Origin of the sequence: Saccharibacillus kuerlensis DSM 22868, assembly GCF_000378145.1 — a bacterium.
GTDB classification, from domain to species: domain Bacteria; phylum Bacillota; class Bacilli; order Paenibacillales; family Paenibacillaceae; genus Saccharibacillus; species Saccharibacillus kuerlensis.
The window spans coordinates 288,356-346,026 of sequence record NZ_KB899278.1; the positions used below are offsets into that span (position 1 = coordinate 288,356).

The following is a 57,671-nucleotide window of genomic DNA, read 5'->3' on the forward strand; positions in this document are numbered from 1 at the left end:
AGCAGGCGCTGCCGGTTGTGCAGGAACTGGTGAAGATCGGCTATGACAAAGACTACGTAGAGCTGAAGGAATCCATTTACTCCTGCTGTGTCATGATGAGCCGATTCCTGCCAGAACTCGACGAATGGCGCCGCGAGATCGCAGCCGAGGATGAAGAACGGGCGAAGAAGCTGCAGGGATAAGAGAAAAGACTGATCCCTTCCGGACAGATCTTTTTGATTTCGATGTACCAACATAACAACAAAAGAGAGCGGACCCGAGGTCCGCTCTCTTTTTTATTCTCCGGGATAGTCGAGTCTCCTTCGATGAAGCACTCGAAGCAGAATCCCCGCCGATAAAACGCCATAACCAAGAGCCGCTCCGATCGGCAGCCACTTGGCTCCTGTCCCTATATCTCCGTAGAATATCATGGCATGCAGCGCAAGCTGAAGCGGCGGCAAAATGTGGGTCAGCCACTCCCATCCACCTGGCAGTGCTTCTCCGATCCCGCGTGCTCCAAATGCCAAAGCGATCCAGGTAAAGAGTCCAAGCATCGCATAGAACCGGGACTCGAACAGTTTGACCGTGAACCATCCGGCAAGCGACACACCGAGACCGGCAAGAGATACGTGATACAGCAGTCCCATCAATAGTTCTTCAAGCATCGGGAAACGTTCGAATCGACCAAGCAGCGTCGGGTACAGCACAGCGAGGAGTCCCAATACCGAAGCAAAGATCCACGCATACAGCAGCTTGGCTCCGCTTAAGCGGACCAGACTGCGGGCATGCATCATCGTCGCCATCTCCTGATTGCCCGCCTCGACATCGATCATCAGACTGCCAATCGCTGCCGCGACGACGAACAGCATTGAAGCGGTAAAAGCATAGCTTTCCATGATCGGATTGGGTCCCGAGCTGTAGATCAACGCCAAAATAGCAGCAAAAATCACCGTAGGTGCTCCGAAACGGTAGGAACGTATGAAGCAGCGGTGCAGGTACTCTAACATCGCCTTCATCGAGCGCCCTCCTTCCGCTTCAGCGACAGCAAGGTACCGTCCGCCGCCCAAAACTCATGCATGAAGTCTCGGCAGACGTCTGCAGAGATCCTGCAGCGCAGTGCATTGCCGGCCACGCTCCATTCGGTGTTCGGAAACGCGTTGGCAAGCCGCTGCCTGGTCTCTTCCGGCAGAAGGCCATCCAGCTCGTAAAAAACCGACACCGACGAAGCTTCTCCATTTGCAGCCGCTTCCTCCAGAGTAAGACGGCCTTCCCGAATTCGGTAGGTCTTACTCACTGCTTCCCAAGATGCCAACGGATCATGCAGAGCGGTCACGACCGCGGTCCCTTTCACCCGAAGCCCGTGCAGCAGCGTCAGCAGTTTCTCGGAAGAATCGGTATCAAGTCCGGAAAACGGCTCGTCGAGCAGCAGCAGATCAGGCTCGCACAAGCAGGCCTGCATCAGATTGACCTTCTGCAGCATCCCTTTCGAATAATGAATCAGCATCGACGAGCTGCCTGCCGGCAGATCAAGCAGAGTATGCAGCTCTTTAATCCGCAGATGCAAATCATCATTCGGCATACCGGCGATCTTCCCCATGTGGGTCAGATATTCTTCCGACGTCAGACGCAGCTTTGGCAGACGATCCGGGGCAAACCCGATCCTCAAATTGCGCTCTCCCCAAACGACACGCCCCTTACTCGTCGGGATGATCCCTGCCGTCAGTTTGAGCAGCGTACTTTTGCCCGAACCGTTACCGCCGCGAAGAATCATGCTTTCTCCCCGGTGGAGCGTCAGCGAAATGTCAGCCAGTACTTGGCGAGATCCGTAACTCCGATCGACATTTTCAAGTGTCAGCAGCGGAGAAGCGGAGCCTATACTGTCACCCTCAGCCTGCCAATCGGACATCTCTTTTTTTTTCGTGTATGTACTTGCTTCTATCACCGTCTGTTTCGGTGGACCGGACACCGCGAATGCGGCCCATGGTCTAATATTCAGCATCCTTCTCATCTCCTCCTTTCCCATCTTAAGGGAATAGAGGTTGTTTTTCAAAATTGAGAAGTTTTTAAAATAATCGGAGTTCAGTATACAGCGAACAATCAGGCCGGATCGGATCGGTTATTTTCTTTTCGATTACTTTCCTTTCAATTATTTTCCTTTTCGATATCCGAGTGGCGTCATTCCCGCAAACTGCTTGAACTGCCGCATAAAGTGCGTCTCATTTTCATATCCGCACAATCCGCCGACCTCTCCGACAGACAGCCCTGTACTGCTCAGCAAGTATTTCGCATATTCGATCCGTCCACGGATCATATCGGTCACGACGGAACATCCAAAGAGCTCCTTATACAAATGCTGAAAATATGATTTGCTTAGGCTTGCCCGCGCAGCCAGTTCTTCCACTCGCAACCTGACATCCGGCGATCCATACAACTCCCCTCGCAGTCGATACAGAACTTCCGCGTAACGTTCCGCTCTTGTCGATACCGCCTCCCGCGCAAGAGCATTGCTCAGTTTCGTAAACAAACTTTGCAGTTCCAGATCAACAATACGGTCGTGATGCGGACCTTGTTCCCGTTCCGCGTTCTGCAGCTCAAGCACATGGCGGGGAACAATAAAAGGATCGGCCGCCGCGACTATACGATTCATCGGAAAATCGAGCTGCTTGAGCAGTTCGCCGAGCCCTTCTCCTTCGCAGTGAAACCAATCGTTTACAAACGGTCTCTCCAAGTCCCGATAAGCATGCGGCATATCCGGAGAAAACAGAATATACGAGTTGGACTCCGCCTGCTCGGAACGGCCGTTTATCATCACTTCCGCTCTTGAACGAAAAAACACAAAAGCATAATTTCCCGCACCGTTCTGGCGTTCGATCGTGATTCCTTCTCGATGTGTAAAACGGCATCCGCAGTTAATCAGCCGAATCATCTCAATCCCCCCAGCTGCCGATCGAGCACGATTCGTCAGTTTTTAGCCATTATAATTCATTGCTTCGCGTTCCGGCAAACGGCTATACTTTGAACGTGAATTTCCATCTTTCAGTAGAGTTGAAGTCAGTGGAATTGAAGATGGAAGTGGATTCCTTGGAAGGGGCTGAATTTAAATTGGAAGCTTATCTTTTTGTACATTTCAAAGAAAAAAAGACGCCGGACGGCGAGCAGGTCTACTTCGCGCTCAGCAGGGACGGCTTTAACTGGGAAACGGTAAACGGTGGTCAGCCGGTGCTGGAGAGCATACTCGGAGAAAAAGGGGTTCGCGACCATACCATTGTCCGGACAGACGAAGGCAAGTTTTATATTCTCGCTACTGACCTCAGCCTGGCGAATTCTTTCGAAGGCAAATATAAAGGCGACTGGGCCAATATCGGAACCGGCGGCAGCAAATGCTTGTCGCTCTGGGAGTCGGAAGATCTGATAAACTGGTCGGCTCAGCGGCTGGTTGAACTGGGCGATGAAAACTTTGGCTGCCTATGGGCCCCAGATATCATCCGCGATCCTAAGGAAGGCGATTATGTTGTCCATTGGTCATCCTCCCACGCTTTCAACAATTACGGCCCAAAAGCCATCTATTATTCGCGCACCCGGGATTTTCAGACATTTACGGAGCCGAAGCTGCTGTGCCAAAAATCCGACAGCGGGATTATCGACTCCGCAATCTACGAGGAAGACGGCTTCTTCTATCGATTCCTCAAAAGCGAAGCCAATCCCGAAACGCTCATTTTGGAAAAAGGGGCCTCGATCACCGGTGAAGATTATACAAGGGTTCCCGTATTTGATGAGGAAATGGCCAAGCTGCAGCAGGGAGTATACGAAGCGCCTACCGCTTTTCGGTTGAAAAATGGCAAATGGTGCTTAATGCTTGATTTTTATGGTGTAGAAGGCGAAGGTCAGGGATACGTACCGTTTATCGCCGATACGTTGGCGGACGGGCGCTTTATTCGATCCGACGAAAGCTTCAGCTTTCCGTACGGCTTCAAACACGGAACGATACTCGGGATAACGGACGAGGAGTATCAACGAATCAAGACGCATTATGAAAGTGTCAAGTCTGCGGGTAAATCGGATGAAACGGACTGAATGAACTGAACGGCGAATAAGTTTGGTCCGATTCACAGCGATATTTTTCAGAAAAAATACGTGAAATTCATGGAGCCGGGTCCCGCATTTCGAGCCCGGTTTTTTCTTATAATAGGGATATTGACAGCAATTTAGCTGGGGCGTATAATCTCATTTTGTAAGAAATCACTTTTTCGAGACGTAGCTCAGCTTGGTAGAGCGCTTGCTTCGGGAGTAAGAGGCCGCAGGTTCGAATCCTGTCGTCTCGATTGGATATTGGATTTGAAAATGGTTACACCTAAAAGCCGCACCCTTTTTGGGAATGCGGCTTTTTTGTATACTGTATTGTCTTTACTGTATTATCTTACTGCTATCGTCTTTACTGCTGCAGACGCCAAAGGGAAGACTCCCGCTGAAGCAAGCAGCCTTCCCTTCGGAATTGAAAACTTAAACTTTAAACCGTCCAACTGCCTGCTGCAGTTCTTCCGCCATTGAACTCAGCGATGTGGAGGACGAAGTGATCTCCTGCATAGCTGCAAGTGTTTCCTCGGCAGCAGCTGCAATGGTCTGAGTCGCAGAGGAAGCTTCATCAGCAACGCTGGAAATGCCGTCAATCGCACTCAGCATCGTTTCGGTGCCCTGCGAGATCGCCTGCGAACGGTCGAACACATCCTGAATCTGCTGACTGACCTGCAGAACCGAGCCGCGGATTTCTTCGAAAATAGTCTGCGTTTGCGTGATAACCCCTATGCCGTCGCCGACTTCGCGTGTAGCCGAATCGACAGACTTGACGACTCCACCGATATCCTGCTGAATAGCGGCAATCAGACCTTCGATCTGCTTGGTCGACTGTGAAGACTGTTCGGCAAGCTTCCGCACTTCATCCGCCACGACTGCAAATCCGCGCCCCTGATCGCCTGCACGCGCCGCTTCAATAGCGGCATTAAGAGCCAATAGATTGGTCTGACTGGAAATTTCCTGAATAACTCCAACGATATTTCCGATTTCTTTGGATCGGTGGCCCAGTCCCTGTACAACCTGAGACAAGGAAGTTACCGTATCGGAGATCGAATTCATCTGATCGATCGCCGTAATGACCGAACGCTCTCCTTCTTCCGATTTGGCAGAAGTGTCGGCCACCGTTGCATAAACGGCTTGAGCACTGGTTACAATGTCTTGAACCCCTGAAGCCATGTTTTGGCCTGCATCATTCGACACTTTCGCCTGCTGGATCTGAGCATCCGCACCTTCGGCCATATCCTGGGCATACCCTGCAATTTGTTCGGTAGCACGCGCCGTCTGTTCCGAACTTGCCGCAAGCTCTTCCGATGAAGCGGCCACTTGGTTCGTTGTGTCTGTGACCCTTGTAATCACTTCGCCAAGCGAATCTACCATGGCGTTAAAGCTTGTTCCCAGCTGGCCCAGCTCGTCTTTTCCTGTATACTCGACTCTCTGTGTCAAATCTCCGGCTCCGATTACAGCTGTCGTTTTATTCAATGCACGCATTGGCACTAAAATCGAACGAATAATAACGAAAGCAATGACGGCTCCTCCCAGAAGAGCAATCCCGATAACAATCAATGTGGTTACAAGAATACTCGAAGCGGCTTCTCCGAATTCTGCTGTATACAGCGTGCCGGCGATTTTCCAGCCGGTTCTTTCGTTCGTTGTGAACACCAGCTGCTTATCTGCGCCTTCATAATCATATTGGAATTGTCCTGCAGGCTCTGTGTATACCCGGTTATAGTAGTAAACATCCGGAGCCTTGCTGCCAATTTCACTTGTCGGATGATAAATGTAGTTCTTGTCTTGATCCAAAATGTAGACGTAGCCTTTTTCTCCGATCTTGACTCCTTCGGCCATCTCTTCTACTTGGTTTAATGTCACGTCGACTGCGGCAACTCCGCGTCCATCGCTCGTAGCCCGTGCGAAAGTCACGACCAGATTGCCGGAAGTGCTCGATACGTATGCTGGACTTACAATCACTTTCCCTTCCGATTGCATCGCCTCCATATACCAGGGACGGGTCCGTGCATCAAAATCACTTGTGTTCAACATGTCGGAAGGCGCGTTGAGATATAATCCGCTTTCCGTTCCGATATAAGCAAGTTCAACTTCAGGGTGAACGGCTTTGTACAATTCCAGTTCATTCGAGACTTGAGCGCTTACCCCCAGATTTTGACCTTCTTGTGCAGTGACCGAAGCTAACGTGACCGACTCGGCCAACAATTCAACTTCCTGCTGTTTGGCCTGGACAAATTGATCGATCGCTGTATTCAACAGGTGAACGCTGCTGTCTGCCTTTTGTACAATTTGATCCTCCACCGTGTCTGCGGCTTCATCGTAAGCGATGAAGCCAATCAGCAGGCTGGGTATGATCAGCAGTACTGCAAAAGACGCGATTAGTCGAAACCTGATCGATGTTCCGCGAAGCGAAATCCGCCTGCCTCCTGCACTTTTCTTATTCTTTTTCACCGTTCAGTCCCCCTGCTTGATAGATAGATTAGCAGCTGCCGTCAGCTGTAAGCTTTTGCTCGCTGTAAACCAGTGCATACCTATATCGGTCAAAAAAAGCGCAAATTTAATAGTCAAAACTCTCATCTTTAAGTTCATTTTCACGAAAACGATTAAAAAGACAGGCTTTTCGCCTGCCTTTTATACTTATCAATCCTTTGCACTTTCCAGAATTCCGCTTCCCGACGTTCCACCAAATTTCCGCAGATCGTGTACGTCTTTGAATTCCAGCAGAAGCCTTGTCCCATTCGGATTCGTATATAAGAAAACACGGTCCGCCGAAGCATACATAACACCAAATCCGCGGCCAAGGGAGCGTTTGCTGCTGTATCCAGAAGCGACAAACGTTTTGGGAAGATCATGCAGAGCAATACCCGATCCTTCGTCACGAACCAGAACCTGCAGCGCCTTTTCGTGTGCGAATACCGTTACCTCACCGCCTGTCGCATGTTTGAGCAGATTGGTCGCTGCCTCGGATACCGCAAGTTTAATCCGCATCATGCGCTTGGGATCATCCTTTGCCGTAAAGCCGGCTGCCAAGTCACGACTGCGCCCAACATCCGAGCGGCCGATAATTGACAAGCTGTCAAGGCGCTCGCCGAGACGATCCAGCAGTTCATTTTCCTTCAGGCAAAGAGAAACTTTCCCTTCCGAAAGCGCTGACATAATTTCGCGATAAGAATTCATCGTTTCTCCATGCAGCTTTTCCCGATAAGCGATAGCCGGTGTAATATCCGTCAGCGCAATACGAACTTCCCCGTTTTCCGGATAAAAGTGAGCCTCGTACGTCCGATCCTCGAAGTGCAGCAGCTCGTAAAAAGAATTCTGCTCATTTTCCGATCGCCGAGCCAGCCGGACAATTGAAGCTTCAAGCTCCGACTGTTCCAGCCCGTACAGAAGACCATCCGACGCAAGCTTCAGCATCGTGCTCGCTCCCACGTAAGAACCTTGATTTTCGGCATAGCTCATAGTCTGTACAGCTGTGTTTTTTGACTTTTCCGGCACCGGTTCGGCTGTGGAGACAAACCCATGCTGCCCGATTCGGTCACGAAGTCCCTGTACGACATGAAGATCAATCAAAGCGGCCAGCGAAGGATCAACCTCGCGACCAGACAATTTGCGCACGGACACGCATACCGATTCATTGTCGCTGTTTTGTCTAATCAGATGATCAAGTCGGCTGGATAAAGACAAAATACGGGATTCGTAAGGAATCTGTTTCTCTTTGAAACCTTCGGGGAAACCTTTTCCGTCCCATCGCTCGTGATGATGACGCACCCAGTGTGCTGCGCGAGCATCTTCGGTAATTGTACGAATGATTTCGGCTCCCTTTTCACTATGAGAGCGATATTCGTCTTCTTCGGAGATTGACAATGCGCCGCGTTTGTTAAACAGATATGCTGGAAGCGCCGACTTGCCGATATCATGCTGAATCGCAACCTGGACCAGTACCCGTTTTTTTTCACGCGGGTAAGCCAGTCGATCCAGCAAATAATCGGCAATGATTCCTGTGCGCATCCCGTGTCCTTCCAAATCCGGAGACAATCGTGACTCGAACAGCAGACTGAATCGTTCGAACGTACGCTGCCAACCTGCAACTTCCCTGACATAAACATTGGAGAAATAAACGATGAAGATCAAAAATAATCCTGTATATCCGACTTCGTAAAAAGTGTCTTTCTGCAGCAGGCTGTCCAAAAGGTGCGGAATGACCACAATACACAGAATGACCAGCACGATTGATTCGCGCAATCTTCCACGAATACCGAGAAGCACGGCTCTGCCCGACAATACTTTTCGAATACCGCCATCAAGCGGAAGCTTTACCGCTTTGAACGCGAACGCCGCGGCTGCTGCCTGCGTGTACAGCGAAGCTCCCGGCAGAGCCGCTTCCAGTCCGATTAGGGCAAGCGTCGAAGCACAGATGCTGAACGTATAGATACCGATCCGAAGCAGCCAGCGAACAGGATCATAAGTTTGGGTACGAAAACCGCACTGCCGGGCTTCATTTGCCAGAGAACTGATAAAGATACCTAACAATGCGGTATAGAGACCAAAACCGATCAGCAGTGCTAGGAAACCGATCAGACTGGCCCCCAGTTCATCCCCGCTGATCAATCGGACCGGAAACAGATCCAGCAGCAGCGTCAGCAGAAGGATGGGCAGTACATATGTCCATGATACTTGTCCGCCCCCGACTGCGAGAAGAGCTCCGTAGAGAAGGCCGATCAGCGTCAAGAACGAATACGAAGCTTTTTTATTGTTCTGTGCCAAATTCAATGAGGTATTCAAGCTGATTCGTTCCTTTCGCTGGGGATGTCCGGGGGTCCGGCTTTGTGATGCGCGTCAATTTAATTGAATGGACACAATGCAAACGTCATCATCTTTGTCCTTGCCAAGCAGGGCCAACTTTTCGGTGAATCGCTCGTTGGGCAAATAGCGGATGCGGGAAGCATAGGTTTCCAGTTCCCGTATGCCGGCTCGGATGGACTCTCTAGGCGTTTCGACCAATCCGTCGGTGTACAGCAGTATTTTACCGGGGTTCTCATAACGGTAAATCCCGCTTTTTCCCTCAATATTTTTCCGAATGCCTAACGGCACCCCCGTGCTTTCCAAATAATGTGCTTTCTGATCCGATGGGAAAAAAAGTCCTGGCGGATGACCTGCGTTGAAGTACCGGATTTCGCGCGCTTCCTGGTCGATGACCAAATAAATGGCCGTCAAGTAAATGGATCTCTGACTTCCGCCGAACAGGCTGCATACCTGTTTGTTCAGCTCCTGACACACTTCGGACGGTTCCGAGATTTGCTTGACGATTCCCGCAAGCAGCGAACGGATCGACATACTGATCAGCGCCGAAGATAAACCGTGCCCCGCCACATCAATCAGCATAACGCCGCAGCGCCGCTCGTCAATTCGCGTCCAATAAAACATATCGCCCGAAACTTCATCCGACTGGATGTATTGGGCATGAATTTCAATTCCTGATTCGACGAACGGTGCCGGCAGCACCGTTTTTTGCACACGTTTTGCCAACTGTAGTTCTTTAACAAGGCCGCTTTCCCGGCTTTTGCGAATATCGGTCTCTTTCTTAAGACGGATTGCCGACTGTACACGTGCAAGAAGCTCGTAGTCCGGCGCACCCTTCTCAATAAAGTCCATCCCGCCCACTCCAAAAGCTTCTTTAAAATGTCTGCGGTCACCCGTAAGAAAAATAATAGGCAGTTCCGCATAAAGCGAACATGCTTTGATTCGGCGGCAGGCTTCAATTCCGTCGATATCAGGCATAACAATATCCAACAATATTAGGTCAAAAGCGGCGGCTTTCCTTGGGAGGCTCTCTCCGCTTATACCGAGACGTTCCAACGCTTCCTCCGCGGAGGAAGCCGTCTCAATCTCCGAGTAACCGGCCTCAGTCAGCACCTGACTGAAATAAGCGCGGTTCATCATCGAGTCATCGACGATCAATATGCTCATAGCTTTTCTCCTCCGGCGCAAAAATCGTAATAGGGCGCCTGTCTGGGATTAAAAGAAGTAAAATTGGGTTACCTATATCATCGACGGGAAGGGCCCAATTGTTGAGACGACAAAAAGACTCTGCCCGGGCTTTTTTCTCCCAAAGACAAAGTCTTCTAAAATAAGATAATTCCTGCTGCCGCCGAAAGCAGTATAACAGCAAAAGGATGAAGCTTGTACCGGACAATGGCAATCAAGCAGCCTACGCCGATTAGCAGCATTCCCGCCGTCTGCCAGCTCCATAATGAATGCAAGGTCTGCTCGCCGAATCCGAAATGGATACCTGCATACAGAATAAGTGCCGCGACGACCGGGCGCAGGCCGTAAAATACAGCTTTCACCGCTCCGTTGTCATGCAGTCTAACGAAAAAAGCCGCCAGTACGACAACAAGCAGCAGCGACGGAAGCACCATGCCCGCAGTTGCTGCAGCAGCTCCAGCCAGTCCAGCCTGATTGTAGCCGATCAGCGTAGCACTGTTGGTCGCAATCGATCCGGGTGCCATCCCGGCAAGCGAACCGATCTCTCTAAAATCCGCTGCGTCCAGCCAACCCCGACTCATCGTCTCCCGTTGAATCAGGCTCATAACGGCGTACCCTCCGCCGAATGCCATACAGCCCACTTTAAAAAAAAGGATGAACAGCTCCCCCAACATACGCTTCCTCTCTTTCTTAGATGTAGTATTCGGGCAGCATCGCCTGTTCGTTCTGGGATTTGTGTTCGGGTTCCGTTCTTGGCTCCATCCCACGCATCCGCCGGATTCCCGATACCGTAAACCCCAGTATCGGTCCGGCCGCGATCAACCAGAGCGAATGAATATCTGTCAGCAGCAGCAAACCGAGCGACACCGCTGCAATTCCGAAGCTGACGGCATCAAACAGTGAAGTACGAGCCATTTTCCATGCCGCCAGCATAATCAGTGCCGTAACTGCCGCATGCACCCCTTTAAGAGCGGCTTCCACTTTGGGCTGATCTCGAAAAAAAGAAAAAGTTAAACTCAGCAGCAGTACGATAGCCAGCGTAGGCAGCGTAATTCCAATCACTGCGATGGCTGCACCTGCCAAACCTCCCAATCTATATCCGACGAAAGCCGCCGAATTTACAGCGACACCCCCCGGCGCCGAACCGGCCACCGACACCATGTCTCTCATTTCGTCCCGATGCATCCACTCCCGCCGCTCCACAATTTCTTTCTCAATCGTCGCAATCATTGCGTAGCCTCCGCCAAAGGTTGAGGGACCAATCTTGAGAAACGCTGCAAAAATCTGCGGGAGCATCCGCAATTCTGCCCTTCTTTCGGCCGCCAGCTTCATATGCGTGCCTCCTTTTGTTCCGAAACTCTCTATATTAATCCGCACAACGCAGTCTTTTATAGTATAGCACATTCTCTCAATTTGATTTTAAGTAAGGCAATAAATAATCAAAAAAGCTAAAAAATGAAGAAAATCGCTTTATAATAAGCTAAGTATGTACAACTATTTTTCAAAAAGAAATAAAGTTGATTATTCCTATGTTTTAACTATAGAAATGAATGCCTTGCTCCTTTATACTGATTAATAACCAACCAAAAAACTCGGAAATGGAGAGATACGACTGATGATCGCCCGTTCTCAAACTTCGATTCGCAAAGATGTGTACAGGCGGATTCTCGAATTAGGCACCGTGTCCAAAGCTGAGTTGATGCAAGAATTTACGCTGACGAGCAGCAGCATGACCCGGCTGCTCGATGACCTGAATGCTCAAGAAATCATTCGGGTATCGGGACTCGGCAGCTCAACCGGCGGTCGCAAACCGATCTTGTTTCAAACCAATCCTACATATCGCTACCTGCTCGGCCTCGAGATCTCGCGTATTTATTCTACGTTGGGACTGTACGACATGCAGTTGAATATGCTGGCCTCGGTTCGCTGGAAGATGGATCCGGGCATGACTCCAGAACGTCTTGTCGATCGCGTTGGACAAGAAGTGGAGACATTTCTAAATGAACATGGGCTTCAGCGGGATAAACTTCTGGGGATTGGAGTCGGTGCGGTCGGACCTCTTGACCGGGAGCGGGGGCTAATTCAAAAGCCGGAATTTTTCCCTGCGTCCGGTTGGGACGAGGTGCCGATCTGTGAACTGTTGGAACGCCGTCTCGGTGTAACGGCCCGCTTGGATAACGGCTCCAATGCCGCGCTGCTCGGCGAACACTGGGCACTGCGCGGCCGAAGTGCCAGGCATCTGCTGTACATCCATGCGGGTATCGGACTGCGGGCAGCCATGATGTCTGAAGGGCGGCTGATCCGCGGCGCAGCGGATGCCGAAGGCGCTGTCGGCCAGATGATTATCGCGACCGACGGCCCTCGATTCGAAGGACGGGGCAACCACGGGGCCTGGGAAGCTTTTGTCTCCGTACGTACGCTTGAACATCGAGTGCGTACCCAAATCAAGATCGGCCGGCCAAGCATGCTTGGAGGTCGGCATCCGGATGATATTCGATTTGCCGACCTGATTGAAGCATTGGAAGCGGACGACGCACTCGTTAAGGAACAGTTTACGGAAGCGGCCGCTTATCTAGGAATCGGGATCGCCAATCTGATCAATGTGATGCATCCGGATATTGTCGTGCTCGGCGGACCGCTGATCGAAGCGCATCCCCTTGTCTATGAAACTGCCGTTGCCACCGCATTGAAAAATACCGCCAGCGGACGCGAATACAGCCCCGCCTTCTCCCTGGCGGAGCTGAAAGAAAATGCCGTAGCGGCAGGAGCAGCCTTGATGCTGCTTCAAGAATGGGAGGTCTGAGTAGGAACAGGTCTCGGGACTGCCACCAGCGTTCTGCGGCTTCAACGCGTATGCCGCTGCCTGAAGCGCAGCGGAGATATGCCGAAACGCTCCGCAAAGCGGCGCGAAAAATACGGAGCTGTCTCAAACCCGACTTTCTCCGCCACTGCGGCAACGGAAGACTCCGTGCGAAGCAGCAAAAGCCGGGCCTGTTCCAGTCTGCATTCCTCTAAATACTCCATCGGTGTCAGTCCATTGACCCTCTTCATGCATCGGGTCAAATAGTTGTAATGGAAATGCAGAGCCTCTGATAATGATGCCGCAGTCAGCGGCTCTGCATAATGAGCACGAATATAGCTTTCCGTTCGCTCGGCGACACTTTCCGCAGGACTGCCTGCCGGCTCGCGTCGGCGCAGGTCCAGCGAACGCAGCAGCTCTTCGAACAGCCTCTGGCGTTCCCATACCGCACCGGACAGGCTCCGTTCGATCAGACGAAGAAGCCTCTCCCCTTCTCCGCTCCCTCCCGGGGCTCCGGGGAGCGTACCGAACTGGGGCAGACGAATGGTATAAGGCGGTGTACCAAAACGGGCCGCATGATGATCCCGGTCCGCAAATGCGGGTTCCGTTCCACCAGCCACTCCCCATTCTCCCAATTCACGAAAATGAACCCATACAAAGCTTGTCTCTTCCTCGCATGGACGAATCGAATAGTGATAGCGGTCCGGAAGCAGCAGAAGTGTACGGCCCGCCTTCACCTCCCACTCCAAATCTTCTTCTCCGATATAAAGCGTCCCCCTCTCTACCAGAATCAAGTCGAATACGCCCATATTCCGGCGGTTCGGATGCTCGTCTCCCGGCGAATAAATGCTTCTGCCGCAGTCCATAAAATACGGAAAAGGCGGCGCGGCAAAATAAATGACAGGTTCATTGCTCTGCATGCTTGTTCACTCCTTCAAGACCCTTACTTTCTTGGCAGTCGTTTGTGTTCTCCCGGAGAAGCGCAATCCTTTCATATATCTGCACACAAAATAGAAAGCGTATTTGCTCAGTGTGAAATCGGACAAGAAATTGGGGCATTTTATCAATCGTTCCCTTTTATTTTAAGGAATATAATAGAATTGTACCAGGCTTAAATCTCACATTTTATCAAGCATACCGGAACTGTGCAAATCCACTACCGTGAAGGGACAGAAGCCGAATGAATCCGATATCCAATCATGCCGCCTCACCTACAGACACTGCTGTAACCGACCCGTTCTGGTCCCGTTATATCGAGCTGGTCCAAACTACGGTTATTCCCTATCAATACGAAGCAATTCACGATCGGGCACCCGGCGCGGAACCAAGCGGCGCCGTTCAGAACTTCCGAATCGCCGCCGGTCTGGCGGAAGGCGAATTTGTCGGCTGGGTATTCCAAGACAGCGATCTGGCCAAGTGGCTGGAAGCCGTCGGATATTCGCTGCAGCTTCGCCGCGATCCCGATCTTGAACGACGAGCGGACGAGTTAATCGACTTGATCGGTGCCGCTCAGCAGCCGGACGGCTATCTGAATACGTACTTCACCATCAAAGAACCGGGCAAACGCTGGACCAACTTGACTGATTGTCACGAACTCTACTGCGCCGGGCATATGATTGAGGCAGCTGTCGCTTACTATGAAGCGACAGGCAAGGATAAATTGCTGCAGATCATGAAGCGAATGATCGTACATATCGAAACGGTCTTCGGACCCGAAGAAGGTAAGCTTCGCGGCTATGACGGACATCAGGAGATTGAATTGGCACTGGTTAAACTTCATAATCTAACCGGTGAAGAAAGCTACCTGAAGCTTGCGGCTTTCTTCATTAATGAACGCGGTCAAGAACCGAATTTTCTGCAGGCCGAATGGGAACGGCGGGGCCGAAAAGGTCATTTCAATCCGCTTCCGCAGAGCCGTCTTGATCTCTCCTACTTCCAGGCGCACAAGCCAGTGCGTCAACAGACGGAAGCGGTCGGTCATGCTGTACGCGCCGTCTATATGTACACCGCAATGGCCGATCTGGCCCGTCTTACCGGAGACGTCGAACTGAAAGATGCCTGCCGCAGACTGTGGCACAATGTTACCCGCACCCAAATGTACGTAACGGGCGGTATCGGCTCGACCCATCATGGCGAAGCGTTTACGTTCGATTACGATCTGCCGAACGATACGGTCTATGCAGAGACCTGTGCCTCAATCGGCCTGATCTTCTTCGCTCAGCGCATGCTTCTGCTCGAACCGAATTCCGAGTACGCCGATGTGATGGAACGGGCGCTGTATAACAACGTTCTGGGCTCAATGGCTCAGGACGGCAAGCATTACTTTTACGTCAATCCGCTGGAGGTCTGGCCTCAGGCCAGTACCCATAATCCGGGACGCCATCACGTCAAATCCGAGCGCCAAGCCTGGTTCGGCTGTGCCTGCTGCCCGCCAAATGTCGCGCGGCTGCTAACATCACTAAACCGCTACATATATACGCAGCGCGGCGACACGCTGTATGCCAACCTGTATATTGGAAGTGAAGCCGCTGTCCAGCTGGGCGAACACGCCGTTACGGTCAAACAGCGAGCGGAACTTCCTTGGAGCGGCTCGGTCTCTTTTGAAATCGGCAGCAGTCACGAAGTTCAATTCGCTCTTGCTCTGCGGCTGCCGGGATGGTGTACGGAGATGACCGTGTCGGTCAACGGCGAAGCGGTGGCCTTTGGCCGGGAAGACCTGCAGAACGGGTATTTGCTCCTTCGCCGCTTGTGGCAAAACGGCGATATTGTCAAAGCCCACCTGAAGATCGAGACCCGGCTTGTTTACGCCGATCCTCGAGTGCGTGCCGATGTGCATAAAGCAGCAGTCCAACGCGGACCGTTGGTCTACTGTGTGGAAAGCGCCGATAACGGCGAAAATATCGCCGCTCTGCGATTGGGACAAAGCGACTTGTTCAATGAATATCCAGCCAAAAATCTGCCGGACGGCACAATCGCTGTCGAGACGGAAGCTTTTCGCAGCATAACGAATCAAGTCGACGACGGCAAATCTGCTGGCGAACTCTACCGGAGTGCTCCTCCGGCCTCACAACCGGTTCGTCTTACTGCAGTGCCTTACTACTTATGGGGCAACCGCGGCCAAGGAGAAATGGCCGTCTGGCTGACGACTTCCGGTAAATAACCAATATTCTATTCCTCTCGAAGAACGGAGACCTGATATGACTACCGAATATTCCGAACTGACAGTGCTGCTGCGCGATTATCCCTTAAATCGAGTACGTATTGACGATCCTTATCTGCAGAATGCTTTTGCCAATGAGATTCGTTATTTGAAAAGCTATGAAGTCGACCGCCTGCTGGCAGGATTCCGTGAAACACGCGGACTTGATCCGCTCACCGATAAATATCCGGGCTGGGAAAATACCGAGATTCGCGGCCATACGCTCGGCCATTATCTTAAGGCGCTGGCTCAGGCCTATGCCGTATCCCGCGACTCCGAACTGCTGCAGCGTCTTCACGCGCTGATCGACGGACTTGCGGAGTGCCAGTTTGACAGCGGCTACCTGTCGGCTTTCCCGGAAGAACTGTTTGATCGGGTAGAACGCAGACAGCCGGCATGGGTACCCTGGTATACAATGCACAAGATCGTTGCCGGCCTCACTGCCGCTTTTGAAAATGCCGGAAGCCAGAAAGCGCTGGAAATCGTGTCCAAGCTGGGAGATTGGATCGCTGCTCGTACTTCGGCCTGGTCGCCGGCAGTACAAAGTGACGTCCTCTCTGTCGAATACGGCGGAATGAACGACTGCCTTTACGATCTGTACAAGCTTACCGGAAATCCTGCACATCTCGACGCGGCGCACAGCTTCGACGAGCTGACGTTGTTCGAACCTGTTCGCGAAGGTCAGGATATTTTGAAAGGCAAACATGCCAATACGACCATCCCGAAATTTCTTGGCGCTCTGAATCGTTACCGTACGCTGGGCGACAGCGAGCGCTTCTATCTTGAGGCGGCCGAAAGCTTTTGGACTATGGTCGTGGAGCACCACAGCTATGTGACGGGCGGTAACAGCGAATGGGAACATTTCGGAGAGCCGGACAAGCTGGACCGCGAACGATCCAACTTTACTGCGGAAACTTGCAATACGTACAATATGCTTAAGCTGACACGCGAATTGTTCAAGCTGAGTGGAGATCCCAAGTACGCAGACTTTTATGAAAACACGTTCCTGAATGCCATCTTGTCATCCCAGCATCCGCATACCGGGATGACCATGTACTTCCAGCCGATGGCGACCGGATATTTCAAAGTGTACAGCTCGCCGTTCGATCATTTCTGGTGCTGTACAGGAACCGGCATGGAAAGCTTCACCAAGCTGAACGACAGCCTCTATTTCTATGGCGAAGACGACATTCTCGTCCATCAATACATTTCTTCGGAATTGGATGCCGAAGAATTCGGCCTGAAGCTGACCCAGCGCTCCGCCCTGCCGGAATCCGATACGTCCCTCTTCACCGTATCGCTGAGTCAGCCGCAGTCCCGGGCGGTGTCGCTTCGCTTCCGTCTGCCGGAGTGGCTGGCCGGCGAAGCGGAGATGACGTTGAACGGCAGTCCTGCCGTCTTTGAACAGCAAAACGGCTGCGCCGTAATCCGGCGTGTCTGGAACGAAGCCGACAAAATCGAACTTCGTCTTCCGATGACGCTGCGCGCCGTCGGTCTGCCCGACGCGCCGCACGCTGTTGCGTTCAAATACGGTCCCGTTGTACTCAGTGCCGGACTCGGCCAAGAAGATATGACCGAATCCGCCACCGGCGTTGCGGTCAGCGTTCCGACAAGAAGCATGCTCATCAAAGACTTCATTACCGTAAGCGGCAGCCCCGGCCAATGGCTGGAATCGTTCGCTTCGCGCTGGGAGAAGCGCGGCGAAGCGTTGGAATTCGTTCTCAAGGGTACCGACGAAGACGAACGGCTTGTATTTACGCCGCATTATAAGCGGCACGGCGAGCGCTACGGCATTTACTGGCGGATCGTCCAAACGGATTCTCCAGAGCTGCAGCAGCATATTCTGGAAGCCAAACGGAAGAGCCGTGTGGAAGATGCAACTGTAGACAGCCTGCCGGTCGGCAATGACCAGTATGAACTTGAGCATAATATCCGCGGCGAGCAGACATTCGTCGACGTCTGGGACGGCAGTACAACACGCCGAGCTGAGAACGGCGGATGGTTCGGCTATACGCTGAAGGTTCGCCCCAACGAGGAACATGTCCTGGACGTGACTTTCTTCTCGGGGCATCGCGGAGACCGGCCGATTACAATCGAGGCTGGCGGGGCGGTAATTGCCGACGGCATCCCGCCGTCCAATACTCCGCGCGGTTTCCATTCGCACCGCTACACGCTGCCTGCGCAGTTGATCGGTGAACGGGAATCGCTTGACGTTACGTTCAAAGTAACCGGCGAGGAAACAGGTATTTTCGAGATTCTGCGGATCATGACTCCATTCGATACCGATTCGGCACTGTGTCAGTTGGAATTCGATACCGGTACATTGGATAAGCCGTTTGATCCGTCGAACCTGCATTATAAACTGTCCGTGCCTGAGGATACCGACAACGTCTCCTTCCTTGCCGTCCCGGCGAAGAAAAACGGACTTGTGTATGCGGATGGAATACTCATTGAGGATTCGACGCGCCGGACCGTTCAGCTTGAAGGTGAGAACCTAACTCTTCATTTGACTTCGACCGCCGAGGATCACGAAACAACGCGTGATTACATCATCGAAATCGTACGCGAGCGGCGCAGCTGATTCAGAGCGGTATAGTCTTTACGGCCCTGCACATTCCCGCTGCTCCTATTGCAGTTACACAAAAAAGATCTTCCCATTATATAAATGGGAAGATCTTTTTTCGTAAACCCGTTCTCGGCTTCTTTATCAATCTTTTGTTGATTCTTTATCGACTTTTGTCGATTAGCCCTGCTGCATCACTGGCGTATCCGCTGCCGGAACCCCGAAGTCCGGCGTTCCGTCCTCTTTCCATCCGAAAGCCATGACTCGCGTATGCCGATTAGGATCGTACAGCGGATCTCCCACAATCTCTTTGTAACTGCGGGCATGATAGACCAGTATATCCTCTCCGTCTTCCCCTACCGTGAAACTGTTGTGTCCCGGACCATATTGGCCGTTCTCCTCGCTCGTCTGGAATACGGGTTCCGGCAGCTTAGTCCATGAAGCCGGGTCCAGCAGGTCGGCGTCTTCGTCAGCAGTCAGCAGTCCCATACAGTAGTTGTGATCGGTAGCACTGGCCGAGAATGTCATCCAAATCCGGCCTCCGCGCTTCAATACTGCCGGGCCTTCATTGACAAGAAAACCAATTTTCTCCCAATCGTATTCCGGAGTTGAGATCATGACCTGCGGTCCTTTTAACGTCCAACCGTTTGCCATTTCCGACAAGTACAGATTGGAGTTGCCCGGAATTTCAGGATCTTTTTGCGCCCAGACATAGTAGCGCTTCCCCTGATGTTCGAACGAAGTGGCGTCCAGCGCGAACGATTCCCAAGCCGTTTTCATCTGTCCTTTTTCCGTCCATTGTCCTTCGAGCGGATTGGCCGACTCGTTCTCCAATACATACATCCGGTGATCGAACAGTCCTTCATTGGTCTCCGTCGTATGCGCTGCGGCGAAATAAATATACCATTTGCCGTCTATCAGATGCAGCTCCGGTGCCCAGATGTTCGCACTCATAAGTCCGGACTCGCGCTTACGCCAGACTACGACCGGTTCCGCATCCCTTAGTCCTTCCAGCGTCATCGACCGCCGCAGCTCAATTCGGTCATATTCCGGTACGGAAGCGGTAAAGTAATAAAACCCGTCGTCATGCTTGTAAATGAAAGGATCGGCCCTCTGCTCGATCAGGGGATTGGCATATGTTTTCAAAACGTCCATCGTCATCGCTCTCCTTGCCCGATATGGAGTAAGTACATTTCAACCTTTTACGGCACCAGCGGTCATTCCGTCGATAAAGTACCGCTGGAAAGCCACAAACAACAAAAAGATCGGAATAATCGAGAAAAACGAACCGACAATAAGCAGATCATAATTGTTCCCGTACGGTGTCAGCAGCGTCTTCAGACCGATTGGCAGCGTGTATTTGCGCTCGTCGCTGAGCACCATAAACGGCCATAGGAAATTGTTCCAGCTGTTCATACCGTTCAGAATCGCCATTGCTGCAAAAGACGGTTTCATAATCGGCAGAATCAAGCGCAGGTAAATGCCGTATTCGCTTGCACCGTCGACACGCCCTGCCGCAATGATTTCCTTCGGAATACCGCTGAGATACTGCCGGAAGAAGAAGATTGTCGCAGCACTCGCAATGCCGGGCAGAACGATCGCGGAATACGTATTCATCAGCTTCAAGTTGAAAATCAGCGTGTACAGAGGCAGCAGCAGAATTTCGAAAGGCACCATCATGATCAGCAGCACGCAGATAAATAAGAAGTTTTTCCCTTTGAATTCGTAAGCGGAGAAGCCATAAGCGACCGTCGCACTAACAATCAACGTCAGCGCTACCTGGACAACCGTTAGCAGCAGCGAATTGAAAAACCAAATGAAATAGGAGTGGTCTCCCGTGAACAGATAGGCATAGTTGTTCAAACTCATGACCGATAGATCAAACTTCAGATTCAACCCGTATCGGATCAGCTCTTCCCCCGGCTTGAAGGAGGCGACCGCAATCGCATAAAATGGAATAAGAATCAGTGCGCACAACAGCGTAAAGAAAATGAACAGTACGATTTTGAGCGGAAGATCCTTTTTCATCCCGATCGTCGAGCGTTCGTTCATTTTCAGCGTCGCTTCTTTTTTCATGTCAATCCTCCTTCTTGAACAGGCCGGAGAAGGCGAGCTGGATCATATTGATCGTCATCGCCAGCACGAGCAGTATAATGCCGACAGCAGCTGCATAACCGAGATTGCTCTTCTCGATGCCTTGACGGTACAAGTAACCGACAATCGTCAGACCGATGTTTTTTGGAGAGTTATTGCCGTTCCACAGCATCAAACTTTCGATAAACATGGCGAGACCGGCGTAGATACTGATCGTCAGCACATAGATTGTCGTTGGCTTCAGCAGCGGCATTGTAATCATGCGGAATTTCTGCCAGGACGATGCTCCGTCGATCGAAGCCGCTTCATAGTAGTCGTCCGGAATGCTCTTCAATCCCGAGAGGAAATACAGCATGTTAACGCCAAGCCAGCGCCAGGTAGCCAGTGCAAGCAGCGCAATAAAGCCCGTAACTTGTCCCTTCAGGAATTTGACCGGTTCAATACCGAACCAGCCCAAGAAGCTGTTAATGAGCGAGCCTTCCATCTCTCCGAACATCAAACGAAAAATGGTACCCGCTACAACGACCGAAGTCAGTGCCGGGAAGAACAGCGAAGATTTGAAAAATTCGCGGCCCCACATAAACTTATTGTTGATCAGCACCGCCAGCAGCATCGGCAGTGGGATCAGAATAAGCAGGGTGCACAGCATGTATACAGCACTGTTCATGACCGCTTTCAGGAAAATGGTATCGCCCAAAAGTTTCTTATAGTTGTCTAGTCCGATCCACTGCGCTTCCTGTCCCAGCGAAATTTTCTGAAAACTCATACTGACGGAACTGCCGAGCGGATATACCCAAAAAATTAAAAAGACGAGTACGAACGGCAGGACGAAGACGTAAGGGGCGACCTTTTGTGAATAAAGAAATCTTTTTATCATCGCTTTGCACCTTCTTTTAAACGGTCTCCCGCACGGCCGTCAGCGCCTTAAGGGCTGTACGGCAGGCGGGAGACCCGTCAGAATGAAAAACGTTTGAGTTTATTGAAGCTCCTGCTCAATTTGTGCCTGTGCGTCGTCAAGTGCCTGCTGAATATCTTTTCCGTCTTCGAAGATTTCGTTCAATGTGACCGTACAGAGCACGTTATTGATTGTCGGCGAAGCTGGAACCGATTTGACGTATTTGATTTCGTCGCGAATTTCGTTCAGTACGTCAAACGGATTGTTTTTGAAGTATTTCACGAACTCGTTCTCCGGATTGTGCGTAATTTCTTTCATTTCCCATACTTTCATGTTGACCGGATCGAAACCGAGCGTGTTCCAGATCTCAATATTGGCTTCTTCCGACAGTTTGGCAAAAGCAAGGAAGTCTTTGGCCAGCTGAACATCTTTGGCTGTCTTGGTCACAACTGTTCCCGTTCCGCCTCCTCCGACCGAACGAGGCATGCCTTTTTCGATAACCGGAAGCGGTGCGATTGCAATCTTTCCGGCAAGGTCTGGCATATAGTTTGTATAACGGGACATCATCCAAAGAGGCATGAATGCGGTTGCATAATTACCGGAGTTGTATTCGCCGTAAGCTTCTTCCGTATCCGGCTGTCCGCCTGCGATTGTAGCAATTACATTGCTGTCCTGCAGATCTTTAAGTACCTGCAGCGCTTTGACCATTTCGGGCGAGTTGATCTGCGGATTGCCATCGGCGTCGGTGAAGTCCGAACCCTGCTGAGACAAGAGCATCGACTCCTGCCATGCGGCGCTCGTATCGGCGGTGCCCATGTATTTGCCTGTTTTCTCATAAACCAGCTCGCCCGCTTTTTTGAAGTCGTCCCAAGTTTCGATCTTTGTATAATCTACACCGGCCTCTTCAAGAATTTCCGTGTTATAGAAAGCGACAGAAGCGCCTACGTGTGTTGGAATGCCGTAATTTTGTCCGTCTTTGCTGTAGATGTCGATGCGGGATTCAACGATTGTATCGCGGTAAGGATCGATCACGTCACCAAGCGGTTCAAGCTGAGGAGTGCCTTTGAGGAAGTCCGGGAATTTGCCGAGTTCGATATCGGCGATATCGGGTGCACCCGTTCCCGTTTGCAGAGCGATCGAGAGTTTGTTATGCATATCGTCGTACGGCATAACCGTAACGTTCAGCTTGATTTGTCTGTCGGTGTTTTCCGCATTCCATTTTTCAAGCATTTTCTCGAAATGTTTCCCGTGCAGTTCGACGAAAGTCCAATAGGACAGCTCGGTAGCATTTTCACCCGCACCGGCGTCGATTACCGTCTTTTCTCCTCCGGATGCATTAGTAGGCGAATTTCCGCATCCTGCAAGCACTAGCAGCAGTGAACACAGCATCAAGAGAATGAATCCTTTTTTCATCATTTTTGACCCTCCCGAATATGTTTTTTCGATTTCCCTTACGGGCTGCCCGGTCGGACTTGTTTTCGTCTGCTGTGAAGTATGTAGAGGATGTCGAGTCAGCAGCATATGCAGTCCCATAACCATTGCTTTGCTTCCTGCCAGTTCGCGTTTTTGTCCTCAGTTTTTAAAATTTTCGCTCCCTTCTTTTGTTTCAGTATAGGCTGAAATAATTTATGTTATACTAAATGTATACGCTTACAGGAATAAAATAGCATACCTCCTCAAACGTTGTAAACAGGAAAGTTTAAACCTTTTTAGGTTTATTTAAAGCTTATTTGCACTTTAAGATCAAATTGTGCTCTTTGAGGTGAGATTTTTCCGTTTCTCTTTATTTGAGTTAAATTTAAATAAAAACTAAGCTTTTCTCGCACTTTCTTTCCAAAACCTGTTATTTCCTGTTGTTTGTCGTTGAAATTTCTTTTTATCCGCCTTTCCGTTTATAATAAGTTAAAATACTAAAACGTTTCAGTAAATCCCTCGGAAAGAGAGGAACACTTATGATTTACATCAAAGATTTGAGAAGCGGTATCGATATTTTTAAAGCGCTCAGCTCGGAAATTCGTCTTCAAATCTTGGAACTGCTGGCGAACAACGAAGAATTGAACTTGAACGAACTGGCTGGCAGGTTAAAGCTCAGCAATGGAGCAATTACACTTCATGTCAAAAAGCTGGAAGAATGCGGCTTGATCGAGATTCGTACAGCAGTCGGCAAACATGGCATACAGAAACTTTGCTACCTGAACAAAGACAAACTGATGGTAGACCTCAAAAGCAAGGAAGCGGACAATCTTTACGAAGTGGAAATTCATGTCGGACATTACAGCGACTACAAAACGCACCCTACCTGCGGACTTGCTACCAAGGACAGTATTATCGGCGATTTTGACGACCCTCGCTACTTTGCTGATCCGCAGCGTATCCATGCAGAGATTATCTGGCTTGCCGAAGGTTTTCTCGAATATCGTATTCCCAATTATCTGAAAGCCAATCACAGCTTCCGAGAAATTCAATTTTCGCTTGAGCTTGGCTCGGAGGCGCCGGGATTCAACAATCATTATCCGTCGGATATCCATTTTTCGATCAATGGCATCGAGATCGGTGGATGGACAAGTCCCGGAGATTTTGGAGACGTACGAGGAACGTTTAACCCCGACTGGTGGCCCCCTCATCTCAATCAGTACGGCATGCTGAAGCTGATACGGGTTAACAGTGAGGGCAGCTTTATCGACGGATGCCGGATCTCGGATGTGACGCTCAAAGATATTCAGCTTGATTATCGGAGCGAACTGACTTTCCGCATTGCCGTAACTGATCGTCCGCCGAATAACCGCGGCCTTACGCTGTTCGGAAGACATTTCGGCAATTATGCACAGCATTTGCTCGCCCGAGTGCTCTACAATGTACACGAAAACGAAGCATCCTCCGGTCTGGATCCGACAGAGTCTCTTTCAATCAAATAAGGTGCGAACTCTTCCTTAAGAAAGTCGTCCGGCATCTACACAAATATGCAAAGAAACCCGGTTCTCCATAAGAGAATCGGGTTTCTTATTTGCAAATTTTAACCGGCATCTACTGTAGGACGAACAACCAGTTCGTTTACATCCACACCCTCAGGTTGAGATACGGCATAAACGATCGCCTCGGCAATCGCCCGTGCCGGCAGTGCAATACGTCGGTATTCCCGCATCGCTGCCCGGGCATGCTCATCAGAAATGCTGTCTGCAAGTTCCGATTCGGTAACACCGGGGGAAACGAGCGTTACTCTAATCTCTTTTTCCGTTTCCAAACGCAGCCCTTCCGTTATGGCCCGGACCGCATATTTTGTCGCGCAGTATACGGCGGCAGTAGGTGTAACTTCGTAAGCGCCGATCGAAGCAATGTTAACGAACTGGCCGCCTCCTGCACGACGCATAGCAGGCAGCCCCGCCGCTATCCCATGCAGTACACCGCGAATATTAACATCAATCATGCGGTTCCATTCATCCATTTTTCTTTCTTCGAGAAGAGATAGAGGCATTACGCCGGCGTTATTGACAACGACGTCAACCTTGCCGAACTTTTCTTCCGCATGCTGAACGAACATTTCCATATCGTTCATATCGGTAACATCAAGCTTTCGATACTCCGCCAAGCCTCCAGTCTCTCGAATTTCGCTTGCCAGCTTTTCCAGTTTGTCCGTCCTTCTTGCTCCCAGCATCACTTTGGCCCCATACTTGGCGAGCAGCCGTGCGGTAGCTTCGCCTATTCCGCTGCTGGCTCCGGTAATTAAGACCACTTTCCCCTCTACTCCGCTTGTTTGACGCTCTTCCATATCAATTTCTCCTTCCGTATTGGAAATTATTCCGGCTGCAGCCGGTGTTTCGCTTCTTCTTCATTATGGAGATTAAGCCGTATACAGCGGTAGAACAATCGCTGCAAAACATTGCCTATTACGTGCATCTTTCTTCGATTGCAGCATAAGTTGTCGTATAATTAAGACAATAATGGACGAACAAAAAGACCGGGTCCGTATCGGACGCCGATCTCATCAGTCGCGTAAACTCTTATTCAAAGCCATCAATCGAGGAGGAAACTTATGAATACCCGACTTGCCAGTTCGTTTTCGTCTACCGGGAAACTCCGTAATCTTGCCGAATTGATTGCCCGATTCTCCAAAACCGACGGTATGCATGCCACAGACTTTTCCCCACTTTCGCTGATACGCAGTTCGCAGGAGACTGTTCCAATTTATACAGTCTATGAGCCGTCCATTTGCCTGGTTGCGCAGGGAAGCAAGTTGGTGCTGTTGGGAGACGAAGCTTACCGCTACGGACCGTCTCAATACTTTGCCGTATCCGTCGATCTGCCAATCTCGGGTCAGATTATCGAAGCTTCAGCGGAACTCCCTTATCTGGCTGTCCGGCTTCAGATTGACCCCCAGCAGATTTTGGAGCTGATGCATGGCTCCGATCATAACGATCCTTTCTCCTCGGCTCGCGACAGCACAGGGACGGTACGCGGATTGTATGTCAGCAGCGCCGGCGAAAGTCTGCTGGATGCGTTTCTGCGCCTGCTTGGCATGCTGGATACTCCCCAGGATATTCCCGCGCTCGCTCCCCTGGCCGCGCGTGAAATCTTGTATCGCGCCCTGTGCGATGGTCAAGGCCGCGCACTGCGTCAAATGGTACCGGGAGCCGGCCGTGCTGCTTTTATTGCCGAGGTTATCCGTCATATCAGGGCAACGTACAGCAAACCGCTGCGCATCGACGAGCTGGCTGGACAAGCCGGCATGAGTCCTTCTTCCCTACACCGTCATTTCCGGGATGTAACGGCAATGAGTCCGCTTCAATTCCAAAAACGGATCAGGCTCCAAGAAGCACGGAGTATGATGCTGACTGAAAGTCTCCAGGCTGCGGAAGCTGCCTTCCGTGTCGGTTACGAGAGTCCTTCGCAGTTCAACCGGGAATATGTGCGTCTTTTCGGTCTCCCGCCGCTCAGCGATATCCGCCGGTTAAGATCGCTGTCCGAGGCGCAGTGGGCGACTGAAGTCTAATCCTTTTTCCAATCGTTTCACCCTTTCCGAATTCTTAACCTTTGACCGAACCGATCATGACACCTTTGTCAAAGTACTTTTGCAGGAACGGATAGACAAGCAGGATCGGCAGCGTGGAGACGATAATGACTCCGTACTTCACCTGATCGGCATACTGCTGAGCGTAACCGCCTGCCGCACCGCCGGAGCCCGCTCCACCAGAGAACACTTGATTGGACAGCAGGATATCTCGAAGAACGATCTGCAGCGGCTGAAGTTCATTGCTGCGAATATAGATCAGACCGGTGAAAAAGTCGTTCCAATGCGCAACCAGATAATACAGTCCGATAACCGAGACAATGGCCTTGGACAGCGGCAGTACCACAGATCCGAAGTAACGAAAATGCGAGCATCCGTCCATAGCCGCCGCTTCATACAGCTCTTTCGGAATTGAACTTTCGAAAAAGGAACGTGCAATGATCAAATTGTACACGTTAACGCTGAATGGCAGAATGAATACCCACATCGTATTGAGCAGGCCCAGGTCTTTCATTAGCAGGTAAGTCGGAATCAGACCTCCACCAAAGAACAGCGTCAGTACGAATGCGAACATGATAAAGCGTCTGGCACGGAATTCCTGTCTGGACAGCACATAGGCAGCCGGCAGTGTAAACAGCAAATTTACCGCCGTGCCGAGCACCGTATACAAAATTGTATTGCCGTAGCCGGTCCAGATCCGTTGATCTTTGAAAATTTCCGAGTATCCGAAAAAGCTGATGTCTTTGGGGAAAATTGTCACCTGTCCTGTCGAGACCAGTGTCGAGTTACTGATCGAAGCAATTACGACAAAATACAGCGGATAGACAATGCTCAAGAAGATCAGCAGGCAGATCGTCAGCACGACTGCGTCGAACAACCACTCTCCAAAATTGCGTTTATGTGCTACCGTTTTCTGCTTTTTCTGTACAAGCTGCATCGGAATTACGCTCCTTTCTTCGCCGAATCGTGAGATTTACCACAGACTGGTCTCCGACGTTCTTCTCGCTACAAGGTTCATGGTGTAGAGGAAAAAGAAGTTGATCAGCGTATTGAACAGTCCGATAGCCGCAGAATAACTGAACTGGTTGCTTACAATCCCAATCTTATATACATAAGTCGCAATAACTTCGGATACAGGCAGGTTAAGCGAATTCTGCATAAGGAAAATTTTCTCGAAGCCTGTACTGAGCACGCTGCCCATGCTGAGCACGAACAGGATGATGATGGTCGGAATCAAAGCCGGAATCTCAATATTTCGAATGGTCTGCCATCGGCTCGCCCCGTCAATCTTGGATGCGTCATACAGCTGCGGATCGACCGTCGAGAGCGCCGCCAGATAAATAATACTGTTCCAACCGCAGTGCTGCCAGATTTCCGAGAGCACGTATACCGGAACAAACGTATTTGTCGAACCCAGCAGATTGACATCGCCCAGTCCGAACGACTGCAGCAGATGGCCGATAACACCGGAGTTTGGCGACAGCAGTACGTTCAGCAGTCCGACCATAACAACGATCGAGATGAAATGCGGCAGATAAACGGTCGTCTGCAGCGCTTTTTTGGCTCGCTTCCAGCGCAGCTGATTGATCAGCAGCGCCAAAATAATCGGTGCAGGGAAACTGAGCACAACCGTAGACAAGCTGATCACAATCGTATTTTTCATCAAGTCCGCAAACTGATAGCTTTCGAAAAACTGCTTGAAGTAGAACAATCCCCGCCATTCGCCTCCGGTCAGCCCTTTGGCAAAATTGTAATCGCGGAATGCAAGCTGAATACCGTACATCGGAATGTAATTGAAGATGAAGATGACCAGAATAGCCGGGAAAATCATGATCCACAGCTGATAATCGCGTTTAAAAGTGTTCAGCACCGTCGGCTTTTTGCGCTTGTACGGCTGCAGGTTAACAGGATGCTCATACGGATTTTTCGGAACCATGAATATATCGCTCCTTTCTCGAAAAGGGGACCGCTTCCCTCTGGAAACGGTCTTTTCCCTGAATCATTTTCCCTGAATCAATCAGTTTTGGCTCATGTATTCGTCATAGTACTTCTGAATAATTTCGATATTACGGTCAATACCGGTCTTTTTCACATTGTCCACATATCCGGCCCACTGCTCCTCTACGCCGCCTTTTGTAATCCATTCTGCCCATTTGGACATTGTAAGCGACAGCATGGCCGTATTGTTCAAGCTCATTGCATTATTATCTTCAACGCTGTATTTGATGAACATGCTTGGGAGAACGTCCTTCTCTTTATCAATGCTGTCCAACACATCCTGCAGCGGCTCTGTCTGCGAACCGACCGACTGCATGTCCGTTCCCAATGTCAGCTCAAGCGAATCCGCGATGTACATCGGTCCGTTGTCGGCCCAAGTCGTCGTCCATTTCCATGTGCCGGGATCCATTGCCGAGTCTTCCGGAGGAAGTACCTCGTATGTTCCATCTCCGTTGTCCTTAATATTCGTACCGATTGAGCCGAACAGCACCTGCATGCTCACTTCGGGATCGTACAGCTCATTGATGAACTTCACCGCGGCTTCCTTATTTTTTGACGTAGAAGCAAGCGATACCATGTTTACCCCATAGTTAAGCGAATTATAGTCGTATGTCCAGGACAGCTCATCAGTAGATGAAGCGCTTTCCTTAAGCGGAGCCAACGACTCATACTGCGGAGCAAGCGCATTGCCGACACGGTCGGTTACTTCCCAACCCCATGTAAAGCCGACTGCTGCCGTATCGCCGCTGCCGCGCGCTACCGACTGGTATTTCGTATAATCTTGCGTAAATACTTCGGTATTGATCAGACCCGCCGCATAACACTTATGTAAAAAGGCGACCAGATCCTTGTAGCGTTCATCGATAAAGAAATTTTTAACCTGGCCATCTTCAACAAAGTAACCTTGACCGCTGTTGTCCGTGAGTGTGATTCCTTGGCTGCCGAGCAGGACTGTTGGCATAAACGCTCCGAAACCTCCTGTTCCGCTTGGTGCGAAGTCCATTGGAATTTCATCGTTCGGATTGCCGTTACCGTTGGCATCCTGTTCTTTAAACGCAAGCAGTACCTCGTACAGCTCGTCCCAATTGGTCGGTTCCTTCAGTCCCAGATTATCGAGCCACTGTTTGTTAATAAACTGTCTTGTTGTCGTTTCGGGCCAGAAGCGCTGGTATTTCGGCAGCCCGTAAATTTTCCCGTCCAACTGGGTTGCGATCGCTTTCGTTTCCGGCTTTTCCTCAAACATTTTTTGCACATTAGGCGCATTTGATGCAATCAGCGGTGTCAGGTCTTCGAACAGTCCAGGAAACTGTGCGTAATCCGCATCCGTAATAGCATTTGGTCCAATAATGAGATCGGGAACATCGCCGCCGGCAAGAAGAGCGCCTTTTTTCTGATCCCAGTCTGCGCTGACTTCCTGCCATTCAATGTCGACACCCGCCCGTTCTTCCGCTTCCTGCAGCCACTGCATCTTAGAAAATTCCTGGGTCAGCGGGTGTTTGGTCATAAGAGCTGTCAATTTCACTTTACCGTCTGGTGTCGTCTGTCCGCTTTCACTTGATCCTTCGTTCGATCCGCCGCAGCCCGAGAGCAGCCCAGCTCCTAATGCCAAGATTGCCAAAGTCGCTGTTTTTTTTCTCATCTTGATCCCCTCCAATTTTGAATACGCTTTCAAATCAATTTGTTGAATCTAGAATAATCTTATTTTCAAGGCGAAAAAATAGCTGAACGTTCGAATAAGTGTCAAAAAGTCAGCTTTACAAAAGAATGGATCTGGAAAAAAGAAGCGGTTTATGATAGCTTTACGATAAACCTAATCATTCGTAAAAGGACAAATCAGATCAAGGAGGATGCGTCAATGATTGCGTACGAACTGTCTGTCGGTACTCCCGTCGAGTTTGCGATTACCGGAAAATTCGTAGCGCCCGACGCCAATTGGGTGCATTTGAGCCGAACTCTGACCGATTATGAATTGATTGTCGTTACGGAAGGTGTGCTGTATTTGGCCGGCGGTACGCAGCATTTTACCGTATCCGAAGGCGAGTACTTGCTGCTTCCTCCTTCGACCGAACAATTCGGATATCAAGTTTCGACCTGCAGTTTCTACTGGCTGCATTTTGCCGTGAAAGAACAAAGGGTCATTACTGTTGATGCAGCTTGCGGTCTGCCGGACAAGTGTGAGCATAAGATCGTTCTTCCCTGCTACGGCCGGCTGAAAAGTCTCGAAAAAATGATCATCATGATGAAGCAGCTTCAGGATTCGGTTCGCAGCTACCGTACCTCGACACTCAATGATTATATGTCTACCGTTGTATTGTGCGAACTGTATAACCAGCTGTTCCACGTCGAATCTTCGGACATGAAAAAGACTCGGCAGGAACAGCTGTATCACGATATTGTCGATTACATAAAATGGAGCCGCGGCGAGCCGGTCAAGGTGTCGCAGATTGCGGAAGTATTTGGCTACAACGAAAAATATCTTTCTCATCTGTTTGCCTCCATCTCCGGCGTATCTCTCAAGCAGTATATTCTGCAGCAGAAAATGGAGTTGGCCAAATATCTGCTAACCGACACCAATCAAAATATTAGCGAAGTCTCGCTTAAGCTCGGTTACACCGACTCACATAACTTTATGAAAGCGTTTAAAAAAATAGTCGGCCTTACGCCCAGCGACTTCCGTAACGCTTACGCGAAGCGGTTATTATTTTATGAGTAAAAGTAGTCACAAGCAGGAAAGCGACAAAAACTTTCGGATTTTTTCCGCGTATAACGAAGACACGGGCTTACCGGAAAGGAGCTGAAAGCGATCATGTTTCTGCTTTTTCTTGTTCTGCTGACATTTGGAGCGGTGAATGTGCTGGCTCCCCAGTTCGTCTGGCGTATGCGATCCGGCCGAACCACAGACGGAGGCTCTCAGTCGACCGCCGCTTTGTTGACGTTAAGCCGGTTGGCCGGCATGTTCGCTCTGCTGGCTGCGCTATTTCTGCTGATGAACGGCTTGTAAACCGCATCTCTTTCGAGAACGAACCAAACGTACAAAAAAAGGATTCCCCATGAAGGGAATCCTTTTTGCATGCTGTCCATCACGACTGTACCTTACTTACTTCACCGCTACGTAAAACAACCGTTCCGCTCCATCGCCCGGTGCACGCCATTCAAAGTCGGCATAACATTCGGCACTGGAGAATCCAGCTTGCAGCAGCGCTTGGCGCAGCCATTCCGGATCATAGGCACGCTCTATATGCACCTCATCGAAACGCTCGTATACTTCGGCGGACGAAGCTGCATCGCGGCGAACAAAAATCCGCAGATGGTGTTCGATCTCCAGCCTCTCCTCGTCCAGACCGCACGTCCAAATATAAGAAATATTCTCTTCGTCCAGCACAAACGGCTGCTGTTCTTCGTAACGACGCAATGTATCCGGATGGTGCACGTCAAATATAAAAGTTCCGCCCGGCCTTAGACCCGCATAAGTTGCGCGGAACGTTTCTTCAATCTGTTCCGGCTCGGTCAGGTAATTCAGGCAGTCGCAAAAAGAGAGAACCGAATCGACCGGCTCAGGCGTCTCCCATTCCGTCATGTCCTGTCTGACGAAGCGCAGGCTGCCGCTGCGCAGCAGTCCTTGAAGCGGCGGATGCTCCTCCGCTTTGTCGCGCGCAACAGCCAACATATCTTCGGACAGGTCGATCCCGGTCATTCTGCAGCCCTGTTCAGCCAGCATCATGGTCAAAGTACCGGTACCGCAGCCCAATTCGACAACCTCGCGCGGATTCCCGTGTTTTTCCCATGCTTCGAGCGCGAATCTTTTCCATTTGGCGTACGGCATATCTTCCATCAGCTCGTCATACACATACGCGAATCTCCCGTAGGACACTATTATCGTTCCTTTCCGTCCTTTTTTGCCGGCTGCAGATCAAGCTCGCACCAAGCTATTTTTTCCACAAAAAAGCGGCTCTTTCCTTACTCGGAAACGAGCCGCTTATCTGTGATTTCAAAATTACTGCTCGGAACCTGAAGTCTCTTCGCCAGTCTGCTTCAACCGCGTCCAGTTGTCTTCCTGCTCAATCAAGCCCTGCTTCATCAGACGGCCAAGCGCACGTTTGAACGCTGCTTTGCTGATGCCGAAACGCAGTTTGATAATATCCGGTGCCGTGCTATCCGAATACGGCATTGCGCCGCCGTCGCGTCCACGCATAAACTCCAAGATCCGTTCCGCATCTTCGTCCATGCCGATTTCTTTGCGCTGTGCCATCGACAGATTGGCGCGGCCGTCTTCTTCGCGGATACGCGCAATGCGTACATCAATCACTTCGCCAAGGCGAAGGGGACGCGGACGCTCCGTTGAATGGATTAAGCCAATTGCGCCGAACCCGAGTACTCCACCATCAATGATGACGAATGTTCCCATCTGCAGCGGACGATAGACCGTCGCCTTCATCCATTGATTCTGCCAAGATTCCGGCACATTGAAGCACAGCGGTGCAAGATCTTCCTCTCCACATGTACGTGCGAGCAGACGTCCCTGCTTGTCGCGGTCCATACGTACAAATATGCGATCTCCCACTTCCGGCTGCAGCTCCGGCATTTCCGGAAGCTCGCGTTTAGGAAGCAGCAGCTGGCGGCCCAGCCCCATTTCCAGGAAGCAGCCGAGACGAGGGTGAATATCGGCCACTTCCAGCGCCGCAATTTCACCGAACGTCAGCAGCGGTCTTTTCATCGTTGCGATCAGTCGGTCTTCAGAATCGTGGTGAATAAACACTTCCGTTTCCTGACCGTTTCTGAATTTCATATTACCGGTGCGCTCCGTATAAGGCAGCAGCACCTCTTCCTCGCCGTCCGTCATGAAGAAGCCGTGCGGCGATACTTCGCGCGCTACCTTCAGCTTGACGATTGTACCTGCTTCGAGAGTCATACCGTCTCCACCACTTTCGCATCCGACCAGACGCGTTCAATGTTGTAGTATTCACGTTCGTCGCGGTGGAAAATATGCACAATAACGTCGCCCAAGTCCATCAGCACCCAGCGCGCCGAATCCATCCCTTCGATACCGCGGATATGACTGCCGGCATCCTGCACGCGTTTGCGTACCTCGGTAGCGATTGCCTGTACCTGCGTGTCTGAATTGCCGTGACAGATTACGAAGTAATCTGCGACGAGCGAAATTCCGGTCAGATCCAACGCGACCACATTCATCGCTTTTCGATCCGCAGCGGCCTCCGTCGCAATATGAAGCAGTTCTTTTGGATTTACACTCATTCGTTATCCTCCCTTGTTTTCGGCGACTGGCTTCGACTGTCTCGCCTGCTCGCGTTCGGCGAGTTGACGAATCAGATCGTTTCTTGCCAGCACCGTTGTCGGAAATATCGTTTGTCCCCGTTCGACCAGCACGCGCAGCGTAGAGTCGAAACCGGCGATCAGTCCTTCTTCCAAGCTAAGCTCCGCCTTTTTCCGGATCAAATCTACGCCCGGAAAATCGCGGCCCGGCTCGATATAATCGGCCAGGCAGACTATTTTATCCAGCAGAGTCATGCCCTCGCGGCCCGAAGTATGATAGCGGATTGCATCAATGATCTCCCTGTCTTCGATCCCGTACTCATGTTCCGCCACATAAGCGCCCACTTCCGAATGCCACATCGGCGCATCATAATTCAGCAGATCGGTATTCAGGCCATTCTCGGCAATTACGGCTGCCTGACGCTGAACAGGCCAGTATTTGGCCACGTCATGAACGATTGCCGCAAGTTCTGCCCGCACAGGATCGGCTCCGTAGCGCTCGGCCAGTTCAATCGCCGACTGCATAACACCCAGCGTATGCTGCCACCGTCTGGCGGGCATTTGCGACGACACATCCTCAATCAGTTGTTCGCGCGTATGCCGCATGACTACCGCTCCTTTGCAAATAATCGTAGACTTTCTCCGGCACCAGGTAACGGATCGAGCAGCCCTTTTTCAAACGGTTCCGGATCTCCGTCGAGGAGATCTCGAGCTGCGGCATATCGAAATAATCGATACACTCCGCCACTTCAGCCGGGATCGCCTGTTTATTCAACTCATATCCCGCCCGGCCAACAGCCGCAAAACGAGTCAGGTTGGCAAGCTCTTCGATCCGTTCCCATTTTGGCAGGTAATTGACCATATCCGTGCCGATAATGAAATGAAAACGAGCATCTGGATATTTCTCCGCCAGCTCGCTCATCGTATCTACCGTATAGGAGACACCTCCACGGCGCAATTCGATGTCGAGCGTGCGGAATGCCGGCTGCGTACCGATCGCAAGCTCCACCATACGCAGCCGTTCTTCGCCGGAAAATCCGGCTTCTGCCTTGTGCGGAGGGATATGGGACGGCATGAACCAGACTTCGTCCAGACCGAGCCCTTCGCGCACCGTTTCGGCGGCAGTCAGGTGTCCGATATGGATAGGGTCGAACGTTCCGCCCATGATTCCGATCTTCATACGTATTCACTCCTCCGCTTCGCTTCGGAAATCCGAAACGCCGCCGCTTGGTTACGGCAGTTCGATTTGCTTATGTTCCCGCGATTCTTTGTACAAAATAATCGTACGGCCGATGACCTGAACGAGCTCCGCTTCCGCAGCCTCGGCCAGTTCTATTCCAAGCTCTTTCGGTTCCTCTAAGCAGTTATTCAGCACCGATACTTTCAACAATTCCCGAAGTTCGATCGCCTCGTTGATATGACGAACCAATTGCTCGTTAAGACCTCCCTTGCCGATCTGGAAGATCGCGTCAAGGTGATGGGCCTGCGAGCGCAAATAACGTTTTTGTTTGCCTGTCAGCATAAGTTTAATAAACTCCCTTTTTTTGAAAATGCCGCTGTCTATGGACGAACGGCTGTACTTATTGTTCTTTTACCCATATTGCATCTTGTTCTTTTACCTATATTGTATCAGCTGTTCATACTGTCCAATACCGCTTCTCGCATCGCTGCGATGGGAGCAGGCACACCTGTCCAATATTCAAAAGCGTAGGCCCCCTGGTAGACGAACATGCCAAGCCCCCCGTGGGTCTGACAGCCTTTCTCCCGCGCCAGACGCAGCAGCTTCGTTTCAAGCGGATTGTAGATCAGGTCACTGACAATCTCTGTGCCCCGAAGCGGAGCCGAATCAATCGGAACTTCGTCCATATGCGGATGCATGCCGACCGAGGTCGTATTGATCACGATATCCGCGTCCTGCAGCGCTTCTGCCGCACGGCTTGAAGGCAGTACGGCAATATCGGCGAGATCGCTCCATTCCCGGGCCAGCGCTTCCGCACGCTCTGTCGTCCGGTTCAGCAGCGTAATCCGCCCCGGAGCTTCCGACGCCAGCGCATAGACGATACCTCGGGCAGCTCCTCCGGCCCCCAGCACGACGATGCGGCGGCCCGCAAGTTCGGCCGCCGCCTCTTCCTTCAGGGAACGCACGTAACCGATCCCATCCGTATTGCGACCGATCAGACGTCCGCCTTCGTTTACAATTGTATTGACTGCACCGATCCGCCGAGCGTCCTCGTCCAACTCGTCCAGATAGCGCATCACATTTTCCTTGTGTGGAATTGTGACGTTAATTCCCCGGTATTCTTCTTCGCGTACCGTCCGAATAAAATCTTCCAGCCGATCGGGTGTAACGTGCAGTGCCGTATAGGATCCGACAATTCTCCGCTCGCGAAGTGCCGCTTGATGCATAACCGGCGATTTGGAATGAGCGATTGGATCGCCGATTACCCCGAGTTTTAACAGCCCTGTCATACCTTGATTCAACGCTCTTCCTCCTCGCCGGAATCACCGGTTTAGACCAGCGAACCACGCATAATGACTTTGACGCCTTTTGGCGCATGTACCGCTACTTTCGCTCCGCTCTGCCCGTTTGCTCTGATCCAGCCAAGGCCGGAGATAAACAAATCTTGAGCACCGCCCTTTGGAACCCGGAACTCATGGCGCGTCCATGCCGGCAGATCTTCCATATGCTCGCGCGACGGAGGCGTCAGCATCTCGCCTACATGCTCTGCATACAATTCGTCTGCACGACCGAGCTTCGTCCGGTGCAGCTTCAATGTTCCGCTCGTATAGAACGTAAACGATTGATGTTCGCCTGCGATAAAGTCGAAGCGTGCCAGTCCGCCGATAAACAGCGTTTGACCTTCGTTCAGCTGGTAAACGGCCGGCTTCAGCGGTTTCTCCGGCATGATCTTGACGAGATCGCCCGGCGTTACCAATTCCGTATAGCGGGAAGGGTATACGATTCCCGGAGTATCAACAATATAATGCCCGTCATCGAGCGGAATATTGACCATATCAAGCGTCGTTCCCGGATAACGGGAAACGGTTAACTCTTCATCAAGATCACTGTAGTCCGTAATCAGACGGTTGATCAGCGTCGACTTGCCGACATTAGTTGCGCCGACGACGTAGACGTCACGATCTCCGCGCCGATCAGCTACTTCCTGCAGCAGACGATCGAATCCGATATTTTTCTTTGCGCTGCACAGAATAATCTCTTCAGTTTTCAATCCAAGCTCTTTGGACTGTTTCTGCACCCAGTTCCGAACTTTGTTCCAATTCGTAACTTTTGGCAGCAGATCGATTTTGTTAACCGCCAGAATAACCGGATTGCTGCCGACAAAACGCTGCAGTCCGGTTATGACGCTGCCCTCAAAGTCGAACAGGTCGACAATATGAATGACCAGCGCTTTGCGGTCGCCAATCTGACCCAGCATGCGCAGGAACTCGTCCTGGTTCACCGCTACCGACGCCACTTCGTTATAGTTTTTGATACGGAAGCAGCGGCGGCAGATCTGCGCACCTTCTTCCTTGAGCATTGGAATATAGCCGATACCGGCCGGATCTTCCGTTTGCAGCGGAGCTCCGCATCCGCTGCAGCGGAGCACTGCGGAGCCTTCAAGTCTTTCCGTCATTTCTTCTTTTCCTCCTTGAGCCACTTGCCCATTTTGCGCAGACGCGCGATTGCGATCCGTTCGATCCGGCGATTAAACCGTGTACGCCAGCCTTCGTCGCCGATCGCAATCGGCAGCACCAGCACGGTAAATAAACCCAGCCGGTTGCCTCCAAGTACATCGGTCAACAGCTGGTCGCCAACGACGACGGTCTGCTTCTCGTTCAGTCCCATCAGCTTCATTGCCTTGCGGAAAGGAGCATGAGACGGTTTACGTGCCGCATGCACGAATTGAATATCCAGCGGCGTTGCGAAGACGGACACGCGGTTCATGTTATTGTTGGATACGATGACCAGTTGAAAACCCAGTTCCTTCACTTTGGCAAACCATGCGATTAGCTCCGGCGTAGCATTAGGGGCTTTCGCACCGACCAGCGTGTTGTCGAGATCAGTTACGATTCCCCGATAGCCGCGCTTGTATAAATCCTCCAGATCGATATCGAATACCGTATCGACTTGTAATTTTGGCAGCAGTGTTTCGAACAAATTACGGTCACCTCGTTAGACTCTATCCCGAAATTCACAGCAAGAAGTCGTAATTCCGGTATAGTCTCGTAGTCTTTAAATTCAAACTATATCACAGCAAACGCTTCGCGTCAGCTATTGGATTGCGGCAAACTTGGCGAAACGGGATAATAACCTTTCCAACCCTTCTTGAGCTCCGATGCAAGACGATGCATTTGCGTCCATTCTTCTTCCGTAATACGTTCCGGACTGTAACGAGCTTTTTCAAACAAGGCCAAGATCGGAACCATCGCAGCTTCCGCTCCCGTAACTTTGCCGTCCCATCGTCTTACCGATTCGCGAAGCGTTTCGTGTTGTTCGCGTTTTAGTCCTTTGCGCTTCAGAAAGCGCAGAACGTTCTCCGTTTCCAACACAATCTTCTGATCCGCAGTCAGCGGTCCTCCCATGCGCAGACCCATTAAGAAGAAGTAAATGGCCTGCCTACGAAGCCAGAGCAGATAGATGCCCCAAGCTGCGACGACAACCGCCGCCGAAGCGACAACAATCGGCACAACATTCGACTCTGTTTCCTGCGGTTCGGCAACAGCCGCTTTTTCAGGCTCTTCTTCCGGCTGGACCGGCTCACGCTCAGGCTGTTCCGTGACTTCTTCATCAGCCGGCGCAGAAGCTTCCTGCAGCAGCGGCATAGTGAATCCTTTTGTCGCTTCGACCGGTACCCAGCCATAGCCGCCGAAATAAACTTCTGCCCAGGAATGGGCATTGGCGTTTGTCACTTCGAACTGCTGACTATTTTCGCTAAAACGCTCCGGCATATCTCCGACAGCGGGGTTGCCGGGGGAATACCCTTTGACCCACCGCGCGGGAATCCCCTGCGAACGGGCCATCATGACCATCGCGCTTGAAAAGTAATCGCAGTAGCCTTCCTTGATATCAAACAAGAAGCTTTCGACGAAGTCGTCGCTCTGGCGGCGCGACAGCGTCGGGGTATTCGTATACTTGAAATTCATCTGCAGATACTGCTGCAGCAAATACGCTTTCTCATAAGGCGTCTCGCCCTTGGCCGTGATTTCGGAAGCCAAATCCGTAACCCGCTGCGGGAATCCGCGCGGAATCTGTACATAGCGCGGATCAACGCCATTCGGATATAAGTCCTCATACGTCGCCTTTTTGAGATCGTCTACCGGAATGACCGGCACTTCGGACGTAATGGTATACGTCTTCGGATACACCGTTGTTCCGCGGCCGGCGCGTTCCTGCCAATGCAGTTCGCTCTGTTCGGGCTTCCACTGCATACGGGAATCGCCGTTCTCAACATTCTCAACATCGATGCTTTCCACTCGGTCAATGGAGTAAGCGCCGAACAGCACCGGATAACTTGTGTCCGTCTGCATCGTAATCCGCTGAGTAACGGTCTTGGTCGGCATTAGCGGAGCCGCTTCGCGTTCAAGCCGCTCATTGCTCGCAACGTCTTCCAATGCGCCCCAGCCGCTATCGGCATCCCAACCGCTGCCGGTATACGTCATTCTTGTTTCGCCGCGCCAATAACTGCGCTCGGTCGATTCGACTGTCATAACCGGCGTGAAATCAAAGTTAAATCCTCCGCCCAACTGTCCGTCTTCACGGCTGTATCCGGAAGCGGATGCCTGGCTCTGCAGGAATCCGCCTGCATTAAACGCTACGTTCGATGTGCCCTTTATCTGCCTCCAAGCCGTATACGGGTCCGTCAGCACCGGCTGCACAAACGGCATATTGACACCCGCTAAGATCACCAGCGAAAATACGACGGCTGTATTAATCAGCAGCTTGAACGGATTACGACGAAGCGCATTCCAGCCTCTTGGAAAACGGGTCTGGAAACGGCGGAAATGGTCACATACCAGCCAGCCCATCGTCGCGAAGACAACCCAAGCCACCTGCTTCCACAGCGGAACCATGGTAAATGAATCCAGTGCAGCCATCGGTACAATGTTCAAAAAAGCAAAAACGAGTATGCGCCGCTGGCTGTTTATGAATCGAATACAGAATTCGAACAGCAGCCAGGCAAGCAGAGCGAACCAAACATAAGGAAAGATTGCTTCGGAAAAACGTTCCGCCCGCAGCGCCAAATTTCCGGTTGGCTCAAAAACATGATAACGCTCCAGCGTCGTATACATCACAACTACAAAAACTGCTGCCTTCAATCCAAGACGAAACCATGAAAAATTAGGCAGCAGTACATGGATGACGGCTACCGCCGTCAGTACTCCCAGCACAAGCGCGTTCGTTTCGTCGAACCAGATGGTGCGTGTATAGGTAAGCCATTGAATGGCAACAATCATGAGCCAGACGGCAGATACCGCCATATACCAGGATGACCTGAACGATTCGGCCCACTTTTTCATCGGGTTCCTCCCTCCAATACGGCAGGCAGCTCATCCAGGCTGCCCGCTCGATAAGCGGCGATTCCCTTAGCCCGCAGCGAAGAAATCCACTGACGGTCTGCGGCTGCGCCTTCTCCTTCAGAAGCCGAAGCTTCAGTAATTTGAATGTGACAAAAACTCATCTGATGCGTCTGTGCAAAGCGTACCAATTCCATAATAGGTCCGTTAGAGAGAGGCGTAACCAGCACGAGCACCGATCCCTTGGGCAGACGCGGCAGTGCCGTCTCAAGGCTGGCAAGCAGCGACCCTTTGCCCTTCGGATCTAGATCGACCAAATGATCCATCAAATGATGAAGCTTGGAACGGCCCTGTGCCGGTTCAAAAACATGGACGGTCTGTCCGATCGAGCATAACCCTATCGGAATCGCTTGGCGGCCTCCGTATTCCAGCAGTGAAGCCGCTGCGGATACCGCCGTCTCGAACTGCCTGGCAGAACGGTAATGCTCCTCGAATGTGTCGAGCACAAGCATCGTTTTCGGAATCGATTCGTATTCAAATTCTTTCGACTTCCATTCTCCGGTTCGGGCTGTTGCATTCCAGTGAATCCGCGAAATCCGGTCACCATATACGTAATCCCGAACACCGCCTATTTGATTGGTTTCGCGTCCGGAAACATTGCCGATCGATTGAGGACCGAGCAGCCGATTGCGGCGGTCAAGCAGTTCCCATTTTGCAATATAAGCCGTCCGCGGCAGTACACGAAACTCCCCGCGTGCCGCAAACGAACCTCTATGCTCGATAAGCCCGAAAATATCTTCGGTCACACACTCCGTTTCGGAGAATGCATAGCGCCCCCGTTCGAGCGGAGGCGTCTGGAAGAGCAGTTCGCCGCGTCCGTTCATGCTCGGAACGAGGCTTTCCTCAAATGACCAAGTTTCACCGCTGTGACGCTTGAGCGTCTCACGCACAATGACATAAGGCAGAGGCAGAAAGCCCGGAATTTCAAGCCGCAGTCGGACTCTGATCTGGTCGCCGGCATGCAGAACGCCCCCCCACTCCCCAAGATCACCCGAGAACTGCCGTTCACCGCGGGCGCGGCCGATTCCGTTAAGTCCGCCAAAAAGCAAATACAAGCCGAAGAGCGTAACCATTGCAAACAGCATAATTGACGTTTTTCCGCCCTGGAAGAGCAGGTAAAACAAACAGCATATCCATACCGAAAGCAGCAGCGACATTTTTGCCGGAGACAGCTTCGGTTTAAAAAAATCCCAGATCCCCCGCATTCCTTAACGCCCCATTGCAACCGGTACGCTGCTCGCCGCGAGCAGATTGCGGATCAGCGATTCGGCGTTCAGACTGTCAAGCCGGGCTTCCGGACGAATCAGGATACGGTGCGGCAGCACATACGGTGCCAATTCTTTAATATCGTCGGGAAGCACAAAATCCCGTTCATTGATAAAAGCATAGGCTTTGGCGGCCAGCATAAATGAGATCGAAGCGCGCGGACTTGCACCCAGCAGTACTGACGGATGCTCGCGGGTAGCTCGGATAATTCCCAGCATATAGGAGGTAACTGCATCGTTCATATGAACATCGCGCACTTCACGCTGAATTTGCGCAATCTTCGCCATATCGGTCACCGCCTGCAGTTGGTCCGCCGGTTGGCCTACTCGGTTGGCACTGATCAAGCTTTTTTCCGTTTCAAGATCCGGATAACCCATGTGCAGTTTCATCATAAAACGGTCGAGCTGTGCTTCCGGCAGTACGTAGGTACCTTCAAAGTCAATTGGATTCTGTGTAGCGCAGAGCATAAAGGGATGCGGAAGCGGGTGCGTCTCCCCATCGACCGTTACGCTGCGTTCCTCCATGGCTTCAAGCAGCGCGGACTGCGTTTTGGTCGTTGCACGGTTGATTTCATCAGCCAGCAGAATATGAGACATGATAGGTCCCGGACGAAACTGAAAACGTTCTTCTCGGGGATGATAAATCGAAACTCCTGTGATATCGGTCGGCAGAAGATCGGGGTTGCACTGAACGCGGCGGTATACGCCTTCCATCGTGCGCGCTAATGCTTTGATCAGCTGCGTTTTCCCGGTGCCGGGCACGTCTTCGATCAGCACATGGCCTCCGGCGAGCATCGCAGTCATCAACAATTTTATCTCAAAGGTTTTCCCTAATATGCATGATTCGAGATTGGTTCTTACTGCAGTAACAATCTGCATGGATTCGGAACTTACGGACATATAGACAACCTCCTAAGTCATTCTCTTGCGGAATACTTAAATTGCGAATTGGCCAGGTGACCAAAGGTATTCACTACATTATTGAAACCGTACAAAATCGTACAAATCGAACAAAATGCCGAACGAATTTATACAGCAGACAGGACGGCGGAACTTTCCAAATAAGGGAATAGGCCGCCGAAAAAGGTATGCCTATATATTGTACATGATCGAAGCACCGAAAGCACATATCCACCCCGAAAAAGCGTTTTTGCCGCCAAAATCGTGACAATTTCTTTTCGACCCTGCATACTGGAAAGATAGCGGACGCGGAGTTTCCGCGTTCTTATTTTCTGATGGGAGAGTGCATGCATGAATAACGAGACACTGGCATTGTTCAAAGAACTTACCGAATTTCCGGCAGCTCCGGGATTTGAGCGCGATCTGCGCGCAGTAGTGAAGGAAAAGCTATCTGCCTACACACAGGAATTTGTGCAGGATCGGATTGGCAGTCTGTTCGGCGTTATGCGCGGTCAGGAGGAAGGACCGAAAGTCATGGTCGCAGGTCATTTCGACGAAGTTGGATTTCTTGTAAATGGAATCACGGAAACCGGTCTGGTACGTTTCCAGCCGCTCGGCGGTTGGTGGAGCCAAGTTGTTCTGGGGCAGCGTCTGCAAATCATTACCGAAAACGGTCCTATTGTCGGTGTAGTCGGCTCGACGCCAAAGCATCTACTCGGAGAAGCCGAAGCGAATCGTCCTGCAGACCTTAAGACCATGTATATTGACCTGGGAGCCGACGACCGCGCCGAAGCGGAAAGTTTCGGTATTAAGGTCGGTCAGCAGGTTCTGCCGATCTGCGAATTCACCCCCTTGTCCAATCCGAAAAAAATTATGGCCAAAGCTTGGGACAACCGTTACGGTGTCGGTCTTGCCATTGAATTGATGAAAGAACTGCACGGGGAGCAGCTGCCGAACACTCTCTACAGCGGCGCCACCGTTCAAGAAGAAGTAGGGCTGCGCGGCGCGAGAACGGCAGCCAACCTGATTCAGCCGGATATTTTCTTTGCCCTTGATTGCAGTGCGGCAAATGATATGACCGGAGACCGGAATTTGTTCGGACATTTAGGACAGGGAGCGCTGCTGCGTATTTTCGATCCGACCATGATTACCCATCGCGGCCTGCTGGAATATGTACAGGATACGGCGTCCACGAATAAGATCAAAGTGCAGCCGTTCATTTCCCCGGGCGGAACCGATGCAGGTCAGGTTCATCTTAACGGAATCGGTGTACCGTCGACTGTCATCGGCATCTGCGGACGCTATATTCATACCTCATCGTCCATTATTCATACCGACGATTATGCTGCGGCTAAAGAACTTTTGGTTCGTCTTGTCCGTGGAATGGATCGAACAACACTGAATACCATTATCGAACGGGCTTAAAAGCAAGCAAGTTTCGTTCAAAAAATGAAATTTTTATTTTTTTGAGTTTTGGTTCTTAAAAACCATCAGAAAAAGACATATACCATCCGATATAAGTCTTAAGGGGTGGTTTTAGTGGCAACCAAAGGACAAACATTTTGCAAGTATAGCTATGAAACAAAGCTTAGAGCTGTCCAAATGCGTATGGACGGGATGACTAAAAAGCAGGTGGCGAAAGAGCTCGGCATATACGATCTCAATCGTCTGAAGATTTGGATGCGAAAATATAAAGCTGAAGGTGAACTAGGTCTAATTGACCATAGAGGCAGACGCGAAGAAACGTTCATGGTACAGGAATTCGCTGAAAGCGAAATGACTGCTCAAAGCGTTTGAAGCATTTTCGCTCAAATTTTCCTTTCTTTCACGCACAAGGAGCGGCAGACCCGAATCCAAGCTGAGATCAGCCGGGGAAGCCGCTTTTTGGCGTGTGCTTACAAGGTTTTCATTCGAATCCATTGACGAATCTTCGTGAATCCAGGAAGATAAACGAAAAATCCGCTCTACGCACACGTTCATCTTACAAGCATTGAGCATAAATGGAGGCCATCTCATGGTTGCCGAATTTTTTTCATCTTTCGTTTCCGAACCATTTTCGGTATTTTCTCAATCTCATCTGATCGCTTTGATCCTTTTTGTATCAGCTGCATCGTTATTATTTGCTTTACGATACAAAATCCGTTCTGATCCGAAAATCGCTTCTGCTCTGCGCCTAACCTTGCTGGGCATCTTGATTCTGTCGGAAACAGCTCTTCATATCTGGTATGTCGTGCAGGGGGTATGGGATGCCCGTTACACGCTGCCGCTCGAATTATGCAGTCTCATGCTGCTGGCAGCCATTCTGATGCTAATTACCCGCAGCCGATTTCTTGCCGGCATTGTTTTTTTCGCTGGAATTGGCGGAGCCTTGCAGGCACTCATTACGCCAAATCTGGCATACGATTATCCGCATTTCCGCTTTGTGCAATTTTTTATTGCTCATGCGGCAATCATTCTGTCCGCCTTGTACATGATCTGGATTGAACGTTTCCGTCCGACATGGCGGACCATTATTACAGCCATGCTGACGCTGAATGCGATCGCTTTGACGGTTTATCTGCTCGATCTGCTATTAAACGCCAATTATATGTTTTTGCGTGGCAAGCCGGATACACCATCCGTTCTCGATAGGCTCGGCAATTATCCGACTTATATTTTGGCCGCAGAACTATTGGCCTTAGGTACTTTTACCTTCTTGTATATCGTCTTTTTCTTGATTCCGGATATGCTGCGGCGCAATCGAAATTGATGCTGCTTTTCATTTGGTCCTATCCGGTTCGGACATGTACGCAAACTTTACAGCAGTGACTCGGCGCCATCCACATAAATCTCTGTTCCGCTGACGTGCGAAGATTCCTCGGAAGCAAGGAACAACACCAATTTGGCGACTTCTTCGGGCTTACCAGGTCTGTCTTCCAAAGGATGGCTGCCTTCCGGATATTCAACCGGAATCTCGATTTCTTTTAAATCTTCGCTAGGGAATGTATTCTTGCTGATATTTGTATCGATAGCACCTGGGCAAATGACATTTACCCGAATTTTGTAACGTCCCAATTCAAGCGCCGCCATTTTGGCAAAAGCGACCTGTCCCGCTTTGGATGACGAATACGCCGCAAAGCCTGTGCCCGAGAATGTCCGGTTGCCGTTAATTGAACTTGTAATAATGACACTGCCGCCTTGTTTTTTCAGATAAGGAATAGCGTATTTGACCGTAACGAACGTACCGCGAAGATTTGTCTCAAGCGTCTTGTTCCAATCTTCGACCTCCATCGTTTCGATCGGCGCTGCTGCACCGTTGATTCCCGCGTTAGCAAATACAACGTCAATCCGGCTCCATTTTTCTCCAACTTTAGTGATAGCGTTTTCTACAGACTGCGCATCAGATACATCGCATTCCAGAATAAACGCTTCACCGCCCGAAGCTTCAATCTCTTTTTGCGTTTCCTCTGCCGTATCGGCCGTCAGTTCCAGCAAAGCTACCTTCGCGCCTTCTCGGGCAAAACGAATAGCGCTTGCTTTACCAATTCCTGAACCTGCTCCCGTTACTACCGCTACTTTTCCTGCCAGTGCTTCCGTTGTCATGATGTGAATCCTCCCTTGTCATGTTGAGTCCTACTGGATGGGCAAGCTTTCCATTATGTATCGGTAACCCGCCGACTTTTCAATGAACCACATCACAGACGAAAACGTAAAAAAATGGTTTTCCCTCTCTCCCTGCAGCTTATTGCGCAGCTCCAATAAATATGATAAATTGAACGAGTGCTTGAGAACGAGTATCATTATCCCGAGATTGATTTTCATTATTTTGAGATTGAAATTCATTATATCGAGACTGAATTTCATTATCTTGACAATGAATATCATCCTCACTAATTCCGAACATTTTCAGTGATTTTATTGCTGAATATTCATATTTTTCGAAAAAAGCGGGTTTTAAACCGGCTTATTTGTGTTATATTTGATACATAAGTTTTGTTGCTCTGACGGTTAGTCTGCAGCAAAAATTCTATGTATACGGAGGTTTTCACTATGTCTGAGATCAAATGCCAAGTATCGGAATGCATTCAATGGGATGACAACAATTGTACGGCCGAGAAAATCGAAGTTGTCTTTGCTCCTGATCACACTGCTGAATGCACAACATTTGAAGAAAAGCAGGAAGCCTAAGCTCCATAGGATTGTAATGTTCGGTTTTTCCACAGAGAAGCGAGCAGCAGCATGAATAAAAAAGAAGCGGTCCCTATCGGGAACCGCTTCTTTTTTATGGCTTTTCTTTTTCTTAATTTTCTTTTTCTAAAAGCTGCGGCTCTTAAGATTGAGTCGGTAATCGGTAAACCGCCGATTGGTAGGGCAGCAGATGAAGCCTGCACCCTTTTTCAGTTAACCGAAAAGGCCGATCATCCAGCAAATCGCTCCTTTCGCCCACCCAACTGCCGAGCAGCAGTTCTTCGGTTTTGGCCAGATAAGCCCACTCGGCATTGATATTACATTCGCGCGCCTGCTCAGAAAAGTTGACCAGCACCAGCCAGCGTTCATCTTCCGTCTCACGAATATAGGCGAACATCCATTCATCTTCCAGCGGCACCATGATCAGGTCGCCCCGAGTCGGCACAGGAGACTGTTTGCGCAGTTCAATCAGTCGGCGATAGTGGTTGAATACCGATAAAGGATCGTTCTGTTCATCTTCCGCATTTGCTTCACGGCCTTCGGGATTCAGTGGAATCCACGGTGTACCGGTAGTGAAGCCGGCCTGCTCTCCGCGCGTCCAGTGCATTGGCGAACGCGCACCGTCACGGCTGCGGGCATGCAGACTTGCCAATACGTCATCATGCGATTCACCTTTGCCTGTGAGCCGCTTGTACGCAGCCACCGTAGCTTTGTCCCGATAATCGTTGGGCGAGCGGTAATTGGCATTAGGCATGCCCAATTCTTCTCCCTGATACACAAGCGGTGTACCCGGCAGCGTGTGCAGGAATGTCCCGATCGCTTTTGCCGCCGCTTCGTTCAATCCTTTTGAATTCCCTTTCTGTCGGTCCAAGCGTTGGCCAAACAATGTCCCTACCATACGCGGATGATCATGTGTGTTCAAATACAAAGCATAGCTGCCGCGCCCGAATACTTCTTTGTGCCAACGAACGATACTTTCCTTGAGCATTGCAGGCGTCCAATCAGGATCAATTTTCCACGGATCTCCGAAATCCTTGCCTAATCGGATCAGCTCCATCTGAAGCACCATATCCATCTCTTTTCGCTCAGGCGCTGTGTAACGGACAACTTCTTCCATCGTAACCGTCGGAGCTTCACCCAACGTCAGCGTACCGGGGTAGCGGCCGAACGTCTCATCGTGGAGCTCTCGCAGCAGTTCATGAATTCGAGGACCGTTTTTATAAAACTGCTGACCTCTCGGATGCCGGGCATCTTCGGGAGCATTCGGAAAGGCCGGGTCTTTCGAAATCATGTTGATCGCATCCAGGCGAAATCCATCCACTCCCTTGTCCAACCAAAAAGTGATCATCCGGTAGATATCCCTGCGCATCGCTTCACTTTCCCAATTCAGATCCGGCTGCTTCTTATCGAAAATATGCAGATAATATTCGCCTGTCCTCTCGTCGAATTCCCATGCCAATTCTTCCGAAAAAGAACGCCAGTTATTCGGAGGACCCCCGTCTTCCCCTGCAGGTCTCCAAATATAATAATCGCGGTAAGGATTGTCCTTCGACAACCTGGACTGCTCAAACCACTCGTGTTCGTCCGACGTATGATTGATCACAAGATCCATAATCAGTTTGATACCGCGCTCGTGCAGCTTGGCGATCAATTCCTCCATCTGTTCCATCGTCCCGTAGGCTTCGTGGATCTTATAATAGTCGCGAATATCATAGCCATTATCTTCCATTGGGGAGTCACACACCGGACCGATCCATACTGCGCTTACACCAAGCTCCGCCAGATAATCGACTTTTTCCAGCATTCCGCCAATGTCGCCCCAACCATCACCATCGCTGTCTTTGAAGCTCGGCGGGTACAGCTGGTACAACACGCCTTCTTTCCAATAAGCCTCTTCCTGATCTCGTTCAACTTCTCCTGCTATTTCCCGCTCTGCTTCCATCGTTCTCCTCCTCATTTTTTGGCCCGTTCACTTCCTCCGCCTGCGCGGCTCCTCCGTCCTTCTTTGTAGGGGATAACCGGAAATGGAGCAGGTTAAACAAACGATACCGACCAGAATGAAGAACATCCCGACAAAAAGAACCCGAGAAATATTCCCGAGTTCTTTTTGTACTACCGTTTGGTCTGCCGAAAGCATAGAGCTTCTATTCGAATCTCTAACATCTCCAAACCTTAGATACCGGCCCCGCGGTCACTTCCGTTTTTCGGTGCCTGCGTCCCATCATATTCGTCCGAAGAATCGCTGTCGGAAATTTCTTCCTGATTCACAGCATTTGTGTCCGAGTCCGCAAACTCATTCGTTTCCGCTGCAGCTGCTGCATCTTCAAGCGTATCGACATCATTTACACTTTCTTCATTTACGCTTTCTTCATCTACTACGCTTTCTTCATTTCCGCTCTTTTCGCCTTCGTCTGAAAGATCACCGTTTAAGGCCTCCGCTTCCTTCCTCTCTGCCGCTTCCTGCTCCAGGCGGGCAAATCTTTCCTGTTCGGTTGGAATGTCGGACTCCTCCAGCGCTTCGGCAGATACGCGGTATTCGCCGCTGCGAATCCGAATACGAACCCAATCTCCGGTAATCGCACCGAGATCGATGTAACGGTCGGCCGCGATGTCTTTCTTTTCCCATTCTTCGTGACGGACAATAAAGCCCAAGCTCGTCACATCCGGAGCTACTTCCAGCAGAGCAGCTGCAACGCCGTCTTGATTGTCGATGAAATCGACGCGACGGCTGCCGAACGAAGCACCCCACATCCATAGATTCCAGCCCGAATAATCGCGGTCCTCACGCTCGTATTCCATAATCAATCTGCGCGGCGTATATTCGCTTACTTCCAGCGCTAACTGTGCCTGTACCCCATCCCCGAATACGGAAATAACGGCACGTCCCGGCCGAATGCCCGTCACTCGGCCGGCCTGGTTGACCGTCGCGATGCTGACATCGCTCGAACGCCATTCCAAGCGGGAAGCGGACATCGGGTTACCGAACGGGTCTTTCGGTTCGGCAAGCAGTTTCAAGCCGCGGCCGACATAGAGGCGTCGTGCCCCTTCTTCCATCGAAATCACGATCTGATGCACAGTTCGGCGTTCGATTAAAATTGCCGTGCTGCTTCGCATATCGCCGCATACAGCCGTAATCAACGCGCGGCCCATGCCGATCGTCCATGCGGAACCGTCGCGCCGAATGATCATTTTTTCCGGGTCCGAAGAATGATAGGATACTTCGGCTTCCGGCATCCGTCTGCCCCGCTGATCGCGCACAGTCGCATGCAGGAACAGCTTTTCGCCCGGCTGGACAACCCCCGGCATGTTTTCCCATTCGAGCAGCGAAGGCTCAGGGATGTAATCATCCTCTTCGTCATACAGCACCATGCTTGATAAAGCCGGTACCCGTACAAAATCTGCCGTTTCTCCAAGCACTTTCGTACCTGCGCGGCGACCATCTACTACAATCTTCCACGGCCGCCCGCGTGCAGGCAGCTCGATCGTCTGCTCGGATTCTGTGGCATTGTGAACAACGGCAATTGTTCGCCACAGATCACCGCCGGCATGGTCGTTCAGTGTAAATCCGATCACGCCGCCATGCATACGGAATACGTCCATATGTTTTTCGATATCGCCGCGCGTCTTCAGCCGGAATGCCCGGTGAGAGCGTCTCAACTCGATTAAGCCTTGGATATATTCGCTGACAACGTGGAAGCGGTCCTTATTTTTCCAACGAATGGCATTGACTGCATCGGGGCTGCGATAGCTGTTATGGTCGCCAAATTTGCTGCGAAGCATCTCATCTCCGGCGCTGATAAACGGTACACCCTGTGCAGTCAATACCAAGCCATAGGCGAGCAGCTGTCTTTTGACCAAATCATGTTCCAATGGATCCTCGCCTACAATACGGTACGGGTCGCAGGCCTTCACCGCTTCCGCAGCGGAAATGCCCGACGCCGGCTTGCCATTGTCAAACTCGATTAGTCCTGCGGCCTCCCATTGTCCACGGGATTTGACCAGCTTGTCCCATAGAATGAGATTGTCATGCGCTGTTACGTAATTGATGCTCTCTGCGGGCTCTGCAGCGAAGTCGTGGACCGAACCCCGTATTCCTTGGGCGATCTCACCTTCCTTGCCCGGCGCACCGCTGACGAAGCCGGTACCCCAACCGTCGCCGTCTCCTTTGAGCGCATTGCGGAAATTGTCGTTGAATACGGCAAATCCTCCGCCCTGCTGGGCTCCTTTGAGTGTCAGTTCGCGCAGCGGCGAATCAAGTGCTGTCCACGGTTCCCCGTAGATAAGGATCGTTGGGTCGACCTTTTCATGCAGTACGGAAGCGATTGTTCGCATCGTCGTCGTATCGATCAATCCCATCAGATCGAAGCGGAAGCCGTCAATATGATATTCTTCTGCCCAATACAGCAGCGAATCGAGAATGTATTTGCGCACCATCGGCCGCTCTGTCGCCAGTTCATTGCCTACACCGGAGCCATTGCTAAGCTGTCCATACTTGTTGAAACGGTAAAAGTATCCCGGTACAACCGGATCAAAAGGCCCGTCTGACACCGAAAAAGTATGATTGAACACGACGTCCACCACAACTCGAATTCCACGGGCATGCAGCGCCTGAACTAACTTTTTAAGTTCACGGATGCGTGCCTCGGGATTATGCGGGTCGGACGAGTAGGAACCTTCCGGGATATTATAGTTTTGAGGATCATAACCCCAGTTGTACGTTTCCGGCGTAACGTCGCATTCGTTAACGGTACAGAAATCATAAACCGGCAGCAGATGCACATGCGTGACGCCAAGCTCTTCCAGATGGTCAATGCCGACCGTACGTCCTTCTTTCGTTCGAATACCGCTCTCGGTAAAAGCCAGATACTGTCCCGAATGATTCATTTTCGCATCTTCCGAGGACGAAAAATCGCGCACGTGCAGTTCGTAGATCACCGAGTCGACTGCATGGCGCAGCGGCGGACGGATATCATTTTCCCAACCCTGTGGATCGGTGCGCTTCATATTTACAATTGCGTCGCGCTGCCCGTTGGCCGAACCCGCTCTTGCATAAGGATCGACTACATAATTGCTGTTCTCATGCTCACCGATCTTGTAAGTAATGTGATACATATAGTAGTAACCTTCAAGATCTCCGGGTACAACGATACTCCATACCCCGTACTCGTCTTCTTCCATCAGCAGCTCACGACCGCCGCGGTGATTGGTTACTCGGCCGTGCTCGTCGTATTCCCCGGCATCTTCATAGATTGCTACCCGCACCTTTTCGGCGCCGGGTACCCACACTTTGAACGTACAATACTGCGGGGAAAACGTTAGTCCAAGATCCCCGTAAGGATAAGCTTCGAAATCAGGACAATCCAATGTATCGTTAAAGCTCAGCGTATCGGCCATATCCGTTCACCCCTTGTTCGAGTTCTTCACTTTTCCTGTTTGCCTAACTCCCTATATATTGGACGCAAAAAGTGTTTCGGACGCACAATCTTTATACTTTATCATTGTAAAATCGAGTTATACGCTATTAAAAAACGAAGTGTCAACGACACTTCGTTTCTAATCATGGTCCGCCGGACAAAGCCTATTCGCTGTATCCGCCGGAATCTAATAACAAAAGAAATCATATCCGTTGACTGTCAGATTTTGAATTCTATCGTATTTCAATTTCTATTTGTGTTTTGATTTTTATTGTATCTCAGTTTCTACGGTATCGTTTTTTCGTTTCTATTATGAATTTTTCACTTATAGAATTATTCAGCTACTCTCAAACCTAGAATGACCAAATCCCGCTCAATGCCGTCGAGTACTGCAACCCGAGGAAGATTGGCCCACGATTCGAATCCATATTTGCGCAGCAATCTCAAGCTTGGCTCGTTGTGTCCAAAAACAAAGCCAAGCAGTGTATGGACGCCGAGCGCCGGACTTTCGGCAATTGCTTTCTCCAACAGACGACTGCCTGCTCCTGTACCTCGCAGCGATTCGTCAACATAAATGCTGACTTCCGCCGTTGCATCGTAGGCTGGGCGGCCGTAAAACGACTGCAAACTGATCCAAGCCAGCACTCGTCCGTTTTGCCGCATGACCCAGAGCGGACGGCGTGAAGGTTCATGCTCCTCGAACCAAGCATGCCGACTTTCCACTGTAATCGGTTCAAGGTCCGCGGTAACCATGCGGCCCGCAATCGTTGAGTTGTATATATCCACAATCGCAGGCAGATCTTCGAATCTGGCCAGCTCGATTGCCGGCATTTCGTTGGATGTTATTTCGTTGGATGTCATTTCGTTTGGTGTTGTCATATTTATATCCCCCATTATTGGATCGTTAAAATTCAAACTCGGAAACCGAAAGTGAGCCGTCTCAACTCAGGCCGACTTCTTTCTCGCTCCACTCCCACAGTTTGGCGGCCGTATCGTCGTCTTCGGCCTTTCGGTCTAGACGCTTCGGTCTGCTGCGGTAAAAATATTCTCGGGAAACTCCCTCGACTTCCGGACTATCGGCAAGATAGACAGCCGTCGATGCCCCTTCTTCAGGTGTCTGAAACGATGGCAGCCTGCCCAGCGCACGATAGACGCCCTGACCGAAGCCGGTTCCCCGGTTCACGCCAAGCTGTGTCAATACCGCACCGGGATGCAGCGCATTGACCGCGATACCTGAATCGTAGACACGCAGCGCCAGCTCGCGTGCGAACAAAATATTCGCAAGCTTGGATTGACCGTACGACTTCACGACATTGTAGCTCTTGCGCATATGCGGATCATCGAAATGAATGCGTCCCGCTTTGTACGCGCCGGATGCAACTACAACGATCCGTCCCTTTTCGGAGTTTGCAATCAAATCCAGGAGCAGATTGGTCGCCAAAAAATGTCCCAGGTGATTAACGCCGAGCGCTAATTCAAAACCATCTCTGGTCTCCTGCCGTTTGAGACTTACGACGCCCGCATTGTTAATCAGCACATCCAGAGCGGAAATCCGCCCGTGTACGTCTTCCGCGAAATGTCGAATCGAAGACAGATCAGCAAGGTCGCACAGCACCAGTTCAGCCGATCCCGGTCCGCCGGTCTCTTCCACTTTGCGCAGCGCTTCTTCGCCGCGTTCACGGCTCCGGCAGGCCATCAATACCCGGTATCCCCGCTTCACCAGTTCAGCCGAAGTCGCCAGTCCCATTCCTGAATTCGCGCCGGTTACAAGTGCCGTTTTTGCGGTCAATTTGCTCTCTCCCTTCGCATCGTTCAGACTGTCATGCAGCACGCCAACTTATCCCCAATCATAAACCAGCTTCCTGCCCTCTGACAATCAAATATATGACAAAAAACCCGTGCTTCATGCACGAGCTTTTATGTCAAAACTTACCGCTTCCATTTAAAAATTCGTGGAAACCTCTATTCCTGCTCTGCTTGGTACTGCTCCGGCGTCATCAGGCCGGCCAGCAGCTCTTCCGCTTCGCCATTCGGTTGAATTTCTATCATCCATCCGTCGCCGTACGGTGCACTGTTCACAAGCTCAGGTTCGCCTTCGAGCGCTCCGTTAACGGCCGTGATCGTGCCGCCGACCGGACAGAACAGATCCGAGACCGTTTTGACCGATTCGATGGAACCGATGCTGCCCTCCGCTTCTACCGACGCGCCTTCTTCCGGCAGTTCGACAAATACAATATCGCCAAGCTGATGCTGGGCAAAATCGGTAATGCCGAGACGTAGGTTGCCGTTCTCAAGCTTTTCCACCCATTCATGATCCTTGGTATAGTACAGGCCCGCTTTCACTTCGCTCATTGTCAGTTTCGCTCCATTTCACTATATTGCCGAACATTCGGCTGTATCAAACTTTTTCATGTTCGGGATTTTTCTGCGCTTTTAGCTTAATTCAGCCTTTTTCACATGTCAATGTTCCTCACAATATTTTTTCACGAAACTTAATCTTTTGTTGACAACATGCATGCGCATCCCTTAATAATTAGGATAAAGCATTTGATCCACATTTGGCAAAAAAACGAACGTTCGACAATACGTACATAGGCGAATGAAAGCATAGGGAGAGAGCATCGGAAGCGAGAGCTTTGCGGATGCCGCCGAAGGAGTAAGCCGAATGCGGCGCTGAAGAAGCGCTTGCGGTGAATCTCTCAGGCAAAAGGACCTTTGCCGGACGCCACTCTGGAGAGCATCCGCGCGATCAGGCACATGCCCGGTACGCAGGCGGATCACCCAAGGGGAAACCCGTCCGTCACCTTGACCGAGCTCGCTCAAGGTAAAAGGCGGGGTAACTCTCAGGTATCAAGGACAGAGCCCTTTCGATCAAGCCCTTCTTTCCGATTGCGGAAAACGGGCCGATCTTTGGGGACCTGTCCTTTTTTGTGCGATTGTTCCGATGGATTGCTGCGATATTGCTGTGATGATATGGAAACTGCAAACAAAGACCAATTCGATTAGAAACCCAATTCGATTAATAAGGAGACCACCTAACGATGACTTCTCTCAAGCGTACCCCGCTCTATCCGCTATATGCGGAAACCGGAGAACCCCGCTGTATCGACTTTGGCGGCTGGGAACTGCCTGTGCAGTTCTACGGCATTCAAAAAGAACATGAAGCCGTGCGTGAACGTGCAGGATTGTTCGATGTTTCGCATATGGGCGAGTTTATGCTTGAAGGCCAAGACGCCTGCCCTTTTATCTCCCGTCTAACAACCGGAGATATCGAATCGCTGGAAATCGGACAGGCCGTATACACATTTATGTGTTACGAAAACGGCGGCGTAGTGGACGATCTGATCGTTTATCGGATTCAAGACAACAAATATATGCTGGTCGTCAATGCCGGGAATATCGACAAAGACGCGGAATGGATCAAGTCACACAAGCCTGAATCGGTTGAGTTCCGCGACCTGTCCGAAGGAACCGCACTGATTGCACTGCAGGGTCCGGCTGCGCTGGAGATTCTCAAGAAAGTGTGTGACGAACCTGCGCTGAACACTCTCAAGCCGTTTCACTTTATCGAAACGGGTATATTTGAAGGCACGATGGCGTACATTTCTCGTACCGGCTATACCGGTGAGGATGGTTTTGAAATCTATGCCGCTGCCGAATTTGCACCGTCTATCTGGCGCAGCTTGATCACTGCAGGCGAACCGTTCGGCTTGCTGCCCTGCGGATTGGGCGCACGCGACACACTCCGCTTCGAAGCCAAGCTGCCGCTGTATGGGCAGGAACTGTCGGCAGACATTACACCGCTGGAAGCCGGTCTCGGCTACTTCGTGAAGCTTGGCAAAGGCGACTTTATCGGCCGCGAGGCGCTCGCCGCACAGAAAGAAGCCGGCGTGCCCCGCAAACTGGTCGGTCTGGAGATGATCGACCGCGGTATTGCGCGTTCGCATTATCCGGTATTTGCCGGCGATCGTCAGATCGGCGAAGTCACAACAGGGACACAGTCCCCGACGCTCAAGCGCAACCTAGCGCTTGCGCTGATCGAAGCGGAGTTCGCACCGATCGGCACGCAGATTGAAGTCGAGATTCGCGGCAAGAGACTAAAAGCCGAAGTCGTCAAAGTTCCTTTTTACAAAAATACACCGGCGCATAAAGCCATGATCGCAAATGCGAATGCCGGCTCCGCCGAATCCAAGGCTCCATCTAACTGAGACATAAGCCGGGCAAGCAGTTCCCATCGATCGAGCAAAATCAAGCAAGACGAATTCACCAAACAATGAAGCAAGTCCAATCCGAAAAAGGGAGTGACCCCGCCTTGAAGAAGCACCGTTATATTCCGATGACCGAACAAAACGAACGAGATATGCTTGCCGCCGTGGGTGCAGAGAACATCGAGGATTTGTTTGTCGACATTCCGAAAAACGTTCGTTACGAAGGCACACTGCCAATGTCTTCCGCACTCGACGAAGCCGCGCTGCTGCGCCACATGACGCAGCTCGCTGGCAAGAACGCTGACAGCGACCGCTACGCCAGCTTCCTCGGCGCGGGTCTGTATGATCATCAGGTTCCTGTCGTGATCAATCATATGATCTCCCGCTCCGAGTTCTATACAGCCTACACGCCGTATCAGCCGGAAGTGAGCCAAGGCGAGCTGCAGGCGATCTTCGAATTCCAGTCTTATATTTGCGAATTGACCGGGATGGAAGTTGCCAATGCCAGTATGTACGACGGGGCAACGGCAATGGCCGAAGCGGCTTCGCTCGCCAGCGGGGCAACCAAGCGCAAAAAGATTATCGTCTCTTCTGCCGTGCATCCGGAAACCCGCGCCGTCGTACGCACTTATGCGTACGGACTCGGAATCGAAGTGGTTGAAGTCGGTTTTGACAACGGCGTAACCGATCTGAAGAAACTCGAATCGATGATCGACGGCGAAACCGCCGCCGTGCTCGTTCAGTCGCCGAACTTCTTTGGGGCAGTCGAGAACGTTAAAGCCATCGGCGATTTGGTCCATGCACAAAAAGGCTTGATGGTCGTCAGCGCCAATCCGCTGTCCCTGGGTCTGCTTGAAGCACCGGGCAAACTGGGGGCGGATATTACAGTCGGCGATGCGCAGCCGCTCGGCATTTCCGGTTCGTACGGCGGACCAACCTGCGGATACTTCGCCGTATCTAAAGCACTCATGCGCAAAATTCCCGGTCGGATCGTCGGTCAGACGACGGACAAGAACGGCAAACGTGGTTTCGTTCTGACGCTTCAAGCGCGCGAGCAGCATATCCGCCGCGACAAAGCGACATCGAATATCTGCTCCAACCAAGCGCTGTTGGCATTGTCAGCTTCAATCTATCTGTCCGTGATGGGACGTCAGGGTCTGATTGACGTCTGCGATCTCAATCTGAAGAAAGCTCATTATGCCGCCAAACAGCTGAGTGCAATCAAAAATGTGGAGTCCGCCTTCACTTCCCCGTTCTTCAATGAATTTGTTCTGA

50 protein-coding genes, 1 tRNA gene and 2 riboswitches (2 of these 53 running past the window's edge) are annotated in these 57,671 nt (G+C 51.0%); of the genes, 16 read left to right on the top strand and 35 right to left on the bottom strand.

The window, feature by feature from the left end; translation table 11 throughout:
- A protein-coding gene (locus F456_RS0104185) for a HEAT repeat domain-containing protein (protein ID WP_018975752.1) crosses the window boundary here: on the top strand, positions 1-182 show its final stretch. The gene continues 895 nt to the left of window position 1, outside the view; 182 of the gene's 1,077 nt are visible here — the last part of the coding sequence; its start codon lies beyond the left edge, outside the window; it ends in the stop codon at positions 180-182.
- 93 nt (positions 183-275) lie between these two features.
- On the opposite strand, the gene F456_RS0104190 is transcribed toward F456_RS0104185, so the two are convergent.
- The 3 genes from F456_RS0104190 to F456_RS0104200 all read right to left on the bottom strand — a co-directional run bounded on the left by F456_RS0104190 (position 276) and on the right by F456_RS0104200 (position 2,905).
- On the bottom strand, positions 276-995 hold the full coding sequence (locus F456_RS0104190) for a hypothetical protein (RefSeq protein WP_018975753.1): 720 nt from the start codon (positions 993-995) through the stop codon (positions 276-278).
- Entirely contained in the window at positions 992-1,978 is a 987-nt protein-coding gene (locus F456_RS0104195) for an ABC transporter ATP-binding protein (protein ID WP_018975754.1), read from the bottom strand. Before F456_RS0104195 ends, F456_RS0104190 begins: the two co-directional genes overlap by 4 nt.
- 147 nt (positions 1,979-2,125) lie before the next feature.
- Positions 2,126-2,905 carry a helix-turn-helix domain-containing protein gene (locus F456_RS0104200; RefSeq protein WP_018975755.1) on the bottom strand — a complete coding sequence of 260 codons (780 nt, stop codon included), beginning with the start codon at positions 2,903-2,905 and terminating at the stop codon, positions 2,126-2,128.
- Between the two features lie 128 nt (positions 2,906-3,033).
- Between F456_RS0104200 and F456_RS0104205 the strand changes: the two genes are divergently transcribed.
- Positions 3,034-4,053 carry a glycoside hydrolase family 43 protein gene (locus F456_RS0104205; protein WP_018975756.1) on the top strand — a complete coding sequence of 340 codons (1,020 nt, stop codon included), beginning with the start codon at positions 3,034-3,036 and terminating at the stop codon, positions 4,051-4,053.
- A 174-nt stretch (positions 4,054-4,227) separates the two neighbouring features.
- Positions 4,228-4,301: transfer RNA gene (locus tag F456_RS0104210), tRNA-Pro, on the top strand.
- Positions 4,302-4,479: 178 nt separating this feature from the next.
- Here the strand turns inward: F456_RS0104210 and F456_RS0104215 are convergent.
- The 5 genes from F456_RS0104215 to F456_RS0104235 all read right to left on the bottom strand — a co-directional run bounded on the left by F456_RS0104215 (position 4,480) and on the right by F456_RS0104235 (position 11,373).
- Entirely contained in the window at positions 4,480-6,507 is a 2,028-nt protein-coding gene (locus F456_RS0104215; protein ID WP_018975757.1) for a methyl-accepting chemotaxis protein, read from the bottom strand.
- A gap of 189 nt (positions 6,508-6,696) precedes the next feature.
- Complete coding sequence (locus F456_RS21720) at positions 6,697-8,838, bottom strand: HD domain-containing phosphohydrolase (protein WP_018975758.1); 2,142 nt, start codon at positions 8,836-8,838, stop codon at positions 6,697-6,699.
- Positions 8,839-8,892: 54 nt separating this feature from the next.
- Positions 8,893-10,023 (bottom strand): PP2C family protein-serine/threonine phosphatase, encoded by a 1,131-nt coding sequence (locus F456_RS0104225; protein WP_018975759.1) that lies wholly within the window; start codon positions 10,021-10,023, stop codon positions 8,893-8,895.
- A gap of 155 nt (positions 10,024-10,178) precedes the next feature.
- A complete protein-coding gene (locus F456_RS0104230) occupies positions 10,179-10,715 on the bottom strand; it encodes a chromate transporter (protein ID WP_018975760.1) in 537 nt (178 codons plus the stop codon).
- Positions 10,716-10,731: 16 nt separating this feature from the next.
- Positions 10,732-11,373 (bottom strand): chromate transporter, encoded by a 642-nt coding sequence (locus tag F456_RS0104235; protein WP_018975761.1) that lies wholly within the window; start codon positions 11,371-11,373, stop codon positions 10,732-10,734.
- 283 nt (positions 11,374-11,656) lie between these two features.
- Between F456_RS0104235 and F456_RS0104240 the strand changes: the two genes are divergently transcribed.
- The gene (locus F456_RS0104240; RefSeq protein WP_018975762.1) at positions 11,657-12,844 is read left to right on the top strand and encodes an ROK family protein; all 1,188 of its coding nucleotides are present in this window, start codon (positions 11,657-11,659) and stop codon (positions 12,842-12,844) included.
- Positions 12,845-12,885: 41 nt separating this feature from the next.
- Here the strand turns inward: F456_RS0104240 and F456_RS0104245 are convergent, their stop codons facing one another.
- Complete coding sequence (locus F456_RS0104245; protein WP_018975763.1) at positions 12,886-13,761, bottom strand: helix-turn-helix transcriptional regulator; 876 nt, start codon at positions 13,759-13,761, stop codon at positions 12,886-12,888.
- A gap of 260 nt (positions 13,762-14,021) precedes the next feature.
- Here F456_RS0104245 and F456_RS0104250 point away from each other — a divergent pair, with 260 nt between their 5' ends.
- Positions 14,022-16,001 carry a glycoside hydrolase family 127 protein gene (locus F456_RS0104250; RefSeq protein ID WP_018975764.1) on the top strand — a complete coding sequence of 660 codons (1,980 nt, stop codon included), beginning with the start codon at positions 14,022-14,024 and terminating at the stop codon, positions 15,999-16,001.
- Between the two features lie 37 nt (positions 16,002-16,038).
- Positions 16,039-18,621 (top strand): beta-L-arabinofuranosidase domain-containing protein, encoded by a 2,583-nt coding sequence (locus F456_RS0104255; RefSeq protein WP_018975765.1) that lies wholly within the window; start codon positions 16,039-16,041, stop codon positions 18,619-18,621.
- A gap of 162 nt (positions 18,622-18,783) precedes the next feature.
- On the opposite strand, the gene F456_RS0104260 is transcribed toward F456_RS0104255, so the two are convergent.
- The 4 genes from F456_RS0104260 to F456_RS0104275 all read right to left on the bottom strand — a co-directional run bounded on the left by F456_RS0104260 (position 18,784) and on the right by F456_RS0104275 (position 23,008).
- Positions 18,784-19,758, bottom strand: coding sequence for a glycoside hydrolase family 43 protein (locus F456_RS0104260; protein WP_018975766.1), 975 nt, complete (start codon positions 19,756-19,758; stop codon positions 18,784-18,786).
- A 39-nt stretch (positions 19,759-19,797) separates the two neighbouring features.
- The gene (locus F456_RS0104265; protein WP_026293639.1) at positions 19,798-20,631 is read right to left on the bottom strand and encodes a carbohydrate ABC transporter permease; all 834 of its coding nucleotides are present in this window, start codon (positions 20,629-20,631) and stop codon (positions 19,798-19,800) included.
- A gap of 49 nt (positions 20,632-20,680) precedes the next feature.
- On the bottom strand, positions 20,681-21,574 hold the full coding sequence (locus F456_RS0104270; protein ID WP_018975768.1) for a carbohydrate ABC transporter permease: 894 nt from the start codon (positions 21,572-21,574) through the stop codon (positions 20,681-20,683).
- A gap of 99 nt (positions 21,575-21,673) precedes the next feature.
- Positions 21,674-23,008, bottom strand: a complete 1,335-nt coding sequence (locus tag F456_RS0104275) for an ABC transporter substrate-binding protein (protein ID WP_026293640.1) — start codon at positions 23,006-23,008, stop codon at positions 21,674-21,676.
- A gap of 536 nt (positions 23,009-23,544) precedes the next feature.
- On the opposite strand from F456_RS0104275, the gene F456_RS21725 reads away from it, so the two are divergent.
- Positions 23,545-24,507 carry an ArsR/SmtB family transcription factor gene (locus tag F456_RS21725; RefSeq protein WP_018975770.1) on the top strand — a complete coding sequence of 321 codons (963 nt, stop codon included), beginning with the start codon at positions 23,545-23,547 and terminating at the stop codon, positions 24,505-24,507.
- Between the two features lie 98 nt (positions 24,508-24,605).
- Here the strand turns inward: F456_RS21725 and F456_RS0104285 are convergent, their stop codons facing one another.
- Positions 24,606-25,358 (bottom strand): SDR family oxidoreductase, encoded by a 753-nt coding sequence (locus F456_RS0104285; RefSeq protein ID WP_018975771.1) that lies wholly within the window; start codon positions 25,356-25,358, stop codon positions 24,606-24,608.
- A gap of 264 nt (positions 25,359-25,622) precedes the next feature.
- On the opposite strand from F456_RS0104285, the gene F456_RS0104290 reads away from it, so the two are divergent.
- Entirely contained in the window at positions 25,623-26,579 is a 957-nt protein-coding gene (locus F456_RS0104290) for an AraC family transcriptional regulator (RefSeq protein ID WP_018975772.1), read from the top strand.
- Positions 26,580-26,613: 34 nt separating this feature from the next.
- Here F456_RS0104290 and F456_RS0104295 read toward each other — a convergent pair whose 3' ends face one another.
- From F456_RS0104295 to F456_RS0104305, 3 genes are all read right to left on the bottom strand, one after another.
- On the bottom strand, positions 26,614-27,534 hold the full coding sequence (locus F456_RS0104295) for a carbohydrate ABC transporter permease (protein WP_018975773.1): 921 nt from the start codon (positions 27,532-27,534) through the stop codon (positions 26,614-26,616).
- Between the two features lie 36 nt (positions 27,535-27,570).
- Positions 27,571-28,533 (bottom strand): ABC transporter permease, encoded by a 963-nt coding sequence (locus F456_RS0104300; protein WP_018975774.1) that lies wholly within the window; start codon positions 28,531-28,533, stop codon positions 27,571-27,573.
- Positions 28,534-28,614: 81 nt separating this feature from the next.
- A complete protein-coding gene (locus F456_RS0104305) occupies positions 28,615-30,234 on the bottom strand; it encodes an extracellular solute-binding protein (protein WP_018975775.1) in 1,620 nt (539 codons plus the stop codon).
- A gap of 216 nt (positions 30,235-30,450) precedes the next feature.
- Between F456_RS0104305 and F456_RS0104310 the strand changes: the two genes are divergently transcribed.
- Positions 30,451-31,308: an AraC family transcriptional regulator gene (locus F456_RS0104310; RefSeq protein WP_018975776.1), complete on the top strand. Its 858-nt coding sequence runs from the start codon at positions 30,451-30,453 to the stop codon at positions 31,306-31,308.
- A 93-nt stretch (positions 31,309-31,401) separates the two neighbouring features.
- On the top strand, positions 31,402-31,596 hold the full coding sequence (locus tag F456_RS0104315; RefSeq protein WP_018975777.1) for a DUF6199 family natural product biosynthesis protein: 195 nt from the start codon (positions 31,402-31,404) through the stop codon (positions 31,594-31,596).
- A gap of 96 nt (positions 31,597-31,692) precedes the next feature.
- On the opposite strand, the gene F456_RS0104320 is transcribed toward F456_RS0104315, so the two are convergent.
- The 12 genes from F456_RS0104320 to F456_RS0104375 all read right to left on the bottom strand — a co-directional run bounded on the left by F456_RS0104320 (position 31,693) and on the right by F456_RS0104375 (position 42,607).
- On the bottom strand, positions 31,693-32,469 hold the full coding sequence (locus tag F456_RS0104320; RefSeq protein ID WP_026293642.1) for a class I SAM-dependent DNA methyltransferase: 777 nt from the start codon (positions 32,467-32,469) through the stop codon (positions 31,693-31,695).
- A 120-nt stretch (positions 32,470-32,589) separates the two neighbouring features.
- Positions 32,590-33,504 (bottom strand): CvfB family protein, encoded by a 915-nt coding sequence (locus F456_RS0104325; RefSeq protein ID WP_018975779.1) that lies wholly within the window; start codon positions 33,502-33,504, stop codon positions 32,590-32,592.
- Complete coding sequence (gene rsfS, locus F456_RS0104330; RefSeq protein ID WP_018975780.1) at positions 33,501-33,848, bottom strand: ribosome silencing factor; 348 nt, start codon at positions 33,846-33,848, stop codon at positions 33,501-33,503. Before rsfS ends, F456_RS0104325 begins: the two co-directional genes overlap by 4 nt.
- 3 nt (positions 33,849-33,851) lie before the next feature.
- Entirely contained in the window at positions 33,852-34,472 is a 621-nt protein-coding gene (gene yqeK, locus F456_RS0104335; RefSeq protein ID WP_018975781.1) for a bis(5'-nucleosyl)-tetraphosphatase (symmetrical) YqeK, read from the bottom strand.
- Positions 34,444-35,046 carry a nicotinate-nucleotide adenylyltransferase gene (locus tag F456_RS0104340; protein ID WP_018975782.1) on the bottom strand — a complete coding sequence of 201 codons (603 nt, stop codon included), beginning with the start codon at positions 35,044-35,046 and terminating at the stop codon, positions 34,444-34,446. Before F456_RS0104340 ends, yqeK begins: the two co-directional genes overlap by 29 nt.
- A 51-nt stretch (positions 35,047-35,097) precedes the next feature.
- Entirely contained in the window at positions 35,098-35,388 is a 291-nt protein-coding gene (gene yhbY, locus F456_RS0104345; RefSeq protein ID WP_018975783.1) for a ribosome assembly RNA-binding protein YhbY, read from the bottom strand.
- A 107-nt stretch (positions 35,389-35,495) separates the two neighbouring features.
- On the bottom strand, positions 35,496-36,347 hold the full coding sequence (gene aroE / locus F456_RS0104350) for a shikimate dehydrogenase (protein WP_018975784.1): 852 nt from the start codon (positions 36,345-36,347) through the stop codon (positions 35,496-35,498).
- Between the two features lie 29 nt (positions 36,348-36,376).
- Positions 36,377-37,501 (bottom strand): ribosome biogenesis GTPase YqeH, encoded by a 1,125-nt coding sequence (gene yqeH, locus F456_RS0104355; RefSeq protein WP_018975785.1) that lies wholly within the window; start codon positions 37,499-37,501, stop codon positions 36,377-36,379.
- Positions 37,498-38,025 (bottom strand): YqeG family HAD IIIA-type phosphatase, encoded by a 528-nt coding sequence (locus F456_RS0104360; protein ID WP_018975786.1) that lies wholly within the window; start codon positions 38,023-38,025, stop codon positions 37,498-37,500. The genes yqeH and F456_RS0104360 overlap by 4 nt, the downstream gene beginning before the upstream one ends.
- A gap of 110 nt (positions 38,026-38,135) precedes the next feature.
- On the bottom strand, positions 38,136-40,385 hold the full coding sequence (locus F456_RS0104365; RefSeq protein WP_018975787.1) for a transglutaminase TgpA family protein: 2,250 nt from the start codon (positions 40,383-40,385) through the stop codon (positions 38,136-38,138).
- Positions 40,382-41,647 carry a DUF58 domain-containing protein gene (locus F456_RS0104370; protein ID WP_018975788.1) on the bottom strand — a complete coding sequence of 422 codons (1,266 nt, stop codon included), beginning with the start codon at positions 41,645-41,647 and terminating at the stop codon, positions 40,382-40,384. The genes F456_RS0104365 and F456_RS0104370 overlap by 4 nt, the downstream gene beginning before the upstream one ends.
- A gap of 3 nt (positions 41,648-41,650) precedes the next feature.
- On the bottom strand, positions 41,651-42,607 hold the full coding sequence (locus tag F456_RS0104375) for an AAA family ATPase (RefSeq protein ID WP_018975789.1): 957 nt from the start codon (positions 42,605-42,607) through the stop codon (positions 41,651-41,653).
- 351 nt (positions 42,608-42,958) lie between these two features.
- Here F456_RS0104375 and F456_RS0104380 point away from each other — a divergent pair, with 351 nt between their 5' ends.
- The 3 genes from F456_RS0104380 (at position 42,959) to F456_RS0104390 (ending at position 45,356) form a co-directional block, all read left to right on the top strand.
- A complete protein-coding gene (locus F456_RS0104380; protein WP_018975790.1) occupies positions 42,959-44,032 on the top strand; it encodes a M42 family metallopeptidase in 1,074 nt (357 codons plus the stop codon).
- Between the two features lie 114 nt (positions 44,033-44,146).
- On the top strand, positions 44,147-44,404 hold the full coding sequence (locus tag F456_RS21730) for a helix-turn-helix domain-containing protein (RefSeq protein ID WP_018975791.1): 258 nt from the start codon (positions 44,147-44,149) through the stop codon (positions 44,402-44,404).
- Positions 44,405-44,621: 217 nt separating this feature from the next.
- Positions 44,622-45,356, top strand: a complete 735-nt coding sequence (locus F456_RS0104390; RefSeq protein WP_018975792.1) for a YwaF family protein — start codon at positions 44,622-44,624, stop codon at positions 45,354-45,356.
- Positions 45,357-45,403: 47 nt separating this feature from the next.
- Here F456_RS0104390 and F456_RS0104395 read toward each other — a convergent pair whose 3' ends face one another.
- Positions 45,404-46,189, bottom strand: coding sequence for an SDR family oxidoreductase (locus F456_RS0104395; protein WP_018975793.1), 786 nt, complete (start codon positions 46,187-46,189; stop codon positions 45,404-45,406).
- A 447-nt stretch (positions 46,190-46,636) separates the two neighbouring features.
- On the opposite strand from F456_RS0104395, the gene F456_RS23915 reads away from it, so the two are divergent.
- Complete coding sequence (locus F456_RS23915; RefSeq protein ID WP_018975795.1) at positions 46,637-46,774, top strand: DUF1540 domain-containing protein; 138 nt, start codon at positions 46,637-46,639, stop codon at positions 46,772-46,774.
- Between the two features lie 142 nt (positions 46,775-46,916).
- Here the strand turns inward: F456_RS23915 and F456_RS0104410 are convergent, their stop codons facing one another.
- From F456_RS0104410 to gcvH, 5 genes are all read right to left on the bottom strand, one after another.
- A complete protein-coding gene (locus tag F456_RS0104410) occupies positions 46,917-48,716 on the bottom strand; it encodes a glycoside hydrolase family 13 protein (protein ID WP_018975796.1) in 1,800 nt (599 codons plus the stop codon).
- Between the two features lie 230 nt (positions 48,717-48,946).
- The gene (gene pulA, locus F456_RS23435) at positions 48,947-52,168 is read right to left on the bottom strand and encodes a type I pullulanase (RefSeq protein WP_018975797.1); all 3,222 of its coding nucleotides are present in this window, start codon (positions 52,166-52,168) and stop codon (positions 48,947-48,949) included.
- A gap of 353 nt (positions 52,169-52,521) precedes the next feature.
- A complete protein-coding gene (locus tag F456_RS0104420) occupies positions 52,522-53,067 on the bottom strand; it encodes a GNAT family N-acetyltransferase (protein ID WP_018975798.1) in 546 nt (181 codons plus the stop codon).
- A gap of 61 nt (positions 53,068-53,128) precedes the next feature.
- Positions 53,129-53,977 (bottom strand): SDR family oxidoreductase, encoded by an 849-nt coding sequence (locus F456_RS0104425; protein WP_026293646.1) that lies wholly within the window; start codon positions 53,975-53,977, stop codon positions 53,129-53,131.
- Positions 53,978-54,150: 173 nt separating this feature from the next.
- Positions 54,151-54,540, bottom strand: a complete 390-nt coding sequence (gcvH, locus tag F456_RS0104430) for a glycine cleavage system protein GcvH (protein WP_018975800.1) — start codon at positions 54,538-54,540, stop codon at positions 54,151-54,153.
- Between the two features lie 247 nt (positions 54,541-54,787).
- A riboswitch (glycine riboswitch) is annotated at positions 54,788-54,913 on the top strand.
- Between the two features lie 3 nt (positions 54,914-54,916).
- Positions 54,917-55,050: riboswitch (glycine riboswitch) on the top strand.
- Positions 55,051-55,229: 179 nt separating this feature from the next.
- Here gcvH and gcvT point away from each other — a divergent pair.
- Positions 55,230-56,396, top strand: coding sequence for a glycine cleavage system aminomethyltransferase GcvT (gene gcvT / locus F456_RS0104435; RefSeq protein ID WP_018975801.1), 1,167 nt, complete (start codon positions 55,230-55,232; stop codon positions 56,394-56,396).
- A gap of 104 nt (positions 56,397-56,500) precedes the next feature.
- On the top strand, positions 56,501-57,671 hold the 5' portion of the coding sequence (gene gcvPA / locus F456_RS0104440) for an aminomethyl-transferring glycine dehydrogenase subunit GcvPA (protein WP_018975802.1). 185 nt of this gene lie beyond the right edge of the window; the window shows 1,171 of its 1,356 coding nt (coding positions 1-1,171); it begins with the start codon at positions 56,501-56,503; its stop codon lies beyond the right edge, outside the window.

What these genes read in the sequence shown, in the direction of transcription:
- F456_RS0104190 (WP_018975753.1), bottom strand. Translation starts at nt 995, where the DNA reads ATGAAGGCGATGTTAGAGTACCTGCACCGCTGCTTCATACGTTCCTAC.
- F456_RS0104195 (WP_018975754.1), bottom strand. Translation starts at nt 1,978, where the DNA reads ATGCTGAATATTAGACCATGGGCCGCATTCGCGGTGTCCGGTCCACCG.
- F456_RS0104200 (WP_018975755.1), bottom strand. Translation starts at nt 2,905, where the DNA reads ATGATTCGGCTGATTAACTGCGGATGCCGTTTTACACATCGAGAAGGA.
- F456_RS0104225 (WP_018975759.1), bottom strand. Translation starts at nt 10,023, where the DNA reads ATGAGCATATTGATCGTCGATGACTCGATGATGAACCGCGCTTATTTC.
- F456_RS0104230 (WP_018975760.1), bottom strand. Translation starts at nt 10,715, where the DNA reads ATGTTGGGGGAGCTGTTCATCCTTTTTTTTAAAGTGGGCTGTATGGCA.
- F456_RS0104235 (WP_018975761.1), bottom strand. Translation starts at nt 11,373, where the DNA reads ATGAAGCTGGCGGCCGAAAGAAGGGCAGAATTGCGGATGCTCCCGCAG.
- F456_RS0104240 (WP_018975762.1), top strand. Translation starts at nt 11,657, where the DNA reads ATGATCGCCCGTTCTCAAACTTCGATTCGCAAAGATGTGTACAGGCGG.
- F456_RS0104245 (WP_018975763.1), bottom strand. Translation starts at nt 13,761, where the DNA reads ATGCAGAGCAATGAACCTGTCATTTATTTTGCCGCGCCGCCTTTTCCG.
- F456_RS0104250 (WP_018975764.1), top strand. Translation starts at nt 14,022, where the DNA reads ATGAATCCGATATCCAATCATGCCGCCTCACCTACAGACACTGCTGTA.
- F456_RS0104255 (WP_018975765.1), top strand. Translation starts at nt 16,039, where the DNA reads ATGACTACCGAATATTCCGAACTGACAGTGCTGCTGCGCGATTATCCC.
- F456_RS0104260 (WP_018975766.1), bottom strand. Translation starts at nt 19,758, where the DNA reads ATGGACGTTTTGAAAACATATGCCAATCCCCTGATCGAGCAGAGGGCC.
- F456_RS0104265 (WP_026293639.1), bottom strand. Translation starts at nt 20,631, where the DNA reads ATGAAAAAGGATCTTCCGCTCAAAATCGTACTGTTCATTTTCTTTACG.
- F456_RS0104270 (WP_018975768.1), bottom strand. Translation starts at nt 21,574, where the DNA reads ATGATAAAAAGATTTCTTTATTCACAAAAGGTCGCCCCTTACGTCTTC.
- F456_RS0104275 (WP_026293640.1), bottom strand. Translation starts at nt 23,008, where the DNA reads ATGATGAAAAAAGGATTCATTCTCTTGATGCTGTGTTCACTGCTGCTA.
- F456_RS21725 (WP_018975770.1), top strand. Translation starts at nt 23,545, where the DNA reads ATGATTTACATCAAAGATTTGAGAAGCGGTATCGATATTTTTAAAGCG.
- F456_RS0104285 (WP_018975771.1), bottom strand. Translation starts at nt 25,358, where the DNA reads ATGGAAGAGCGTCAAACAAGCGGAGTAGAGGGGAAAGTGGTCTTAATT.
- F456_RS0104290 (WP_018975772.1), top strand. Translation starts at nt 25,623, where the DNA reads ATGAATACCCGACTTGCCAGTTCGTTTTCGTCTACCGGGAAACTCCGT.
- F456_RS0104295 (WP_018975773.1), bottom strand. Translation starts at nt 27,534, where the DNA reads ATGCAGCTTGTACAGAAAAAGCAGAAAACGGTAGCACATAAACGCAAT.
- F456_RS0104300 (WP_018975774.1), bottom strand. Translation starts at nt 28,533, where the DNA reads ATGGTTCCGAAAAATCCGTATGAGCATCCTGTTAACCTGCAGCCGTAC.
- F456_RS0104305 (WP_018975775.1), bottom strand. Translation starts at nt 30,234, where the DNA reads ATGAGAAAAAAAACAGCGACTTTGGCAATCTTGGCATTAGGAGCTGGG.
- F456_RS0104310 (WP_018975776.1), top strand. Translation starts at nt 30,451, where the DNA reads ATGATTGCGTACGAACTGTCTGTCGGTACTCCCGTCGAGTTTGCGATT.
- F456_RS0104315 (WP_018975777.1), top strand. Translation starts at nt 31,402, where the DNA reads ATGTTTCTGCTTTTTCTTGTTCTGCTGACATTTGGAGCGGTGAATGTG.
- F456_RS0104325 (WP_018975779.1), bottom strand. Translation starts at nt 33,504, where the DNA reads ATGACTCTCGAAGCAGGTACAATCGTCAAGCTGAAGGTAGCGCGCGAA.
- rsfS (WP_018975780.1), bottom strand. Translation starts at nt 33,848, where the DNA reads ATGAGTGTAAATCCAAAAGAACTGCTTCATATTGCGACGGAGGCCGCT.
- yqeK (WP_018975781.1), bottom strand. Translation starts at nt 34,472, where the DNA reads ATGCGGCATACGCGCGAACAACTGATTGAGGATGTGTCGTCGCAAATG.
- F456_RS0104340 (WP_018975782.1), bottom strand. Translation starts at nt 35,046, where the DNA reads ATGAAGATCGGAATCATGGGCGGAACGTTCGACCCTATCCATATCGGA.
- yhbY (WP_018975783.1), bottom strand. Translation starts at nt 35,388, where the DNA reads ATGCTGACAGGCAAACAAAAACGTTATTTGCGCTCGCAGGCCCATCAC.
- yqeH (WP_018975785.1), bottom strand. Translation starts at nt 37,501, where the DNA reads ATGACGGAAAGACTTGAAGGCTCCGCAGTGCTCCGCTGCAGCGGATGC.
- F456_RS0104365 (WP_018975787.1), bottom strand. Translation starts at nt 40,385, where the DNA reads ATGAAAAAGTGGGCCGAATCGTTCAGGTCATCCTGGTATATGGCGGTA.
- F456_RS0104370 (WP_018975788.1), bottom strand. Translation starts at nt 41,647, where the DNA reads ATGCGGGGGATCTGGGATTTTTTTAAACCGAAGCTGTCTCCGGCAAAA.
- F456_RS0104375 (WP_018975789.1), bottom strand. Translation starts at nt 42,607, where the DNA reads ATGTCCGTAAGTTCCGAATCCATGCAGATTGTTACTGCAGTAAGAACC.
- F456_RS0104380 (WP_018975790.1), top strand. Translation starts at nt 42,959, where the DNA reads ATGAATAACGAGACACTGGCATTGTTCAAAGAACTTACCGAATTTCCG.
- F456_RS0104390 (WP_018975792.1), top strand. Translation starts at nt 44,622, where the DNA reads ATGGTTGCCGAATTTTTTTCATCTTTCGTTTCCGAACCATTTTCGGTA.
- F456_RS0104395 (WP_018975793.1), bottom strand. Translation starts at nt 46,189, where the DNA reads ATGACAACGGAAGCACTGGCAGGAAAAGTAGCGGTAGTAACGGGAGCA.
- F456_RS23915 (WP_018975795.1), top strand. Translation starts at nt 46,637, where the DNA reads ATGTCTGAGATCAAATGCCAAGTATCGGAATGCATTCAATGGGATGAC.
- F456_RS0104410 (WP_018975796.1), bottom strand. Translation starts at nt 48,716, where the DNA reads ATGGAAGCAGAGCGGGAAATAGCAGGAGAAGTTGAACGAGATCAGGAA.
- pulA (WP_018975797.1), bottom strand. Translation starts at nt 52,168, where the DNA reads ATGGCCGATACGCTGAGCTTTAACGATACATTGGATTGTCCTGATTTC.
- F456_RS0104420 (WP_018975798.1), bottom strand. Translation starts at nt 53,067, where the DNA reads ATGACAACACCAAACGAAATGACATCCAACGAAATAACATCCAACGAA.
- gcvH (WP_018975800.1), bottom strand. Translation starts at nt 54,540, where the DNA reads ATGAGCGAAGTGAAAGCGGGCCTGTACTATACCAAGGATCATGAATGG.
- gcvT (WP_018975801.1), top strand. Translation starts at nt 55,230, where the DNA reads ATGACTTCTCTCAAGCGTACCCCGCTCTATCCGCTATATGCGGAAACC.